The following is a 54732-nucleotide window of genomic DNA, read 5'->3' on the forward strand; positions in this document are numbered from 1 at the left end:
TCCTCCGCACCCCGTTTGGCCTGGACACCTCCCCCGGGGGTATAGTCAGGGCGCCCTGAGCCTTTGACTGCCCCCACCTGGACCAAGACGGAGGTGTCAGATGAGCAGCAAGAAGGCCAAGAGCAACCAGAACAACGGCAAGCGGGATAAGGGCCGGTTCTCCTCCAAGCGCAAGACGGAGGTGGTCCTGCGCCTGCTGCGCGGGGAGGACCTCGAGGCCCTGAGCCGGGAGTACGGGGTCACGGCGGCTCGGATCAGCCAGTGGCGGGAGGACTTCCTCGCCGCCGGCGAGGCCGGGCTCAAGGGCGGCAGCACGCACGATCCGCGCGATGAGCAGATCCGGGAGCTCCAGGCCAAGGTCGGGGAGCTGACCATGGACCTGGAGGCCTCCCGCGAGGCGGTCAGTCGCCTCAAGGAGGGGCGCCCTTTGGCCCCGGGGAGATCGAGCTCATGAGCCGGGCGTGCTCGGTCTCTCAGCGCCGGCCCTTCGGTGTCGCCCGGCTCTGTCAGGAATGGGGCATCCCCCGCTCGACGTTCTATGCCCGCCGTCACAGCGGCGCACAGCGCGCTGCACCGGCTCATCGCAAGCGGAGGCCGGGTCCCCGGCCGAGGCTGAGCGACGAGCAGCTGCACCAGGAGATCCGGGCGGTCATCGAGGGCAGCGAGTTCACCGGCGAGGGCCACCGCAAGGTCTGGGCCAGGCTGCGCCAGCTGCAAGGGATCTACACCTCCCGCAAGCGGGTTCTGCGGGTGATGCGCGAGCACGGGCTGCTCGCCCCGTACCGGGCCCGGCGCAACCTCGGCCCCGATGTGCACGACGGCACCATCATCACGGAGGCGCCGAACCGGATGTGGGCGACCGATGCCACCGCGACGTTCCTGCCGGAGTGCGGGCAGGTGACGGTCTTCGCCGTCGTGGACCACTACAACGCCGAGTGCCTGGGGATCCACGCGGCCCGCCCTGGGACCCGCTTCGAGGCGCTGGAGCCGCTGCGCCAGGCAGTGCGAAGGATCTTCGGGGGATTTCACCAGGGTATCGCTGCCGGCTTGGCCCTGCGCCACGACCATGGCAGCCAATACCTGAGCGATGTCTTCCAGCAGGAGTTGCGCTTCCTCGGCCTCGAGTCCTCGCCGGCGTTCGTCTACGCCCCGGAGGGCAACGGCGTCATCGAGAGGTTCTTCCGCACCCTCAAGGAGCAGCTGCTCTGGTGCCATGGGGCCCGCAACGTGGCGGAGCTCAACGAGGCCCTGCAGCGCTGGAAAGAGCAATATAACCAAGGTTGGCTGCTGGAGCGCCATGGGTTCCGGTCGCCGGCGCAGGTCCGTGCCGACTACCTTGAAACTATGCCGGTGGCGGCATGATCATGCTTACGGAGTGTCCAGGCATCCGGGTGCGGTACAAGCCGGAATATTCTGATTGTCGTGACGGATTTAATGTCCCGGAAAAATGAAACTTAAATCACAAGAGGGCCCCGCGTCTTCAAAGACCCGGCGCCACGCTGCGACATCAGGGGGCAACACCCCGCGCCCTGAACCATTGCGGTGCAGGGTTTCGGGGTGCTTGGGGAACGGGGGAAGGAAAAACGGGCGTCAGGCGGAGCGAGGTCCCGTGCCCTGCAGTGCCGGTTGCAGATGCGCAAGCACGCGGTCGATCAGCTCCATGTCGGCGAGCATCGCGCGCACGCCCGAGTCCAGCCGCGACTGCCCGCTCATCACATGGCCCACGTCCAGGAACCGCGCACCCTGCATGACCCGCAACGGGCCCAGCACGCGGCGTTCCTCGCTCAGCCAGAGGGCCAGATAAAGCGCGTCGTACTTGAGCCCGACGCTGACTGCGATCACCTTGTCATCCACTTCGCGCAGGGTCAGCAGGGCCTCGCGCAGCTCCCGGGGCAGGGTCGCGCGCACGTGTCCGGCATCGACACTGGCCCCCTCCTCCGGCCCCACCAGGAAGGCCTCATCAAAGCGTTCGTCCCCGGTGGGGACCGTCTGCCCGCTCAGCGCACGCGCCAGCACGGAGGAGTTGGGGTTTACCGCCACCCCCGGGTTGACGTCGCCATCGGTGCGCACGCGGAACAGCAACCCGCTGAAGACCTGTTCCGTACTGCTGTTCTTCCCGCCACTGCGGTACTTGAGATCGGCGTGAACCGCCTCGAACTGCAGACCCTGGCGACCCCCCGAGAACCGATGCTGCGCCCCGCCCGAATTCCAGTGCCGGATCAGACCCAGGGTCACCCACGGTTGCACCCATTCCCGAGCGTTGACGTCGATGCGGTAATCCAGCCCCCGGCCGGTCGCCTCGGCAACCCGGGGGACCAGTACCGTACAGGCCTCGCTTTCCCATTTCTGCTGCGCCCGGCGAAACAGGGCAAAGCTCAGGACGAACAGCACCATCACCGCGGCGGTGCTGGCGAAAGCCAGAAACGGCTGCACGGCCTCCAGTCCTTCATCGAGGCCCCCACCCAGCAGATAGATCGCGCCGTTCACGCCCACCAGCAGCACCAGAACGATCGCGATCAGGCGCAGGATGGCGCCCCGTCGCAGTGAGCGGCGGGTCTGTTCCAGCTCCTGCAGCTGGGGGCGCAGCTCCGCGACCAGATCATCGGGATCGGCGGTGGCCGGGCGCGCGGCGGTTTCCGTCGCCGCGGCCGGGCTCTCCCACAGGCGGAACACGTGGCTGTCGGCGCGGCCGGTCTCGCGCTCGCGGCGTTCGGCGGCACGCTTTCTGCGGTGCTCGCGCACATGCGTGAACACGTCGATCGCGGTCTTGAGCACCACCAGCAGGGCCAGCGCCGCCATGGGCGACCCCAGATACGTAACCAGTCCGCCGCCGGCGAGGATGGTGACATGCAGGACGACGATCCGCTTGTACGGCGCGACCATCACCTCGTTGGCGGTCACGCTCTCGTACTCGCGCCGGCCGATGAAGTTCAGCACATAGGACGTGCCGTGGCTCAGCAGCAGCGCCAGAAACGGGATCATCAGGCCGAAGTCGGACGCAGCATGGTCATCGGGCCGGAACATCGTCACCACGAAAATGCCGTGGACCATGGTGAACATGCCGTAATGGAACAGGAAGAACGGCGCCATGAACCATGCGCGGTTCTCGCCCTTGCGGCGTGCGAGGGTCACGAACCGGGTCACGGTGAACAGGCCGATCACCAGGTTCTCTGCCCAGAACAGCAGCAGGACCTCGTAGACCGTCCAGTCAAAGAACACCACGCCGGCCAGTGGAAGGCCGTTCACGGCGACCAGCAGAAGGGAAGTCACCAGTACCCGATCACGCATGCAAGCACTCCGGCAGGAAGTTCGCGGGCCGTCATGGCCCGTCGCCCGGGAGCTTAAACGGTCCCCCGCCCCGGCAACCCCTCCATATGCAGGGGGCCGCGCCGCCACGACCGATCCGGTATCCTGCCCGCATGTTCCGCAGCCTGGTCTACGACAGCCTGATCCTGCGCATGACCGCGCGCTGGTACGCCGCGGTCCTCGAGCGTCTGCCGCCGGGCGCGTACCTGCTGGACGTCGGCATCGGCACCGCCGGCGCGCTGCTGGCCAATACGGACACCGTCAGGCAGAAGGACCTCACCGTGACCGGCATCGACATCGACGCCGACTACATCGACCGTGCCCGCCGGCAGGTCGCGGCAGCGGCGCTGTCCGACCGGGTCACGGTGCATTGGCGGTCGGTGTACGACCACAACGGCGAGCCCTGCGACGCGGTGTATTTCTCCGGGAGTTTCATGCTACTGCCCGACCCGGTCGGGGCCCTGCGCCACTGCATCGGCCTGCTGCGCCCGGGCGGGCGGATCTACTTCACCCAGACCATCCAGCAGCGCCGATCGCCGGTGCTGGAGCGGCTCAAGCCCGCCCTGCGCAGGCTTACCAGCATCGACTTCGGCCGCGTCACCTACGAGGAAGACTTCCGCGCCCAGCTGGATGCCGCCGGTCTGTACATCGAGGAATGGACCGTGATCCAACGCCACGGGGCACGCGCCGCCTGCCTGGCCGTCGCATCGCCGAAGTAGTGTTAGCCTGTGTCCATGCTGAACGCACGACTTTTCCGGATCCCGCTTCTGGTGTGCGGGCTGCTGCCCGGTCTGGCCTTCGCCGGAACCCTGCGGTTTGCCCCGCTGCCGATGCAGGATCCGGAAACGGTGATGCGCGAGACGCAGCCGATGCTCGAGTACCTGAGCCAGGAACTGGAGGTCGATTTCGAGATCCGCTACGCCACGGACTACGACGAGATCCTCGAACGTTTCCACAACGGCACGGTGGACCTGGCCTATCTGGGTCCCCTGCCCTATGTCTCGCTGCGCGCCCGCTACCCCGAGGCCACACCGGTGGTGGCCTTCCGCGAACCCGGAGGTGAGGCGCAGTACACCTGCTCGGTGGTGATGTTCGCCGACGAGCGCCGCCCGCTCGACGATCTGACCGACCAGCCGGTGGCACTGACCCAGCCCCTGTCCACCTGCGGCTATCTGGCCACCGCGCACCTGCTGCGCGACGGCGGCACCCGGCTCGCGGCCACCGACTACCGCTACCTCGGCCACCACGACGACGTGGCCCTCGCCGTGGTGCGCGGCGAGGCCCTGGCCGGCGGGCTGAAGACCCACATCGCGCGCAATTATGCGCACCTGGGCCTGGTGACGGTGGCCGAGAGCGAACCGCTGCCCGGCTTCGCTCTGGTCGCCAATCGCGATACCGTCAGCGACGCACGGCTGCAGGAACTGCGCGAGGCGCTGGTTCGTCTGCGGCCCGCAGAATCGGACGAGGACGCCGAACGCATGGCCGAATGGGGCGAAAGCCTGCGCTACGGCGCGCAGGCGGTCGACGATGAGGATTACGCGGCGGTACGGCGGCTGCACGGCGAGGTCGCGATTCCCGAGCTCGGGCTCCCCGACCTGACGGCCCCCGCACCATGACCCTGGACCGTCGTATCATCTGGCTGCTGGCCGCGGCGGCCTGGGTGCTCGTCCTGCTGTTTTTGTATCTGAACTGGCAGGACAAGGCCGGCATGCACGAACAGCGCCAGACCGCGACGCTCGACACCGCCTACCAGGCCGCGGTCAACAGTTTTGACCTCGCCGCGCAGGCGTACTTCCGCGAGGCAGTCAATCGCACCGAGGTCGTGGAACTGCTGCGCGCGGGCCAGCAGGCCGAGGACGAGGCGGAGCGCGCCCGCCTGCGCGGGCGGCTGTATCGCACCCTGTGGCCAACCTATGACCGCCTGCGCGAAGGCGAACTGCGGCAACTGCATTTCCACACCGCCGAGGGAATCAGCTTTCTGCGCTTTTTCTCGCCGGAATACCTCGGTGATGATCTGTACGCGACGCGACCACTGATCCGCGAAGTTCACCGCACCCGCGAACCGGCGGCCGGGTTCGAGACCGGGCGCTCGCTGTCCGGTTTTCGCTATGTCTATCCGCTGCACGACGGGGACGAATTCGTCGGCAGCGTGGAGTTCAGCATCCCGTTTCGCTACGTCCGCGAGATGATGAACGAGCTGGACGAAACCCGGGAGTTCCAGCTGATCCTGCGGCGCGACGCAGTGGAGGACAAGGTGCCGCCGGGTTTCCTCTCGCTGTACGAGACCTCCTGCCTGCACCCGGATTACGTCATCGAGGACACCAGTCTGGTGTTTCCCGACTCGCCCCGGCCGCCGTCGGAAGAGATCCGTGCGATCAGCCAGCAGCTGGCCGATGACCCGCGCACCGCCGAGGCGATCGATGCGGGGGCGCGAGGGGTGCTCTCCGTCGGGCTGGAGGGCGCGACCTGGGCGGCCAATCTGCTGCCGATCACCGATCCGGCCGGGGACCGCGTGGCCTATGTGGTCGCCTACACCCCGGACCCGCTGACTGGCGTGTTCCGGCGCGAATTCGCCGCCGCCGCGCTGGGCGCCACGCTGCTGATCGGCCTGGCCCTGCTCCTGCTGCTGCGGCTGGTGACTTCCCGTGAACGTCTGCGCAACCAGCGCGCCTACCAGCAGGCCATCACCAACACCATGGCCGAGGGCCTGTACGCCCAGGATGAGGCGGGCCGCATCACCTTCATCAACCCCGCGGCCAGCGAGATCCTGGGCTATCGGCCGGAGGACCTGCTGGGCAAGGACGCCCACACCCAGTTCCATCGTCACGCGGGCAACCTGTACCCCGATGAGCGCGACTGCCCCATCCGCCAGCGCGTGACCACGGGGCAGGTTTTCGAGGGCGAGGAAACCTTCCGCCATCAGGATGGCCGCCTGATCCCGGTGGAGGTCTCCAGCCGGCCGCTGTACCAGGAAGGGGTCCGGACCGGCGCGGTCACCCGGTTCCGCGACATCAGCGAACACAAGCGGGCGCGGGAACGCCAGAAACTCGCCGCCAGCGTGTTCACCAGCGCCAACGAGGCGATCATCATCACCGACCCGCAGTCCCGGATCCTGATGGTCAACGAGGCCTTCACCCGGCTGACCGGGTACACACCGGAAGAGGTCGAGGGTCACAACCCGTCGATCCTCGGTTCCGGACGCCAGGACGCAGCGTTCTATCGCCGGATGTGGCAGGACCTGCGGGAAAACGACTACTGGCACGGCGAACTGTGGAACCGGCGCAAGAACGGCGAGCTCTACCTGCAGCTGGGCACCATCAGCGCGGTACGCGACGAACACGGAGAGCTGCTGCACTACGTGGGCCTGTTCTCCGACATCACCGAACGCCGGGAATACCAGGAGAGGCTCGAATTCCTCGCGCATTACGACCCGCTGACCGAACTCCCGAACCGCGTCCTGCTGCTCGACCGTGTGCGCCAGGCCATGCAGCTCGCCACGCGCGAAAGCCGCCGGGTGTGCGTGGCGTACCTGGACCTGGACGACTTCAAGGACATCAACGAGCAGTGGGGACACGCGGCCGGTGACCGGATGCTGCTGGAACTCGCCCGGCGGCTGGAGGCCGGTCGCCGCGAGGGCGACACCGTGGCCCGGCTGGCCGGCGACGAATTCGTCCTGGTCCTGGTCAATCTGGACAGCGACGAGCAGTGCCGCGCCCTGATCGACGAGCTGCTGCGCACGCTGCAGCGGCCGATCCCGATCGACGGGCAGAACCTGAGCTGCAATTCCAGCATCGGCGTGACCACCTATCCGCAGGCCGACGAGGACGTGGACGGCGAACAGTTGCTGCGTCAGGCCGACCAGGCCCTTTACCAGGCCAAGCTGCAGGGCAAGAACCGGCCGTACTTCTTCGACGCCGCCGGGGATCGTCGCCTGCGCGATCGCCACGAGACCCTCGAACGGCTGAAGCTCGCGCTGGAACGCGAGGAGTTCGTGCTGTTCTACCAGCCCAAGGTGAACCTGCGTACCCGCGAGGTCATCGGCGCGGAGGCCCTGATCCGCTGGCAACATCCCGAACGCGGACTGCTGCCCCCGGGCGCCTTCCTCGACGACCTGCTGGAACAGCCGCTGGAAGTGGATGTCAGCCGCTGGGTGATGGAACAGGCCCTCGCGCAGGTCAGTGCCTGGCAGGCAGGCGGCATCCACCTGCCGGTCAGCGTGAACGTCCCCGCGCTGCACCTGCAGGAGCCGGACTTCGCCGAGCAGATCGCCGGGCTGCTCGGACATTTCCCCGATCTGCCCGCCAACAGCCTGGAACTGGAAATCCTCGAATCCAGCGCCCTCGCCAGCCTCGCCCACGTCTCGCGCGTGATCGAACGCTGCGCCAAGCTGGGCGTGCAGTTCTCGCTGGACGACTTCGGCACCGGCTACTCGTCGCTTTCCTACCTCAAGCGCATCCCGGTACAGGTGGTCAAGATCGACCGCAGCTTTGTCGGCGACATGCTCGAGGACCCCGACGACCTCGCCCTGCTGGAAGGCATCATACAGCTCGCCCAGGTGTTCCAGCGCCAGATCATCGCCGAAGGCATGGAAACCCCCGAGCAGGGCGAGCGCCTGCGGGAACTCGGCTGCGAGGTCGTCCAGGGCTACGGCATCGCACGCCCGATGCCCGCCGCAGAGATTCCCCGATGGCTGGCCCAGTGGCAGGCGGGATGAACGCCCTGTTCGCGTTCCTCGCGCCGTTTCGCGGGCTGGCGCGCGTGTTCGACCCGGGCCTGCGCGGCCTCGTCATCGGTCCGCTGCTGATCAACATCGGGGTCATCATCGGGGTCGGTGTCGCCGCCGGATTCGGCTTCGAGATCCTGCTGGACACCTGGCTGCCGGCCGGCTGGGACTGGCTCGCCTGGCTGCTCTGGCCACTGTTCGTGCTGACCCTGCTGGTAGGCTTCGGGGTCTCCGCGGTGGCCCTGGCCGCGATCATCGCCAGTCCGTTCTCGGGACCGCTGGCCTACCGCGCCGCCCGGGGCCTCGGCCACGAACCACGCCAGCCCGCGCGCTCGCTGGCGGGGGAGATGGGCCACGCCACGGCCACCGCCCTGCGCAAGTTCGGCTACTACGCGCTGCTGTTCATCCCGGTGCTGCTGATTACCGTGATACCCGGCCTCAACCTGCTGGCCTCGCTCGCCTGGTTCGTGTTCGGCAGCTGGGTCCTCGCGGTGGAGTTCCAGGAGCCGGCGCAGGCCAACGACGGGTTCACCTTTGCCGAGATCCGCAAGGGCCTGGGCCGGCGCCGTCCAGAGACCCTCGCGTTCGGCGCCGGCACGACGGTCCTGGCGATGGTGCCGGTGGTCAACCTGCTGCTGGTCCCGGCGGCGGTGATCGGCGCCACCCACCTGTGGGTACACCATCAGCCGCGAGGCTGAGAGGACGGGACAGGGTCAGGACGCGTTGCGCGTCGGGGAGGTCTTCCTGCCATTCATCGTTCCAGCCGGTCGGTCAGACGGCGGAATTCCTCGCGGATCTTGTCGTTGCGGAATTCCGCGGTCTCCGGGACCTGCAGCTCGGACAGGGTCTCGAAGGTGTCCAGGCCATCACGGATCAGATCCGCCACGTTGGCACTGAGCTGCACGGTGCGGTAGGTGTTGACCGCCACCTGCTTCTCGTAGCGGCTGATCTCCAGTGCCTCGGCCACCTGGTCGCGCTGGCCGGTCACCACCTCCAGGTACAGGTCGATCGCCTGGCGGGTCAGCTCGTTGGCCGCGATATTGGACTCCAGGCTGTCGCGGTGCCCGCCCTCGCGGATCAGTTCCCGCGACTCGGCGATGATCTCGTCGGCCTCTTCGCGGTAGGCCTCCAGGCGCGGGACGATCTCCTCGTCCACCCGTTCGACAAAACGCCCCTGCATGGTCACCACCAGCCGATGCAGGATCACCACCATGCCGTAGTAACGACCGGCCACGTTGAGATTTTCCCCGCTCTCGCGGGTGAGCTCCTCGAGACGCTGCGTCAGCGTGCGGATGCTGCGGAACACCACCGCCATGGACACCACGTCGTCGCCGATCGCCGAGCTCATCCACAGTTCCAGCTGGTCCGGCGGCATGGACAGCCCCACGCCTTCCAGCGCCGTGGCCATCTCGCCCTTGAGCGCCTCCAGTTCCTCCTCGTAGGCGGCGATGTTGCGCTCGCGTGCCTCGATCAGGCGGTCGAAGTCACCCCGGGTGCGGGCGGTCATCTCGCGCAGGGTCTCGGTGGGCGTGAACCGAGCGAGCGTGCTGGCATCCGTATCCGGCGCGAACATCCGCTCCTCGCGCAGATCGGCCCGACGTTCCTGTTCGGTCATGATCCGGTCTTCCAGCTCCCGGTACTGGCGACGCATGGACACGATCTCGGGCACGTCCATGACCTCCAGCGCGTCATCGATCAGGTCGTCGATGTCCTCCCGGGCGCTCTGCTGATCGCGCCGCAGCCAGCGGCTTTCCGGCAGCTCGGTCAGCTCGTCGAAGTGCCGGCTCGCTTCGCCCAGCAATTCCACCGCCCGACGCTGGTCGAACGACAGCGCGTCCTCCTCGCCGTCATCCTCCTCCACCACCTCCTCGACAGCGACCCCGTCGAGCTCCGCCGGACCCTCGCGGTCCGAGGCCGCCACCGGGGCGCAGACCAGCGCCAGGCCCGCGAACACCGCCAGTACTTGCCACTTCATCGCATGCCCTCCAATACTCGGCTGGTTCTGCACTGGAACGAATACGCCCGGACCGCCCTTCGAGTTCGACGACGACAGGATCGACGAACACGGACCATACACCCAGCTGGCACTGCCCTAGGAGTTACGCGCCAGCCAGCGGTCCAGGGCATTGCCGAAGGCCTGACGGTCGCGCGGGCCCAGTGCCGCCGGCCCGCCGGTGTCGACCCCGCTGGAGCGCAGGGTGTCCATGAAGTCGCGCATGCTCAGGCGCTCGCGGATATTGTCGCGGGTATAGAGCTCGCCCCGCGGGTTGAGCGCCTCGCCGCCCTTTTCGATCACCTCGGCCGCCAGCGGGATATCCGCGGTGATCACCAGATCACCCGCCTCGAGCCGCCGCACGATCTCGTTATCCGCCACGTCGAAGCCACTGCTCACCCGGATCGAGTCGATCAGTTTCGACGGCGGCGTGCGCACCGGCTGATTGGCCACCAGGGTCATCGCCACCCCGGTGCGCTTCGCGGCCCGGAACAGGATCTCTTTGATGACCGCCGGACAGGCGTCCGCGTCCACCCAGATCTTCATGCCGATGCCCCCGCCTGCCCCGACATCCGACGGACGGGCACGCGGGACCCTCGGTCGGTCACTGACCCCTTTATCATGGTTCCCTCTCGGCAGTTCGGACGGCTCAGTCCGGATCGATTCCCAGGTCCGCGGCCACCGCAAGCCAGTAGGGTTCGGCCTCGCAGGAGCAGCAGTCGCACCAGAACTCCACGCCTTCGTGCATGCTCGGACTCCGGGCGGCGGCCGTCGGCGTGCCCTCGTCGCCGGTCTCGCTGTCGCACTCTTCCGCTCGCCCCGTCGGAGTGCCCGGATCCGGGGGAGCACCCGAACCCGACGTTGCCGGAATCTTCTGCATCACCATATCTCCCGTGCCGCCAGCGCCCTTCAGTACCTTTGATGTATAGACCATCGCCCCGGCGGGCTGGTGTTCCGGCCCTGCACGTGATATCCGTGCGTTCGACGCGATTCACGCCGCTACCGGAGCACCGCATGGGCATTGAAATCACCGGCATTCTGGGCCTTGTCTGGCTGCTGATCATCATCTGGGCGATTGTCCGGACCGCACAGAGTCCCGCCGGCCCGGTGGTGAAGGTCCTGTGGATCCTGATCCTGCTGTTCCTGCCCCTGCTGGGGCTGATCGCCTGGCTGCTGCTCGGACCGAAGTAGGCCTCCGCGCACCGCGGTCCGCTCGCCGGGCGCGTGCTTCAGCCCAGTTCGTGCTCCAGCAGCGAGGCCAGGGCGTGCAACATGGCCTGGCGACGCACCTCGTGGCGCTCGCCGGCGAAGTGCCGCGTCTCGGTGCGCACGGCTCCGTCGCGCGCCTGCCACCCGAAGCACACCATGCCCACCGGCTTGTCCGGCGAACCGCCGCCCGGCCCGGCGACGCCGGTGACCGACAGGGACAGGTCGGCGCCGCTGTGCGTCAGGCCGCCCGTGGCCATCGCGGCCGCCACCTCTTCGCTCACGGCGCCATGGGCCTCCAGCAACGCCGGGTCCACGCCCACCAGGCGGGTCTTGGCTGCGTTGCTGTAGGTCACCCAGCCACACTCGAACCAGGCCGAACTGCCGGGCACATCGGTCAGTGCCTGGGCAATCCCGCCCCCGGTGCAGGATTCCACCGTGGCCATGATCAGCCCGCGCGCGGTCATCCGCTCCCCCAGGTCATAGACCAGGGCCGACAGCCCGGTGACATCCGCCTTGCGCAATTCGGTCATGGTGTCGCGTCTCTCGTGGGTTCTTCTTCAAAGGCCACCGCGAGGCGCCATCGGCGCCGGCCCTCGCGGTCGGGATCCGCGCTGTCACAGCGCAGCACCCGACCCCGCCGCTGCAGGTTCTCGATGCGCGGATCGGGGCTCGGCACCGTCACCATCACCCCCACCCCGGCATCCACCTCGAAGCCGGTCATCAGCGCACAGCCGCCGGCGGCCAGGTCATGGATTTCCACCCGCGTGGTCTGCCCCGAACCGGTCCAGTACACCTCCCCGGTCACGCCCACGGGGATGCGACGATCCCGTCGCCGGTCCTCCTCGCCAAACATGTCTCCATCCTTGCCCCTGGGGATTCGGACTCCGAGTCTGACACATTCCGGTGCGCTTGCAGCAGGGGCTGCCGCGACGGGACGGAATGGCATACCATGGATCAACCACCTCCAGAAACGCGCCCGCCATGCTTGCACGCCTGTTCCAGCCCGATCCGGTCCTTGATGTCGACACCCGCGAGTGGATCCGCGCGGTGTTTGCGTGGGTGGACCGTCAGCCCGCCGCCGACCGGCCCTTCGACCCGCCGACCCTGGTGCAGCCCATCCGTGAACACTTCCCGGGCGAGGCGGACAGCCCGCACGGCATGGCCGAGCAGGTGTTCGCCAGCGTCCGCCGGCATGCGGGCCTGGAGCAGCGCGCGGCCCGCCTGGCCGAACCCGGAGGACTGGCACCGCAGCCGGTCACCGCGCTGGGCGCGGCCAGCGCCGGTGGCGAGCGGATCTTCCATTACGACCCGCAGCTGATCGGGAATCGTCAGGCCCTGGTCGGCACCTTCGCGCAGGAACTGGCGGCCTGGTGGGTGGAGGGCATCCGCGAACCCGCCCCGGCCGCCGAGCGCAATGCCGACGCCATTGCCGAGCTGGTGGCCACGCGCATGGGCTTCGGCATCTTTCTGGCCAACACCGCGTTCCGCGTGCGGGTCAACGGCTGCGGGGCGTGCAAGGGCCCGTCGGCCGATCGCGACGCCGACCTCGGCCGCGACGAACTCGCCTGGGCCCTGGCCCTGTTCTGCCGCGACCACGGCATCGCGCCGGCACGCGCCCGCGCGCATCTCGAATCGCCCCTGCGCACCACCTTCCGCAAGGCCTGGCGCTACACCGGGTCGCGCGAGGGCCGCGAAGAACGCCCCGCCGCCACCGCCTGACCGGACAAAAAAAGGCGGTGTCCGGGAACCCCCGGACACCGCCCGTCTGGCACCGAACCAGTGGCGCGATCACGACTGCTGGGAGGCGCCCTCGGTCGCCGGTTCCGCCCGCAGCAGCTTGCGGTTCAGCCGGAACAGCGTGGCGATCGTCACCACCTGCAGGTAGACCACCGGGGCCAGCAGGGCGAAATACGCCACGCTGAACGGCTCGACGACCCCGTTGGACACAAGTCCCAGATTGATGAAGAACCAGGAGAAGACCACCAGGGCCACCCCCGGGCAGATCAGCGCGTAGCTGACCGGGCTCTTCTTCTCGCCGTGGATGTAGTCACGGAAGTAGCCCAGCTTCTTCATCACCACGTAGCCGATCAGGCCGAACACCAGCTGAGCGCCCAGCACCAGCGAGGTGAACACGAACAGCATCGCCTCGTTCAGCGGAGCGCCAAACCCGTGGTGCAGCCCCATCTGATGACGGATGAAGGCAATGCCCAGCAGGGTCAGGATCGGGATCGCAATCCACAGGCTCGGGCTGGCCGCCTCCGCGATGCCGTAGCGCAGCGTCGACTTGAAGCCCAGCACGAACATCACCAGCCCCAGCACCAGCGCCAGCGCGGCAAACGTCAGCGAGAAGAAGATCCCCGCGGCGTTGATTGCCAGATTCTCGCTCATCGCCCCCGGCGCCGCGAGACCCACGGCGATCATCGCGAACGCGAACACCGCCAGCAGCTGGCTCAGGTTGTTGTTGCCGGTGAAATCGAAATCCCCCTCGGTGAACAGCCGTGCCAGGAAGCGCGAATAGATCACCAGCGCGAAGGCGCCAACCGCCAGGAAGGCCAGCATGGCCAGCGGGAACAGGTACTCGACCACGTTCCACAGCCCCGGCACGAACACCGCGCCGACGATGAAGCCGGCGTTGATGGTCATGGCCAGGGTCAGCGGGATCGCCATCAGGGCCACTTCCTGGTTGGAACGGCGCAGCCGGGTGAAGGCCTCGGTCCGGCGAAACTGCCGGTATTCGCGGATATTCCACACCAGCAGGCGCAGATGCAGCGCCACGAAGAACAGGATGCCGGCCATGGCCGCACCCACCAGCACGGCGATCAGCGGGCCCTCGCCCGCCATCAGCGCCATCATGGCCTCGTATGTGGGGATCGGGGTGTCATAGGGCGTCATGAACATCAGGAACATGAAAAACGTAACGGCCGTGCCACCGGCCCCCAGTGCGCCCAGGAAATACATCGGGCTGTATTCTTCCCCGAGGTTCTTCCGAATCATGCGGGCTCTCCTTTCCTGTTATTTAGTGTTTCCTAATATAAGAACTCTCTAATTCTTGAGCAAGGGAAGTCCCGCGGCCCCCGGACATTCCGGCGATTGCGTCACATAACCCCCCGCACCCCCCACCGGACCCGTTACAATCCGGCCACCGACGCCCCCGAACAGCAGGAACGGCCAGTGAGCGACGCGGACGCCCTGTCAAAACATACCCCCATGATGCAGCAATACCTGCGGATCAAGGCGGAGTACCCGCAGACCCTGCTGCTCTACCGCATGGGGGATTTCTACGAGCTGTTCTACGACGACGCCGAGCGCGCCGCCGGGCTGCTGGACATCACCCTCACCCGCCGCGGCGAGTCGGCCGGCGAGCCGATCCCGATGGCCGGGATCCCGGTGCACACCCTGGAGAGCTACCTCGCGCGGCTGCTGAAGCTGGGCGAGAGTGCGGCGATCTGCGAGCAGACCGGACAGGTGGGCGAGAACAAGGGCCCGGTACAGCGCGAGGTCGTGCGCATCGTGACCCCGGGCACGGTCACCGAGGACGCCCTGCTGGAGGCCCGCCAGGTCAATCGCATGGTCGCCGTGTGTCCGGCCGCCAGCGCCGCCGTGCGCGGCCGCAACGAAGGCTACGGCATCGCCAGCCTGGAATTCGCCAGCGGCCGTTTCCGGGTGCTGGAGGTCGCCGACGCGACCGAACTGGAGGCCGAACTGGCGCGTCTCGACCCGGTGGAATGCCTGGTCCCCGACCCGGCCCCGGCGATCCCCGGGATCGAGGCCTGGGCCCCGCGGCATCATGCCGACTGGCATTTCGACGCGATCTCCGCGCAGCGCACCCTGACCCGGCATTTCGGCACCACCGACCTGGCCGGCTTCGGCTGCGACGACCTGGTGCTGGGCCTGGCCGCCGCGGGCGCGCTGCTGGCCTACGTGCAGGCGCAGCATCGCGGCAACCTTGCCCATATCACCGGGCTCGGGCGCGAACACCGCGGCCAGATGCTGATGCTGGACCCGGCGACCCGGCGCAACCTGGAGCTGACCCGCACCCTGAGCGGGGAGCGCCGCGGCTCGCTGTTCGACCTGCTGGACACCAGCCGCACCCCCATGGGCGCCCGGCTGCTGTCGCAGTGGCTGCACCAGCCACTGGCCGACCGCGCCCTGCTGCGGGAACGCCAGCAGGGCATCGCCACGCTGCTGGACCACGCAGCCGAACAAGGCCTGCGCGAGGCCCTGACCGGCATGGCCGACGTCGAACGCATCGTCTCGCGCATCAGCCTGGGCTCCGCACGGCCACGCGATCTGGTCGCGCTGCAGGCGGCGCTGGAACGCCTGCCCGGCCTGCACGCGGCACTGCAGCCCGCCGCAGACGAGGCCGACACCCTCGCCGCCTTGCGCGACGAACTCGCGCCGGAGACGGAACTGAGCGAAACCCTGGTCCGCGCGCTGGTCGACGAACCGCCGATCCGGGTCACCGACGGCGGCCTGATCCGCCCCGGCTTCGATCCCGAACTCGACCGCCTGCGCGACCTGGAGCATAACGCCGACGGCTTCCTGCGCGATCTGGAGACACGCGAACGCGAGGCCACCGGCATCGCCACGCTCAAGGTCGCCTACAACCGGGTGCACGGCTACTACATCGAGGTGGGCCGCTCGCGCTCGGAGGAGCTGCCCGGGCGCTTCATGCGCCGCCAGACCCTGAAGAACGCCGAGCGCTACACCACCGAGGAACTCAAGCGCTTCGAGGACGAGATCCTGTCCGCACGGGAACAGGCCCTGGCGCGCGAACGCCAGCTGTTCGACGACCTGCTCGCCGGCCTGCAGGGGCGCGCCGACCGCCTGCGGGCGATCGCCGACGCGGTGGCCCGGCTGGACGTGCTGGCCACCCTCGCCGAACGCGCCCGACGGCTCGACTGGAGCCGCCCCGAACTGGTGCCCGAGACCGGCGTCCACATCGAGCAGGGTCGCCACCCGGTGGTGGAGGCCACCCTGGACACCCCGTTCGTGGCCAACGACACCCGACTGGATCCCGAGAGCCGCCGGCTGCTGGTCATCACCGGGCCCAACATGGGGGGCAAGTCCACCTACATGCGCCAGACCGCGCTGATCGTGCTGCTGGCCTGCATGGGCAGTTTCGTGCCCGCGGACGTGGCCCGCATCGGGCCGGTGGACCGCATCTTCACCCGCATCGGCGCCTCCGACGACCTGACCTCCGGGCGCTCGACCTTCATGGTGGAGATGACCGAGGCCGCCAGCATCCTGCACAACGCCGGCGAACGCAGCCTGGTGCTGATGGACGAGATCGGGCGCGGCACCTCCACCTTCGACGGCCTGGCGCTGGCGCTGGCCTGTGCCGAACGCCTGGCGCGGGAGAACCGCGCGCTGACCCTGTTCGCCACGCACTACTTCGAGCTGACCGCGCTGGCCGAACGCGAACCGGCGGTGGCCAACATCCACACCGACGCGGTGGAACACGGCCACGACATCGTGTTCCTGCATCAGGTCCGCGAGGGGCCGGCCAACCAGAGCTACGGGCTGCAGGTGGCCTCGCTGGCGGGGGTGCCAGCCGACGTGCTGCAGCGCGCCCGCACCCATCTGGCCGATCTGGAAAGCCGTGCCCGGGACAGCGACTCGCCCCAGCTGGGGCTGTTCCCGCCGGAGCCGCCCGCACCCGCGGCGCCGGAAGAACCCGCCCCGCCGGCACCCGAAGTACCCGAGCCGGCGCGGGACGTCGCGCGGGCCCTGGCGGAACTCGATCCGGACGGCCTGACCCCGCGCGAGGCGCTGGACGCGCTCTACCGGCTCAAGGACACGCTGGAACGGGGAGTCGCGGAATAACAGCCGCGGCAGCCGGGATTCCCGGCCGCTCGGGAGGAGCGGTTACAATACGCCGAACGGACCGAGCGACGGCACACAGGAGCCGTGGCGTCGCAACACGACCAATGGAGAAGCGCAATGGCTTTCATCGTTCTGGAGAACTGCATCCGGTGCAAGTACACCGATTGCGTCGAAGTCTGCCCGGTGGACTGCTTCCACGAGGGGCCCAACTTCCTCACCATCGACCCCGACGAATGCATCGACTGCACCCTGTGCGAGCCGGAGTGCCCGGCCGAGGCGATCGTCCCCGAGGATGACGTGCCCGAGGATCAGGTGCACATGATCGAGCTCAATGCCGAACTGGCGCGCACCTGGCCGGTGATCACCGCGCGCAAGGACCCGCCGGAAGACGCGGAAGAATGGGACGGCGTCGAGGGCAAGCTGCAGTACCTGGAGCGCTGAGACCCCGCCCGGGCCCCGCACTGCGGGGCTTACCAGAGCCAGGTGGCCGGGTCCTCGATGGCCCGGTCATCGCTGTTGCGGATCACGCCCTTGATGCACCGCACCAGCACCCACACCAGGAACAGCAGCCCGATGATCAGCCCGATCCCGATCGCCGCGGTCAGGGTCGCCAGCACGGCCATCAGCAGACCGATCCAGAAAGTCCGGATCTGATACTGCAGGTGGGTCTCGCTGATCGCATCCGCATCGCTGCGCTTCACGTGCGCCATGATCACCCCGACCAGGGCCGTGATGGCGATGAAGAAGCCGACGAAATACAGCACGTAGATGATCGTCACGAACGTGCGGTCGGTGCGGGGTTCATTCGCCAGTTCCGTTTCCATGCCTCTCTCCTTCTACGATTGCTGCATTCTCGCGCGAGCGCGCTCCTGCGGGTCATCCCGGTGCCTGATTGTGGGAGCGCGCTTGGTGGGAGCGTGCTTGCACGCGAATACGGCGCTTGCCGAAGCCCCCATGCCTTCCCGGCTCACCCCGCCCCGCCCAGCACGATCAGCACGATGCCGGCCAGCGCGAAGCCGAACCCGGCCAGCTGCAGGCGGCTCATGCGCTCGGCCTGAAAGAACCGCGCCAGAAGTGCGGTGGGTGCCGGCGACAGGGCCCCGGCCACCGCGATCACCGACAACAGTCCGATGCGCACGGCCACCACGAAGGCCAGGGTGGCGAGCCCCTGCAGCAGGCCCGCCAGCGCGACCAGCACCAGCGTGCTGCGGGCCATGTGTCGCTCGGGGCGATGCAGCAGCATCACGCCCAGCAGCACCAGCCCGCCCACGCCGCCGGCCATGACCACCGGCCACAGGGCCGACCCTTCGCTGGCCTGGTCAAGGAACACGAACACCAGGCCGAAGGCGACCCCGGCAAGCACGCCGTCGAACACCCCCAGCAGCGGATGCGGCCCGCAGTGACCGAGGCCATCCGCCCCCCGCACCGGCGCGTCCGGGTCACGCGGACTGGCCTCCCGGGCCCCGCCCGACACCAGCGCGATCGCCACCACGATGGCCACGATCCCGGCCAGCGACAACCATCCCGGGCGTTCGCCAAGGGCCAGCCCCGCCGCCAGCGGCACCAGCGCCGAGAGCACCCCGGTCACCGCCGCGACCAGCCCCATGTAGCCTTCGGCCAGTCCGCGGTAGTAGGCCAGCAGGCCCAGCGCCATCGCCACGCCGGAGCCGCCGCCCCACAACAGGGCCGCTTCCCCGGGCAACCCCGCCACCAGCAATGCCAGCACCAGCAACGGCGCGGTGACCAGCAACTGCGAGTAGCAGGCCACCACCAGCGCCGAAACCCGCCGCGAGGCCAGGCCGCCGAGAAAATCCCCCGCGCCGTAGCCCAGCGCGGTCAGCAGGCCCAGCAGGAAGGCCATTTCAGTCGCCGGCGCCCTCCAGCATCTGCCGCAGGGCGGCCTCGCTGGCGGCCGCGCCGGTGCCGGTCACCGTTCCCTCGCCATCCAGGAACACCACGCTCACGTGATCGCGCTGATGCGGCATGAAGCCCATGTCATCGGGTCCCTCGGTCACACCGGTGCGATAGGGACGCTCCTGCATGCGCGGCATGACCACGTTCTCCAGCACGAACGGCGGCATGCCGTGGGTATCGGCTACGTAGCGGATGCCGGCCTCCTCGATCGCCTCGGGCCCCATGTCCCCGAGGACATCATTGGTGATGTCGGCCGGGGCCATCTCCACGGTCATCAGCACCACGCGCGCATCGCCGGGCAGCTCCAGCGGCTCCCCGTGCTGGTCGTTGAGGGTGACGTCGGGGAAGGCGTCGCCCTCGGACAGATCGGCGGCCGCCGGCGCGGCGGCCAGCAGCAGACCCAGGCCGGCGGACAGGACGACGGTTTTCTTCAGGACGGACAGTGCTTGCATGACAGACTCCCGGTGACAGCGGATTGATCGGAGAAACGTCCCGGATGGTAACCGATCGCACCCGCGCACACTGCGAAACCGGGCACGTGCCCATCTTCGCGGGTGCACCGGACGGCGCATTTGCCTACACTGCCAGCCCGTTCCGCCGGCCTTTCCGCACGCACCGATGCTCCAGCCGATTTTCAAACTGCTGCGTCCGCACCAGTACATCAAGAACGGGTTCGTGTTCCTCGGACCGGTGTTCGCGCATGCCTGGGAGGGCGAGACCCTGCTGGCGGCCACGCTCGCGTTCCTCGCCTTCTGCGCGATGGCAAGCGCGGTGTACGTGCTCAACGACATCCTCGACGTCGAAGCCGACCGCCGGCACCCGACCAAGTGTCGGCGCCCGCTGGCCAGCGGGGCCATCGGCATCCCGGCCGCGCGGATCATCCTGGGCGTGCTGGTGGTGCTCGCGCTGGCCCTGGGCCTGCTGGTCAGCGCCTGGGTCACCGGGCTGCTGGCGGGCTATCTGGTGCTGAACATCGCCTATTCGCTGGCGCTCAAGCATGTCGTCATCCTGGATGTGTTCAGCATCGCCGGCGGTTTCATGCTGCGCATCCTGGCCGGAACCCTGGGGCTGGGCATCGAACCCTCGCAGTGGCTGCTGCTGTGCGGCCTGATGCTGACCCTGTTCCTGGGCTTCGCCAAGCGCCGCTCGGAGCTGGCGGAAACCGCCGTGACCGCCGGCCCGGCTCCCGCGGACCCCGCCCCCGAATCCCGGGACGACAGCCGGGGCGACACGCGGGGCGACACGCGGGGCGACACCCGGCGCGTGCTCGACGACTATTCCACCGCGCTGCTGGACCAGTTCATCGCCATCAGCGCGGCCTGCACGGTGATCGCCTATGGGCTGTACACCGTCAGCCCGGAGGTCATCGCCCTGCACGGCACCGATGAGCTGATCTATACCCTGCCGTTCGTGATCTACGGGATCTTCCGCTACCTGTACCTGCTGCATTTCCGCGGGCGCGGCGGCGACACCTCGCGCGACCTGTTCACCGATGCCCATCTGCTGGTGACGGTGGTGGCCTGGCTGGGCGTGACCCTCGCGGTGCTGTCGTGAGCGGGAAGCCGGTCCTGACCGGCTGGCGCCTGCGCGGGCTGATCCTGTCGGTGATCGTGGCCGCCGCGGCGTATCTGGGCATCGCCATCTGGGCCGGTGCGGAAGAGGTCTGGCACGCACTGGTGCAGGTCGGCCCGTTCGGCCTGCTGCTGGCCCTGTCGCTGTCGCTGGTCAACTACAGCCTGCGGTTCGCCCGCTGGCAGCTGTACCTGCGGGCGCTGGCGCATCGCATCGCCGCGCCCGCCAGCCTGCACATCTACCTCGCCGGCTTTGCCCTGACCACCACCCCGGGCAAGGCCGGCGAGGCCCTGCGCGGGGTGCTGCTCAAGCGCCGGGGTGTCCCCTATCCGGACAGCTTCGCGGCGTTCGTCAGCGAACGGCTGTCGGATCTGGTGGCGGTGGTACTGCTGTCGCTGCTGGGGCTCACGCTGGTGGCTCAGGGGACCTCGCTGATCCTGGCCGGCGTGGCAGCCGTCGCCGCCGGCCTGCTGGTGCTGTCGCAACGCCGACCGCTGGAGGCCCTGCAACGCCACGCGGACCGCCCCGGCCGGCGGCTGTGGCGCGGCCTGCATCACGCCGCCACCATCCTGCTGCAGGCGCGGCGCTGCCACGCACCGGGCCTGCTCGCCGGCGCCACCGTCCTGAGTGTGGTGGCCTGGAGCGCCGAGGCGCTGGCCTTCTGGTGGATCCTCAACGCGATGGGCTTCGAGGCCGGATTCGCGTTCGCCGCCTTCGTGTTCGCCCTCGCCATGCTGGCCGGGGCGCTGAGCTTCCTGCCCGGCGGGCTGGGCGGCACCGAGGCGGTGATGATCGGCCTGCTCCTGCTGCACGACATGCCGGCGGCGGACGCGGTGGCGGCCACCACGCTGATCCGCCTGACCACCCTGTGGTTCGCGGTGCTGCTGGGCCTGATCGCGCTGAGCACCAACCCCGAAGCCCGTGGCCGCGAACTCCCGGACGAGCACCATGCGTAGGCGTTCCATGCCCGACCCGCACAACACCACGTCACCCATCACCCCGTCATTGCGAGCGCAGCGAAGCAATCTCGCGACCCAGCGGCACGATCCGAATCCCGGGCGGCCCTCGGCGATTGCCACGGCCCCTGCGGGGCCTCGCAATGACGAGGACGGAAAGGGCACCGGGAGACCGGCATGACGACCAGCGGCTGGAACCGGATTCCCCGGGTGGAACACGCCGCGCACAGCGCGCCGGCGTTCCGCCCGGACCGGCTGCCGGACGGGCCGCTGCTGGCCCACGGCATGGGGCGTTCCTACGGCGACTGCTGCCTCAACGCCGGCGGCCACCTGCTGCATACCCGCGGGCTGGACCGCTTCGTCGAGTTCGACCCCGCGACCGGCATCCTCACCGCCGAGGCCGGGGTCACGCTGGACGAACTGCTGGAACTGAGCGTGCCGCGCGGCTGGTTCCCGCCGGTGGTCCCCGGGACCCGCTTCGTGACCCTGGGCGGCGCGGTGGCCAACGACGTACACGGCAAGAACCATCACGTCGCCGGCAGCTTCGGTGCGCACGTAAAGCGCCTGACCCTGCACCGCAGCGATGCCGGCCGCGTCGAGGTCAGCCCCGACCACAATCCGCGCTGGTTCGCCGCCACCATCGGCGGGCTGGGTCTGACCGGGTTGATCGAGACCGTGACCCTGCAGCTCGTGCCGGTGTCCTCGGCCTGGATGTCGGTATGGTCGGAACGCTTTCACAGCCTGGACGATTTCTGGGCCCTGGATGCCCGCGCGCGCCGCGAATGGCCCTACACCGTGGCCTGGATCGACTGCCTGGCCGACGGGCACCGCCAGCCCGCCGGACGCGGGATCTATTCCGCCGGGCGCCACGCGGTCACCCCTCCCCCGCGCGCCCGCTTCCGCGAATCCCGGCGGCGGGTGCCGGTGGACCCGCCGTTCTCGCTGATCAACGGCCCCGGCCTGCGCGCGTTCAACGAGCTGTATTTCCGCCAGCCGCTGCGCCGCAGTCCGCATCCGGCGCATCATCGCGGCTGGCTGTTCCCGCTGGACGGGATCCGCGACTGGAACCGCATCTACGGCCGCCGGGGCTTCTACCAGTACCAGTGCGTGCTCCCCGAACGCACCGCGCGCGACGCCGTCGCCGAGCTGCTGCGCCAGATCGCGCGCAGCGGCCAGGGCTCGTTCCTCGCGGTGCTCAAGACCTTCGGCCGCCAGTCGCCGGCCGGGATGCTGTCGTTCCCGCGCCCGGGCACCACCCTGGCGCTGGATTTCCCCGATCGCGGGGCGGCGACCCATGCGCTGTTCGAGCGACTGGATCGTGTGGTGCGCGAGGCGCACGGGGCGCTGTACCCGGCCAAGGACGCGCGCATGTCCGGCGCGATGTTCCGTGCCGGGTTTCCTGAATGGATCGAGTTCGCTAAGTTGACCGACCCTCAATTCTCCTCCAGCTTCTGGCGCCGGGTGACCGCATGAATCCGCTCAACCACGTCGTGATCTTCGGAGCGACCTCCGCCATCGCCACCGCCGTCGCCCGCCGCCTGGCCGCCGATGGCGCGCACCTGTTCTGCGTGGCGCGCAATGCCGAACGGCTGGAAAGCCTGCTGGCCGACCTGCGGGTGCGCGGCGACGACCCGGCGGGCGAGCGCATCCGCGGCCTGGCCGCCGATCCCGCCGACCCGGCCACCCACGAGAACGCCTGGACCGCCGCCCGCGAACACCTGGGCGAGGTGGATGCCGCGCTGCTGGCCTGGGGCAGCCTGCCCGATCCCGCCACCTGCCACGACTCGGTGGAGGCCACCCAGGAGGCGCTGCGCATCAACGGCACCAGCGCCGTCGCCCTGCTCACCCGCATCGCCCCCGACTTCGAGGCGCAGGGCCATGGCGTGATCGGCGCCATCGGCTCGGTCGCCGGCGACCGCGGCCGCCAGAGCAACTACGTCTACGGCACCGCCAAGGGCATGCTGGCCACCTATCTTCAGGGCCTGCGCCACCGCCTGGCGCCGGCCGGCGTCGACGTGGTCACCCTCAAGCCGGGCTTCGTAAGCACCCCGATGACCGAGGGCTTCGACCGCTCGGGACCGCTCTGGGCCTCGCCCGACACCGTGGCCCGCGGCATCCTGCGCGCGCTGCGCCGGGGCCGCGCGGTGGCCTATCTGCCGTGGTTCTGGCGGGTGATCATGACGATCATCCGCGCCATCCCCGACCCGCTGTTCCGGCATCTGCGGCTGTGAGCCTGCCCGCCGACGCACCCTGGCCCGCCCGCCACTACCCGGCGGTACTGCTCGCGGTGATCGCGCTGAAGGCGCTGATCGCCGCGCTGCTGCCGATCACCGGCGACGAGGCCTATTTCCTGATCTGGGCCGCCCACCCGGATCTCGGCTACTACGACCACCCGCCGATGATCGGCTGGTGGCTGAGCGCGGTCACCGCAGTGTCCGAACACCCGCTGGTGATCCGCATCCCCGGCATCCTGGTGTCCGTGGCCCCGGCGCTGCTGATCCTCGCCCTGTGGCACCGGCACGACCCGGTGCGGGCGCGCCTGGTCTCGCTGCTGGCACTGTTCATGCCGCTGCTGTTCATCGCCGTGCTGGTGGCCACCGACACCCCGCTGATCCTGTTCGGCCTGCTGGCCACCGGCCTGGTGTGGTACGCGCTGCGGGAACCGCGCCCGGGCGTGGCGGCGCTGGCCTTCTTCCTCGGCGGGGTCGCGCTGGGGCTGGCGTTCCTGTCGAAATACTTCGCCGTGCTGCTGGGCGTGGCCATCGGCCTGCACATCGTGCTGTTCGCCCGCGGGCACTGGCGCGGCCTGCTGCTGATCATCCTCGGCGTGCTGCCGGCGGTGGCCCTCAACCTGTACTGGAACTGGGACAACTGCTGGTACAACGTGATGTTCAACGTGGTGAACCGCCACGGCGGGGACGGCTTCGACTTCGGCGGCGCCCTGACCTATGCCGCCCTGCTGGTGTACCTGTTCACGCCCTGGCTGCTGTGGTTCCTCGCACGCCAGCGCCGGGCCGTGGTGCAGGGCGTGCGCGAACACCGCCTCGGGGTGTTCGTCTCCGCCGGGCTCATCCCGCTGGGCCTGTTCGCCTTGCTGTCGCCGTTCGCCGGCATCGGGCTGCACTGGCTGGCGGTGTTCGCCCCGCTGCTGCTGGTGCCCGCGCTGTTCCTCACCACCCGCGCCCTGCGGATCTCGGTCTGGCTGTCCGGCCTGCTGGCCCTGCTGCACGCGCTGTTGCTGCTGGCCATCGCCACCCTGCCGGTGGACTGGCTGCGCGGCCACGGCGACCACGCAAGCGCCGTGTTCTACCTCGCGCCCGAGGAGGTCGCCGCGCTGACCGAGCCCCACGCCGACGCGGACCGGTCCGACGCAGACTGGCATTTCTTCACCCGCAGCTACTCGCGCTCGGCCTTGCTGAGCCATTACTCCAGGCACTACTTCGGGGTCTTCGGCGAAAGCTCGCACTACGGCCGCCAGGACGACCTGATCACCGATTTCCGTGCCCTCGACGGCGAGAACTTCGTGTTCATCCCCCGCCGTGGCGAGGTCGACCGCGAAGAACTGGCACCGTTCTTCGACCGCGTCGAGATCCGCACCGGCGAGGCCGGCGGCATCCCCTGGCAGGTCGCCGAAGGCCACGGCTTCGACTACGCCGCCTACCACGAGGACGTCCTGCGCCCGGTCCGCGAACGCTACTACGACATCCCCGCCTGGCTCCCCGAAGGCCGCTGCGCCTTCCGCGAGCGCTACGCAACTTCCGCGAACCACTAGCTCCCCACCCGGCCATCCTTTTTTGGCTTCCCCGTCTATTTGGAGGGGGCATCCTGCGATTGCCAATGGCATCTTCAAGCCCGGCATCCCCTCCAGGGGGTCACTGGAACCATTACCCAAGCCCTGGCTTTCGCGAGGAGTAACCGTATGACCGCCTTTCGCCGTAACCCCATTTACCTGGCTCTTCGCCCCATTCGACGCAATGCCGGCCCATTCTCGCGACAGTGGCTGGTTGCCGGCATGCTCGCACCAGCCATCCTGCTGGTCGGCGCACATGGTGTTAGTGCCAATGACCTGACTACCTGGACGGGTGATGAGAACAGTGACTGGTTTACGGCAGACAACTGGGACGAGGGCGTTCCGGATAACGATACCCGGGCCAACATCCTGTTGTCCTCGGCGGAAGTTGAAATCGACAACGCGTCCGACACCGCCGAAACCAGTCGACTGATTTTTTTCGGGGAGCAGCTGGAAATCACGGCTGACAGCCAGCTGGAGGTGGGCGGCGACCTCACAGTGGCTTCTCTAGACACGGCGCAAATGAGTGTTGCCGGCCGCCTTATCACGAGTGGTGACAGCGGGCCAAGCATTGGCCGATTCGCGCGGTCGGCTGACATGTCCCTAATCGGAACCGACGCAGAATGGTCTCATGACGGTTCTTCACAGATATCTGTGGGTTCGAGGGAGACTGCCAGCACCCTGGAGGTCCTGGACGGAGCCCGCTTAGAACACGATGATACTCAGCTTTCCGTTGGTGGCAGGATTCAGGTAGACACCGACCAGTTCGAGGGATCCGTGCAGGTTTCTGAAAACGGTTCCAGTCTATCGGGTGATCGAGTCCGCGTGGGCGGGTTCGGAATCGGCTCTCTCGAGATTTCAGCAGGCGCGACGGCGTCTCATGACCAGGCGGTGATCGCCGACTCCGCGCATTCTGAGGACGCCCCAGTGTCTCAAGGCTCTGTAGTCGTTGAAGACGGTGAATGGGCAATCACCGATCGGCTTGAAATGGGACGTGAGCGCGCGGTCGGAGAATTGACCATTCGAGAGGGCGGGCTGGTGACCAGCGGTGACGCATCTATCGCCGAAGAGCAGTCCGGCACCGGGATCGTCACGGTCACCGGAGACGAGTCCTCCTGGGAGCCCGAGACCTTGCGCCTTGGCAACCGCGGGGCCGCGGAACTCAACATTTTGGACGGCGCCCGGGTAGAGAGTGACGGACTTGCATTCGCCGCCGTGCAAGAGGGCTCCGAAGCCTCGATCACCGTTGACGGCAATGACTCCCGCCTGATCAGCGGCAGCCTGCGTATCGGCAACTCCGGGGAGGCCGACCTGGAGATCACGGACGGCGGCTCGGTCAGCAGTACCGATGGCTGGATCGGTTTCAATGACGGTGGAGATGGCACCGTGAGCGTGTCGGGCCCAGAGAGTCGCTGGGACTCGTCGAACAACCTTATGGTGGGCTGGAATGGGTCTGGTGAACTCGCAGTGGAGTCCGGCAGCGAGGTAGCTGTGGATAATAATCTGGACATCGGGTCGAATTCAGAATCCGACGGCCTTGTTGTTATTGAAGGCACCGATTCGAGAATCGATGTGGGCAACGATCTCACAGTTGGGGGTGCCGGCGAAGCCGGCATCGCCGTGGGCGAAGGCGGGCGCCTGCAGGTTCAGGGAAGCAGCAGGATCGGGGTCGAGGACGAGGAAGGGTCTGAGGGCGGAATCTTCGTTACCGGCAATGACTCCGCGTTCGATGGTGAGGGTGACCTGCGTGTCGGTCAATCCGCACTGGGCCGCCTGAGCATCCAGGACGGCGGACGCGTGGATGTCGGCGATACGATCTTCGGGGCGGAAAGCACCTCCACTTTTGAAGTGGAGCTGGATGACGACGGCTCTCATCTTTCCACCGACAATCTGCGCATCGGCTTCCGGGGTGACGGAACCCTCGAAGTTTCAGGCGGCGCGTCTATTGATACCGCAGACGCAGCCACCATCAGCAGCGAAGAGAGCTCCGCAATTGTACTAGTAGAGGGGAATGGCAGCCGCTGGGATATTCAGGAGCAACTGACGGTAGGCGGCGACTCAACCACGCTAAGCTCTGCGGAGGGCGCGCTGTTCATCGCAGAAGAAGGCGAGGTGACGGCTGGAAGTCTGGACATCGGCCTGGGGGCATCTTCCCTGGGTACAGTGGTTGTCGACGAGGGGGATCTGGAAAGCGACGGTTCCATCAGACTGGGATTGCAAACAACGACTCAATTTCCTGGTGAAGGGGTGATGGTTGTTGAAGGCGGCGGGAACGTCACCAGCACGGCCGGAAGAATTGTGGTGGGCTTTCAGGGACACGGTGAACTGTACGTGGGCGACGGCGCTGAAGTGGAGGCGGGACAGGAAATTGTTGTCGCCGATCTCGGAGGATCTTCCGGGCGATTGACCGTCAACGGACAGATCACCACCGGTGAAGGCCTGGTGGTCGGCTCAGAAGGCGAACTTCGTGGTGACGGTGTGGTGAGCGGTGACGCGTCTGTCCAGGGGATTCTCGCGCCGGGGAACTCGATTGGCGGGCTCGCGGTGGGTGACGGCGATCTCACTCTGGAAGATGGCTCTATCTACCGCGTCGAGGTTAATGACGGTGGCGACGAGGCCGGTGTAAACAACGACTTCGTCACGGTCGAGGGGAACATTGTCATTTCCGAGGAGGCTTCCCTCCACGTGACATCGGAAAGCGGCACTGATGACGGATCGACCTATGCACCGGAGACCACCTATAACATCCTGAGCGCGGAACAGGAGGTGCAGGGCGAATTCTCCGAAGTGACCGACGATTTCGCCTTCCTGTCCACCTCCCTGGATTACGGCGAGGACGCTGTATTCCTGACCCTCACACAGGTCGCCGACCTTGCCAATGTCGCCCAAACCTCCAACCAGCGGGCGGTGGCCAGCACGCTGGACGAGCAGGTGGACGGTGAGACCCTGAGCGATATCACCGGCGCGGTCGTGATGATGGACGAGGATAACGCCCGGGCATCGCTGGACGATCTTTCGGGTGTGGACCATACCCATACCCAGCAGATCGGGCTGCGCGGCGCCCAGCGTTTCCGTGCCGGCCTCACCGGCCGGATGCCCGGGCCCGGGGGCGCACAAGCGCCGCGCGAAACCGCCAGCCTGGAACAGCTCGCCGGTCTCCAGCTCGCCTCCGCCGGACAGCCCCGGGGGCTGCTGGATGATTCCCCGGAAACCTCGCGGGGCTGGTGGGTCAATGCCGAAGGTGGCCGCGGTGACATCGACGACACCACCAACGCCAGCGGCGCCGACTACCGCTTCAGCGGGCTTACGATCGGCTTTGATGCCCCGGTTTCCGAAGAACTCCATCTCGGCGCGGCCATGGGGTACACCCGCAACCGCGGCGATACCGCCGGGGGCGACATCGACGTCGACTCCATCCACCTCGCCGCCTACGGCGGCTGGCAGCGCGATGCCCTGTATGCCCGCGGCAGCGTCGGCATGGCCTATCACAGCACCGACACCGAGCGCTTCGTCGACACCGTCGGGCGGACGGCCGAAGCGGATTACTCCGCGCGTGGCGTGGGCATGCGGGCCGAGGGTGGCTATACCTTCGAGATCGGCGACACAGCCCGGCTGACCCCGTTTGGCGGACTGGACTATGAGTATCTGCGCCGCAGCGGGTTCTCGGAATCCGGCGCCGGGGCCGCCAACCTGGATGTGAACCGCGAAAGCGAGTACTCGCTGCGAAGCCAGGCCGGCGTGCGCTTCGATCAGGCGTTCGAGACCACCGGCGGCTGGGTCGCCCCCTATGCCGAAGCCGCATGGGTGCACGAGCACGGTGACCGCTCCAGCCGCATGGACACCGCCTTCGCGGCCGACACCGCCACGCGCTTCACCATCGAGGGCCCGCGCCTCAGCCGGGATCGCGTGCGCGTCGCCGCCGGGCTGGATGCCCGCCTCAACGCGGATTCCTTCCTCAACGTCGGCTACCAGGGCGAAATCGCCTCGTCCGACGACCTCCACGCCATCGGCCTGACCTTCCGACGCAACTGGTAAGGTCCCCGCAGGCCGCACCCCCTCCATCCGGAGGGGGTGTCCCGGGTCACGTTCCGGCACACTGTTTTCAGCGCGCGATTTCCCCCTTCTTCCATGGGGCAGGATTTCGCGCGACACTGCCTTCGAACTGGTGGTTACCATCCGTCCGGAGGTTTGTCATGTCCGTCGTCCGAATTCATCCGCCCGGCGCGCATGCGCCCGGCCTTCTCGCAGCCCTGGTGGCCATGCTTCTGTTCCTGCCCTTCAGTGCGACTGCTGCGGATCCCGGGGACTCCGCTCCGGGGTTCGATCCGGGAGCCGAACCCGAGGGCGAGGTCATCCTGCGGGTCGAGGGGGCCATCGAACATGCGAACGACGGAGACCGGGCCCTGCTGGACCGGGCGATGCTGGACCGCCTCCCGGAGCGTGAACTGGAGACCTCCACGGTGGTCACCGACGGGGTCAACCACTTCGAGGGCTTTTTGATGCGCGACCTGCTGGAGGCTCTCGGTGCGGAGGGTGACGAGGTGGTGGCCACGGCCCTGAACGACTACATCGTCGACATCCCGATGGAGGACTTCCACGACTATGACGTGGTCGTCGCGCATACCCGGGATGGCGAGGCCCTGACCCCGCGCGACAAGGGTCCGCTGTGGATCGTCTACCCGCGGGACGATCACGCGGAGCTGGACGACATCCGCTACGACTACCGCTGGGTCTGGCAGCTGGAGCACCTGGAGGTGCGATGATCGCGCGCCCGACCCGCGAGTCCGCACCCGAGCGTGGCCATGCCCCGGATCCCTCGGCCGTCCCCAGCCTGCGCCGTGTCTCGACGTATGTGCTGCCGGTGCTCGCGGTCCTTACCTTCGCGATCTTCCTGACGGTGTCGCTGATGCGCCTGCACGACGTGGAGCAGGACATGCGCAGCAATGTGGACGAGAACATGCTGTGGGTCACCGCCCAGGCGCAGGTCGCCAGTCACCGTCTGGACGAGGAAGTCCACCGACGGACCCTGGGGGACGCGGATGCCCGACCCGGCCTGCGTTACGACGTCCTAACCAGCCGCCTGGTCCTGCTGGATGCCGGGCCACAGCGGCGCTACGTCAAAGGCATCGGGCTGGAAGAAACACTGGACGGTACCTTCGAGCGGCTGGAGCGCATCGAGCCGATGATCGACGACGTCGCCCCCGACAACGTCGAGGCGGCCCACGCGATCCATGCCGAACTCAAGCCCCTGATGTCGGCACTCAACCGCATCGCCAACGCGGTGATGATCGAGGAATGGGAGAGCACGGGGGAACGCCTGGATCAACACCGCGCCAGCCTGATCCAGGCCATCGTGATGATGATCGGCATCCTGGTCACCGGGATCCTGCTGACCGCCCTCCTGATGCATGCCCTGCGGCAGCGGCGCCATGCACAGGAGGCACTGGCCGCACACCGTGACCGGCTGGAGATCGAGGTCCGCAACCGCACCCGCGACCTGGAGGCCGAACGCCGGCGCGTGGTGGACGCCATCGACACCGCACCCGACGGCTTTGCCGCGTTCGATTCCGATGACCGCCTGATCCTGGTCAACCCGCAGTTCGCCGGCCTGCTGCCGCTGCCGGACGGGGCCCTGGACGAGGGGCAGACGCTGGACACCCTGCTCGACCGTATCCGCGCCGTCACCCGGCCGGACACCGAACACGGCGACCCGGCCGACATCACCGCGGACGACGGTGCGCAGTACGACCTGGAAGTCCCCGGTCGCGGCTGGGTCCAGATGACCCTGCGCCGCACCGATGACGGTGGCCAGGTGCTGCGTCTGGCCGACATCACCAGCTACAAGGACGCCGCGCGCAGTCTCGAGCATTCGCTGGAGCGCGAACGCGGCGTCAGCGAGTTCTACCGCAGCTTTGCGGCGATGGCCTCGCACCAGTTCCGCACCCCGCTGGCGATCATCGACTCGGGCCTGCAGCGCCTGCTGCGGCGCGGGGAGTCCATGGACCGCGAAACCCGCGAGGGGCGCTACGGTCAGCTGCGCGACACCGTCGCCCACATGACCCGGCTGATCGAGAACGCGCTGACCTCGGCCCGCCTGGAGGGCGGCCACGTATCGGCATCCACCCGCCCCTGCGACCTGCGCCCGCTGGTGGAACAGGCGATCGAAACCCAGCGTCAGATCACCCCGGACAATCCGGTACATCTGAGCGTTACCCCGGATGGACCGGTCATGGCGCGCTGCGACCGCGCGCTGGTCGAGCAGATCCTCGCCAACCTGCTGTCGAATGCGGGAAAATACTCGCCCGAGACCGCGTCCATCGAGGTTGAGCTGCGCGCCGAACCGGAGAAGATCACCTGCCACGTCACGGACCACGGGATCGGCATCCCCGAGGAAGACCAGGCGCGCCTGTTCGACCGCTTCTTCCGTGCCCGCAATGCCGCCCGCCATACCGGCATCGGTCTGGGCCTGGGCATCGCCCGCCAGCTCGCGCGCACCCAGGGCGGCGACCTGACCGTCCGTTCCCGCGAAGGGGAAGGGTCTACATTCACGCTGGAACTCCCGCGAGGACAGGATCCGGATGAACCACAGCACACCGAATGATGCCGCCGTCCCGGCCGCACGCATCCTCTGCGCCGAGGATGAAGCCCTGCTGCGCCGGGACATCTGCGAAGAACTGAGCGAGGCGGGTCATGTCGCCATCGAGGCGGCCCATGGCGACGAAGCCCTGGAGCAGATCGACGCCGTCCACCCCGACCTGATCCTGTGCGACATCAACATGCCGGGCATGAACGGCTACGAACTGCTGGCCGCGGTGCGCGAACGCGGCCCGGAACTGGCGGACACCCCGTTCGTGTTCCTCACCGCGCTGTCCGACCCGCGCGAGGTGGTCGATGGCAAGCGCGCGGGCGCCGACGACTATCTGGTCAAGCCGGTGGACTTCGACCTGCTGCTGGCGACCGTGGAGGCCCGCCTGCGCCAGGTGCGGCGCATGCGCCAGAAGAAAGAGGACGAGTTCGCCGAACTGCGCCGTACCCTCGGTGGACTCGGCCAGAGCCGGGAACAGGGACGCCGCAGCCTGGAGTTCGCGGCGCGCGCCCTGGATCCGGTCGCTCCCGGGGTCGTCCTGCTCGACCACGGCAACCGCGTGCTGCTGGCCAACCGCGCGGCGCGGCGCATGGCCGGCGACGCACTGACCTTGCAGGAAGGACGCCCGCCGGAGCCGGTACACTCCGAGGACGACCGACGCCTGCGCGAGGCCCTGCGCCGGGTCCTTGCCGAGGAACCGGCCGCCGATGACGCCATTGAGTGCATGCGCCTGCCGCGCGACGGCCACCGGCGCGAACTCCTGGCCATGATCTATCCCCTGCCCGGGAGCGGTGATCAGGCCGGGCGGGAGGCCGGGGAGGAGGAACCCGCGGCCGTGATCCTCCTGTCCGACCCCGAACGGCGCGCCCGCCTGCCGGAAGACGTCCTGGCCCGCCTGTTCGAGCTGACCCCCACCGAGGCCCGTATCGCCCTGGCCCTGGCGGACGGCTGGCGCACCGCCGACATCGCCCGGCGCATGGACGTGTCGAATACCACCGTCACCTTCCACCTGCGCAACCTGTTCCAGAAGACCGACACCCACCGCCAGGCGGAACTGGTCGCCCTGGTGCTGGCCGGCTCCATGACCCTCGCCGTGGAATGAGCCCGGGCCGCCCCTTACTGGATGACGTAAAATCCTCTTAATCAATCAGGAGCCGTTGCATGTTATCGACCTCGCATCCTTCGTTGTTCTTTTCCTTTGTTCGCCCCGCGGTGCTGCTGTGCGCCCTTGCGCTGGCGCCGGCGATGGCCACGGGGCAGCAGGCCCAGCAGCCGGCCCCGGCGCAGGGCCAGGCGCCGCAGCCGGTACAGCAGGAACCGGAGGTGACCACCCACCAGGATTGGGAAAGCCTTTGCTGGGAACTGGATGACGGCGGCGAGTTCTGCCAGATGCAGCAGACCCTGCAGGTGGAGGACCAGGGCCAGCAGGGGCCGTATCTGCAGACCACGGTGCGGCGCGAGGGCGACCGACACGTGATGGAACTGCTGCTGCCGCTGGGCGTGGATCTGCGTCCGGGCATCGTCATGCAGGTCGACGAGGGCGAAGAACGCAATGCCGGCTTCGTGACCTGCATCCAGCAGGGCTGCGTGGCGGCCACCGAGCTGACCGACGAGATGCTGGCCGAACTGCGCGGGGGCCGCGAGCTCAACGTGGGCTTCCGTCCGCTGCAGTCGGAACAGGTGCTGGTCTTTGACGTCTCCCTGATGGGCTTCACCGCGGCCAGTAACCGGCTCTGAGAGGCTCTTCTGGCGGTGCCGCCCTGCGCCGTTACAATGACGGCGTGAACGACACGCGCCAGTCCAGTTCGAACCCGCCCGTACGGCGCGCCCGCCGCCCCGGGTGGCTGCGTGCGCTGCTGGCGATGCTTGCCGCGGCCGCACTGTGGGCGGTGCTGGCCGGGGGCGCGGCGCTGGCGCACCCGTTCGCCTGGCTCGCCATCGCGCTGACCGGGGGTGCCGTGCTCGCGCTGCCCGCGGGGCGCGCGTTGCGCCTGACACCGGCCGCCCTGCCCGGCCTGCTCGGTTTCTTCCTGCGCACTTCGGTGCAGGGCGGGGTCGATGTCGCCTGGCGGGCGGTACACCCGCGCCTGCCGCTGCAACCGGGCTTCGAGGCGTATTTCGTGCAACTGCCGCACGGACCGCCGCTGACCCTGTTCATGGCCATGCTCAGTCTGCTGCCGGGCACCCTGGCGGTCCGCCTGGAGGGCCGCCGCATGACCCTCCACGTGCTGGACGGCCGCAGCGACAATGCGGCCACGCTGATGGAGCTCGAGCGGCGCATCGCACGGCTCTACGGGCTCGACCCTGACGCCCCGGGGGACGTCCGATGAACCTGCTGCTGGTCGCCGCCGCCGGATTCCTGCTGCTGACCATCCTGTTCGGGCTGATCCGCGTGCTGCGTGGCCCGGGCTCCGGCGACCGCATGCTGACGGCCCAGCTGTTCGGCACCTCGGGGGTCGGCATCCTGCTGCTGCTCGGCTTCGCCCTGGACCAGCCGGCGCTGGTGGACGTGGCGCTGGTGTTCGCCCTGCTGGCGGTGGTGGCGGCCGTCGCGTTCGTGCGCCAGCACGGGCTGCCGGAGCCGGCGGGCACGCCGATGCACGAAACCCCGGTAGAAGAAGAGCCGCCGCACGACCCGGGGCATCACCCGGGGCATAACCCGACGGAGAAGACGCATGATCGCTGATCTGCTGACCGCCGTGCTGGTGCTCGCGGGGCTCGCGTTCTTCGCCGCCGGCACCCTGGGGCTGCTGCGTTTTCCCGATGTCTATACCCGTCTGCACGCACTCACCAAGGCCGACAACCTCGGCCTGGGTCTGGTGGTGCTGGGGCTGATGCTGCAGGCCGACGGCCCGGCGATGATCCTCAAACTGGCGCTGATCTGGGTGCTGGTGCTGGCCGCCGGGGCCACCGCAGCGCACATGGTCGCCCAGCGCACCTGGACCCACGGCGAGTTCGAGCGGCGCGAATGAACGCGGCACTGCTGGCCTTCGACGTCGTCCTGCTGGCCGGGCTGCTGGGCGTGGCCTGGCGCTGCCTGGCGAGCACCGACCTGTTCCGCGCGGTGGTGCTGTTCATCACCTTCGGCCTGCTGCTGGCGATCGCCTGGGTCCGGCTTGAGGCCCCGGACATCGCGCTGGCGGAGGCCGCCATCGGGGCCGGCATCACCGGGGCGCTGCTGCTGGTCACGCTGGAACGGCTGAAGCACATCATGAACCCGCACCGCGGGGACGCGGGCCCGAGCCCGCCCCCGGATCCGGTGGCGCCCGACACGGACAACGCGGATGCGGAGGCCCGCGACGCCCGCGACCCGGGTGCCGGCAGTGTGGCGCTGAGCTGTGCCCCGACCCCGGCACGCGGACGCTGGAGCGCGGTCGCGGTGAGTGGCGGACTAGCCCTGCTGCTGATGGCAACGCTGGCCACGCAGGAACACGGCTCCGGCCTGCAGCCCGCGGTGGCCGCACACATGGACGTCTCCGGGGTGGACCACGGCATCACTGCGGTGCTGCTGAATTTCCGCGCCTGGGACACCCTGCTGGAACTGGCCATGGTCCTGCTGGCCGGGCTGGGGGCCTGGTCGCTGGGGCGCCATGACGCGCTGCCCGCCCGCCCGGCACCGGGGCCGGTCCTGCCGGGGGCGGTGCGGCTGCTGCTGCCGGTGGCCATCGTTACCGGGGTGTATCTCCTGTGGGCCGGGAGCCATGCCCCGGGCGGCGCCTTCCAGGCCGGCGCGGTGCTGGGCGCGGCGGGGATACTGATGAGCCTTGCGCGTCCGCACTCGCTGCCCGACCCGGACCCACGGCTGCTGCGTATCGGCGTGACGGCCGGGGCGCTGCTGTTCCTCGCCATCGGGCTTTGGGGGCTGTTCGCGGGCCCTGCGCTGCTGAGCTGGCCGCGCGAACTGGCCTATCCCCTGATCCTGATCATCGAGACCGGCGCGACCCTGTCCATCGCGCTGACCCTGGTCGCCCTGTTCATCGGCGGACGCTCCCCGCGGGAGGATACATGATCGAATCCCTGGACCCCGGCACCCTGTATCCCCTCGGCGGCGCCGCGCTGTTCGCGCTGGGCCTGCACGGGCTGATCCGTCGCCGCCACCTGATCCTGCGCATCCTCGCGATCAATATCATGGGTTCCGGGGTGTTCATGGTGTTTCTCGGCATCGCCGCGCGCGGCGATGCCCCGCCCGACCCGGTGGCTCAGGCGCTGACGCTCACCGGGATCGTGGTCGCGGTGAGCGCGACCGCGTTCGCCCTCGCGCTGACGGTGCATCTGGCGCGCCTGACCGGCCATGCGGTACTGCTGCCCGGCCCGCTGAGAACCCACCGCGGCGATCACCCCGAAGACCCGTGAGCGCCGCCATGCCCGAGTCCCTGGTGTTCGCGACCGGGGCCCTGGCGGCGGTCTCGCTGGGGCTGCCGCTGATCGCCTCCGCCTGGCCGTGGCAGGCCCGGCGCATCGGGCTGCTGGGTCTGCCGCTGGCGATCCTCGGCCTGCTGGCGACCATCGGGCTGTTCCTCGATGCCGCGCCGGGGATGAACACCCCCGCGGTGCGGGTCGGTCTGGGCGGCTGGGAGGCCCCGCTGGGCGTCACCCTGCACCTCGACGGGCTGGCGCTGGCGATGCTGCTGCTGAACGCGCTGGTGGCCCTCGCCGGCAGCCTGTATGCCCGCGGCTACATCCACTCGGCCGCGGGAGAGCGCCAGTTCTGGCCGCTGTGGCTGTGGCTGTGGGGCGGGCTCAACCTGCTGGTGCTGTCGGGTGATGCCTTCAACCTGTACATCACCCTGGAGATCGCCAGCCTGTCCGCGGTGGCGCTGGTGGCCCTCACCGGCGATACCGACGCGGTCACCGGCGCGATGCGCTACCTGCTGATCAACCTGCTCGGCTCGCTGTCGTTCCTGCTGGGGGCCGCGCTGCTGTACGGCGAGTTCGGCGTGCTGGACCTGACGCTGCTGGGCGAGCTCGCCGGGGACGGCCCCACCGAGCGCATGGCCGCCGCGCTGATGCTGGGCGGGCTGCTGATGAAGGCCGCGGTTTTCCCGCTGCACGTGTGGCTGGCCACCGCGCATGCCAGCGCGCCGGCGCCGGTCAGCGGCATGCTCTCGGGCATGGTGGTGGCCGCGATGTTCTACCTGATCCTGCGCCTGTGGCTGCTGATCTTCGCGCCGCTGGGCACCCCGGCGCTGGCCGTGCTGCTGGGACTGCTGGGCAGCGCGGCCCTCCTCTGGGGCTCGCTGCAGGCACTGCGCGCGCCCCGACTCAAGATCGTGGCGGCCTACTCCACGGTGGCGCAGATGGGCTACATCGCGCTGGCCTTCCCCATCCTGATCCTGCAGCCCGCGGCGTGGCCCGTGGTGGTGTTCTTCGCCTTCGCCCACGGTGTGGCCAAGGCCGCGGTGCTGATGGGCGCCGGAACGCTCCAGAAGGCTGCGGGACACGACCGCATGAATGCCCTGGGACCGGTGCTGCGGGCGCGCGGACGCACGGTGTTCGCCCTGGGCCTGGGCGGCATCTCGCTGATGGGGCTGCCGCTGACCGGCGGCTTTCTGGCCAAGTATCTGCTGCTGGAAGCGGGGCTGCACGGCGCGGCGGAGACCACCGCGATCATGCAGATCTGGACCGCGCTGTGGGTGGTGATGGTCGCGCTGGGTTCCCTGCTGGCCACTGCGTACATCCTGCGCATGGTGGCACCGGCTTTCGCCCGCGGTGAGCGTGATCCGGGCGTCCCGGTCTCCGCCGGCATGGAATGGATGCCGCTGGCACTGGCCGTGGGCGCGGCGGCCATGGGCCTGGCCGGGGCACCGCTATTGCATCTGCTCGGCCACACGGCGGGGGTGTCATGAACGCCGACGGCGGCCTGCTCCTGCTCGCGATCCTGGCCAGCTCGCTGGTACCGGGACTGGTGATCTTCTTCCTGCCGGAAGAGCGCCACGGGCTGCGCACCCTGCTGAATCTGAGCGCGGCGGGGATCAAGCTCGTACTGGTCGGGGTGCTGCTCCTCGGGGTGCAGCAGGGCGAGACCTTCGAGTTCGGGCTGACATTGCTGCCGGGCGTGGATTTCGTGCTCGCGGCCGACGCCCTGTCACTGCTGTTCGCGACCCTGTCCTCGATCCTGTGGTTCGTGACCACCCTGTATGCGATCGGCTATCTGGAGGGATCGCCGCGGCGCAGCCGCTTCTTCGGCTTCTTCTCGCTGTGCGTGAGCGCGACGGTCGGCATCGCTCTGTCGGGCAACCTGATCACCTTCGTGATCTTCTACGAGATCCTGACCCTGGCCACCTGGCCGCTGGTGGTCCACCGCGGAACCCCGGAGGCGCTGCGCGCGGGACGGCTGTATCTCGCCTACACCGTGACCAGCGGGCTGGTGCTGCTGGTCGCGGTGATCGCGCTGGGGCTGCTGGCCGGTTCACAGCCGTTCGCGGCCGGGGGCTACCTCCGGCATCTGTCGCCGGACACGCATGGCCTCCTGCAGATCATCGGACTGGCGCTGATCGCCGGCTTCGCGGTGAAGGCGGCGCTGATCCCGCTGCATTCCTGGCTGCCGCGGGCGATGGTGGCGCCGGCCCCGGTCAGCGCGCTGCTGCACGCGGTGGCGGTGGTCAAGGCGGGGGCGTTCGGCATCGTGCGCACCCTGAACGACGTGTTCGGCCTGGAACTGGCCGCAACCCTGCACCTGACCGACGTGCTGCTGGTGCTGGCCGCGCTGACCATCCTCTACGGTTCCATCCAGGCCCTGCGCGCCCACGACATCAAGCAGCGCCTGGCGTTCTCCACCGTCAGCCAGGTTTCCTACATCGCGCTGGGCGTGGCGCTCGCCGGGCCGCTGGGCGTGATCGGCGGGCTGGTGCATCTGGTGCACCAGGGCCTGACCAAGATCACGCTGTTCTTCTGTGCCGGCAACTTCGCCGAGACCCTGGGCATCCACGAGATCCGCGAGATGCGCGGGGTCGGGCGCCGCATGCCGCTGACCATGGCGGCGTTCACGGTCGGCGGGCTGGGCATGATCGGGCTGCCGCCGCTGGCCGGGTTCATCTCCAAGTGGTATCTGGGGCTGGGCGCGCTGGAGGGCGATGCGGCGTGGATCCTGGGCGTGCTGGCGCTGAGCAGCCTGCTCAACGCGGCCTACTTCCTGCCGCCCATCATCGCCGGCTGGATGGCCGAGCCGGAGGTGACCCGACCGCCGGCGCACAAGACCCGCTTCGAGGCCCACTGGATGCTGCTGTTCCCGACCCTGTTCGTGGCGGTGCTGGCGCTGCTGCCGGGGCTGCTGGCCGGGCTGGAACTGAGCCCGCTGGGCTGGGTGGAGCTGATCGTGGAACGCGGCTACGTGCTGGTGCCAGCCGGTGACATGGACAACGGCACGGGGGTGACGCCATGAACGCGTTCATCCTGCTCGGGGTGCCGCTGCTTCCGCTGCTGCTGGCCGCGGCGCTGTCGCTGCGGCCGGGCCGCGCGCCACTGCGTCTGGTGCCCTGGGCCGCGCTGCCCGCCCTGCTGCTGGCCGCGCTGGGCCCGGAGGGCAAGCAGGCCTCGCTACCGTGGCTGCTGACCGGGGTGGAGCTCGGGCTGGACCCGATCGGCCGGGTTTTCCTCGCGCTGACTGCCGGGCTGTGGCTGGCGGCCGGACTGCACGCGCTGCACGAACGCGGCGAGGATCCCGCGCGGCGGCGCTTCTTCGTGTTCTTCCTGCTGTCGATGGCGGGCAACCTGGGCCTGATCCTCGCGCAGGACGCCGCGTCGTTCTACCTGTTCTTCTCGCTGATGAGCCTGTCGGCCTGGGGTCTGGTGGTGCACAAGCGCAGCACCGAGGCGTGGATGGCCGCACGGCTGTATCTGGTCCTGTCGGTGCTGGGCGAGATCGCGCTGTTCGCCGGTCTGATGCTGGCCATCCATCAGGCGGATGGCGAGACCGCACTGGCGGCCATCGCCGCGGCACGACCCGAGGGCGCGGCGATGGTGCTGCTGGTGCTGGGCCTGGGCATCAAGGCCGGCATGCTCGGGGTCCACTTCTGGCTGCCACTGGCCCATCCGGCCGCACCGATCCCCGCCAGCGCGGTGCTTTCAGGAGCCATGATCAAGGCCGGGCTGCTGGGCTGGCTGCGCCTGCTGCCGCTGGACGCCGCCGGCCACGCGGTGCTCGGCGAGGTGCTGATCGGGCTGGGGCTGGCGGCGGCCTTTCTGGGGGCACTGGCAGGGGTCTTCCAGGCGCGCCCCAAGACCATCCTGGCCTACTCCTCCATCAGCCAGATGGGCCTGATGACCACCGGGGTCGGCCTCGCGCTGCTACTTCCGGCGATGCGCGAACCGCTGCTGTTCGCGGTGGCGATGTACGCCCTGCACCACGGCCTAGCCAAGGGTTCGCTGTTCCTCGCGGTGGATGTCGCCGGACAGCTCCCCCGCTCGAGGCGGTACCGCTACGCGGTGCTCGGCCTGATCGCCCTGCCGGGCTTCTCCCTGGCCGGGCTGCCGTTCACCAGCGGGGCACTGGCCAAGGACCTGCTGAAAGCGCCGCTGGCCGCAAACGGCACGGGGCTGGTCTACACCCTGCTGACCCTGGCGGCCATCGGGACTACCCTGCTGGTGCTGCGTTTCCTGTGGCGCCTGCGCCAGGATCTGGCGCTGACGACACGCCCGCTGCCAACGGGGCGCTGGCTGCCCTGGGCGCTGCTTGCGGCAATGTCCCTGATCCTGCCCGCAGTGGCCGCATTGACGGCCCTGGCCTCGCCCGAGGTACCGCTCCCCGAGCTCGCGACTGTTTCCCTGCTCTGGCCCGTCCTGGCCGGGCTGGCCCTGGGCGCACTGGGGGGCATGGTTCTGCGCGAATGGATGGCCCGTCACGTCCCGGAAGGGGACGTGGCGATCCTGGCGAATGTGCTGATCCATGCAGCGCAGGGCCTGCATGCCCGGGTCAGTCCGCTGCGCGAGATTCGCCTGCACCCGCGCCTGCGGGCCCGGTTGCGCCGGGCACAACGGATCGCCCGGCACGAGCTGGAATGGGCCGAACGACGCATGACCCGCTGGGGACGTCTGGCGTTTCTGTTCGCTCTGTCGTTACTCGGGCTGTACACGGCCATGGCGTTCCCGCCCTGACCGGTGCCGCACGGGGCTGCGCCCCGGTCAGCGGCGCACGAATTCGGCGATCAGGTCGGCGGCATCGTCGGCGAAGAAGTCGCGGAAGAAATGGCCGGCACCGGGCACCGTATCCACGCGGATTTGACCGTCATCCTCCAGCGCCGCCATGCGTTCGGGCAGATCCGGCACCACGTCGTCTTCCTCGCCGATGATCACCTGGGTCTCGGTCGCGATGCCGTCGATCACGCTCGGCGTGTCGTGCTGCGGGCCGGGCTCGTAGTAGCCGATGAATGCCCGCGGCGCGACCTCCAGCGCCTCGCACTGCAGGAAGCGGTGATCCTCCAGCATGCCCCCGTTCGCTCCGGCCTTTTCGCGCGCGGCTTCCAGGGCCTCGTCCAGCTTGGTGCCGGTCTGCTCGAGGAACTGCTCCGCGGTTTCATCGGCGTCGAAAGTGGCCGGCGCCAGCAGGGTCAGCCCGGCGATGTTGTCCGGTTCCCGCTCGGTTAGATAACGCGCGATCTGATTGCCGCCGCGGGAGTGCCCCATCAGGGTGACCGGTCCGTAACCCTGGCCGGCCAGCCAGTCCTGCCACGCCCCCAGTTCGTCCATGTGTTCCTCGGGACCATGGGTCACCGGGGCGTCACATTCGAACATCCCCTCGCGCTCGTCGATGCCGAAGCTGAGATTGATCGACAGGGTGTTGAGTCCGTGCTGTTCGGCCAGCAGGTCCTGCACCGCGGTCATCACCTCCATGCGCCCGTGGGCCAGGGTGCCGTGCAGCATCAGCACCACGCCGTCCTCCGGCGCGGCGCCGCTGCCCTCGGCGAGATGCCCCACCAGGTTCAGGCCGTCGTGTTCCAGGGTCACGCGTTCGGCGGCGGCAGCCGGGAGGGAAAGACCGATGGCAACGGCCAGTGCGGTCAGGGTCGAAGGTACATTCTTGCGCATGCGTACGGCCTCCATGGGTCGAACGGGATGGTCGGGAAACCCGGGGCGCAGGGCCTTTGCAGGAAGACCGCGTGAACCATGCAAATATTCCGTGCAATGTTGGCCACGAAGTATTGACCCCGGGGGTAAAGCGCGGATACTGGAATCCAGGGTTCCCTGCGGGGAATTGCAGTAACCTCGGCGGGCGGATGCAGGGCTGTTGGACATCCACCGCGGTTGGGCGGACGACCAGGGTGGCCGTTCGCGGGCAACAATCGCGCACTTCCGACAGCATTGAGGCACGTCATGCCGCGTTCCCGCGAATTCGAACCGCTGACTTTCCCGCAGCGGGGTCTGATTCTTTTCTACCTGGCGGTTGCCGCCTTCTACCTGATCTGGCGTTTCACCACGCTCAACCCCGAAGCCCTGACCTTCTCCTGGCTGGTCTACGGCGCCGAGATCTACGGTGTGCTGACCATGGTCATGCACGTGATCATGAACTGGCGTCTGACCGTGCGAACGCCACCCCCCGCGCCGGAAGGGCTCAAGGTGGACGTGTTCGTCCCGACCTACAACGAGCCCGAGGCCGTTGTCCGGCGCACCCTGCTGGCCTGCGTGCGCATGGATTACCCGCACGAGACCTGGTTGCTGGACGACGGCAACCGACCGGAGATGAAGACCCTGGCGGAGCGCCTGGGCTGTCGCTATCTCGCGCGCGAAAGCCGCGAAGATGCCAAGGCCGGCAACCTGAACAATGCCCTGGCCCACGCGCAGGGCGACTTCGTCGCGATCTTCGACGCCGACCATGCACCGCACCGTCACTTCCTCACCAACACCCTGGGGTACTTCACCGACGAGGACGTGGCCTTCGTCCAGACCCCGCAGGACTTCTACAATCTGGATTCGTACCAGCACCGCCTGGACCCCGACCGCAAGCAGCTGTGGACCGAACAGTCCCTGTTCTTCCGCGTCATCCTGCGCGGGAAGGACTACTGGAATGCAGCGTTTTTCTGTGGCAGCTGCGCCATCGCCCGCCGTCACTGCCTGGACGAGATCGGCGGCTTTGCCACCGGCACGGTCACCGAGGACCTGCACACCTCGATCCGGCTGCACGAACGGGGCTACCGCTCGATCTATCACGCGGAGCCGCTGGCCTTCGGCATCGCGGCCATCGACCCGGAAGGCTTCCTCAAACAGCGCCTGCGCTGGGGCCAGGGCGCCATGCGGGTGTGGCGTCAGGAGCGGGTGCTGACCAACCCGGGCCTGACCTGGCCGCAGCGCATGAACTACTTCGCCAGCATGCTCACCTATTTTGACGGCTGGCAGCGCCTGATCTTCTACACCATCCCGGCGATCGTTCTGGTCACCGGCGTGCTGCCCATCAGCGTGACCGTGACGCAGTTCCTGATGGTGTTCATCCCGTACATGCTGCTGAGTTTCTGGGCCTTCGAGGAACTGACCCGCGGGTACGGTCGCACGACCATCATCGAGCAGTACAACTTCGCCCGCTTCGCGATCTTCGCCCGCGCGACACTCGGGCTGTTCCGCCGGCACCTTGCCTTCCGCGTGACGCCCAAGAGCCGGCATACGGGGAACGATCGCCCGCAGCCGCTGCGGGCACAATGGTTCATCCTGGCCTTCAACGCGCTCGCGATCCCGACCGGCATCGCGCTGTACCTGGCGTACGGGCACCTGCCGGGTGACGCCCTGATCGCCAACGTGCTGTGGGCCGGCGTGCTGATCCTGATCGCCGTGGCATTGTTCCGCTACACCGCGCGCAACGAGCGTTTCCGTCGCGCCGACTACCGCTTTCCGATCCCGGTGGCGATGTCGGTCGCTACCCCGGACCGGGCCCCGCGTCTGTTGACCGTGGACGACCTGTCACCCGGCGGCTGCCGTGCCTACGGGGCGCTGCCCCCGGGCACCGACGAGGACACCCCGCTCGAGGTCAACCTGCATCTGCCGGGCGGCCCGCTGGCGCTGACCGCACGGGTACGGTTCTCTCGCACCGAGACCGCCCCCGACGGCGAACACTACAGCCGGGTCCACGGCCTGCATTTCGAGGCACCGGACGAGACGGCACACCAGCGCCTGGAAGCCTTCCTGCATGGCAACGACCTGCAGTGGCACGTACAGGGCTACAGCGAGCAGGCCCGCACCCCGCTGATGCGCTTGGCCGAGCGCCGCGACGCAACACGAACGCCGGTGGCCGAGTTCGCCCGCCACCTGGCCGCGGTGCATTACTGGACGGCCTGTACCTGTCGGTTCCCGGTGCAGTACGACACGGAGGCCTTCTACGGCGTGGTCACCGTGAACCCCTCGCCGGGGGCCGACCCGTACCTGCTGGTCAACCGCCCCCTGATCGCGGGCGGTGCCATCGAGATCCATACGCGTCCGTACCAGACCGGAGCCGGCATACTGCGGGCCACCATCGGACCTTCGCGCCTGCTGGCCACCGCCGACGGCCCGGTTCACCTCTATCAGCTCCAGACCGAAAAGGAAGACACTCCATGCCCGCAACCCGCCGAAACCAGTGCCGTCTCGGCCTGACCGGGGCCGCTGCCGTGGTCCTCCCGCTGGCCATGCTCGCCCTGCCCGTACGTGCCGACTGGCTGGGTCTGGCCGGCGTGGAGGGCCTGTTTGACGGCGGCTATGCGTATACCGCGGCGATCATCCCCAACGACGGCGAGCTCGGCAACGGCTGGGCGCAGCGCTATCGCGTGGACTATTCGCAGTACGAATACCCCGACAACGACACCACCGTGAAAGGCCGGGCCACCGGGGCCTCGGCCGCGCTGGGCTACCAGTTCCCGGTACAGGATGGCTGGCTCAGTACCTATGTCGGGGCGGCCTGGTACCACACCCGACTGGACCCCGAGCCCGATGACAGCGACGTGGTCGGCGGACGGCTGCGCGCGGTCCTGGACATGGATGCCGGGCGCATCATCGACGAGCGCTGGATCGTCACCGGCGGGGTCAGCATCACCCCGGCCGACCGTGCCTACTGGACCCGCGGCCGGGCGATGCGACGGCTGGGCGACAGCCGCTACTACCTCGGGCCGGAGGTGCTGTTCCACGGGGACCGCGACTACGACGCCGTCCATCGCGGACTGGCCCTGCAGATGCGCGAGGTCCGCCCCGGCCTCGACATGGTCGTGAAGACCGGACACAAGCAGATCCGCGACGGTGGCGATTCCGGGGGTTACCTCGGGCTTGAACTGGTGCGTCACTTCCGCTGACGCGGCCGGCCCGGCACGGGTGACATCCCGCCCGCGTCGCGGCAGGATGAGAGCCGGGTCAGATACGGGCCATACAGGGGAAGTGCATTGGAAGACCAGCCGGAGCAGTCGCCCTCGAACTGGCATGCCCGCGAAGCGCGGGACGTCGCGGATGAGCTGAAGAGCCACACGGACCACGGGCTGTCGCAGGATCAGGCCGGCGAGCGGCTGCAGAAACACGGCCCCAATCGTCTGCCCGAAGCGGAGCAGGCCGGACCGCTCAAGCGCTTCCTGCTCCAGTTCCACAATGTCCTGATCTATATCCTGATCGCGGCGGCCGTGGGCACTGCGCTGCTGGATCACTGGCTGGACACCTGGGTGATCCTCGGGGTGGTCCTGATCAACGCCATCATCGGCTTCGTGCAGGAGGGCAAGGCGGAAAAGGCGCTGGATGCCATCCGCGACATGCTCTCGCCTCAGGCGGTGGTGCTGCGCGACGGCCAGCGGCGCACCATCCCCGCCGAGGAGCTGGTCCCGGGCGATATCGTACTGCTGAACGCGGGTGACCGCGTGCCGGCGGACCTCCGCCTGTTCTCCGTGCACAACCTGCGCGTGGACGAGGCCGTGCTGACCGGCGAGTCCCTGCCGGTGGACAAGGAGACCGAGCCCGGCCCGGAAAAGTCGGACCTCGGCGATCGCCGCAACATGGCCTTCTCCGGGACCATGGTCGCCTACGGGCAGGGCCGCGGCGTGGTGGTGGCCACCGCCGAACGCACCGAGATCGGGCATATCACCACCATGCTGGGCGAGGTCGAGAAGCTGACCACGCCGCTGCTGGCCCAGATCGCCCAGTTCGGCCGCTGGCTGTCGGTCGGCATCGTGGGCCTGGCGGCACTGACCTTCGCCTTCGGCTACTGGGTGCGGGACTACGCCCTGGTGGAGACCTTCCTGGCGGCGGTCAGCCTGGCGGTGGCCGCGATCCCCGAGGGCCTGCCGGCGATCATGACCATCACCCTGGCGATCGGCGTGCAGCGCATGGCCATGCGCAACGCCATCATCCGCCGCCTGCCCGCGGTGGAGACCCTGGGATCGGTCACCACCATCTGCTCGGACAAGACCGGGACCCTCACGCGCAACGAGATGACGGTGCGCACCATCGTGACCACCACCAGCGTGACCTCGGTCTCCGGCACCGGCTACGCCCCGGACGGCGGCTTCTCGCGCGACGAAGCCGAGATCGACCCGCAGGAGGATGCGGTGCTGTCGCGGGCGATCCATGCGGGGCTTTTGTGTAACGACGCCGAACTCCATCATCGCGACGGCCAGTGGTTCATGGAGGGGGCGCCCACCGAGGGCGCGCTGGTGACCCTGGCGGCCAAGGCCGGACTGGATCCGGCGTCGCATCGCGCCGAACACCCGCGGGCCGACGTCATCCCCTTCGACTCCGCCTACAAGTACATGGCCAGCCTGCACCATGACCATCACGGCAACGGCTGCATCTTCGTCAAGGGGGCCCCGGAAAAGCTGTTGACCATGTGCGGCAAGGAGCTGGGGCCGGAGGGTGAACGCCCGCTGGACGAACGTGCCTGGCGCGAACGGATCGACGCCATCGCGCGCGGCGGGCAGCGCCTGCTGGCGGTGGCGATCCGTTCCACCGACGCCAGCCAGACCGCACTGCAGGACTCGGATCTGGAAGACCAGCGACTGATCCTGGTGGGGATCTTCGGCATCATCGACCCGCCCCGCGACGAGGCGATCGAGGCAGTGCGCAAGTGCCGTGAAGCCGGCATCCGGGTCAAGATGATCACCGGCGACCACGCGGTAACGGCGAAGGCCATCGCCGCCGAGCTGGGCATCCGCGCCCGTGGCGGCGCGATGGACGGGCAACAGATCGAGGCCGCCTCCGACGAGGAACTGCGCCGGCAGGTGCGCGACGTGGACGTGTTCTCGCGCGCCACGCCCGAACACAAGCTGCGTCTGGTCACCGCCATCCAGGCCAACGGTCAGGTGGTCGCGATGACCGGCGACGGCGTGAACGACGCCCCGGCGCTCAAGCGCGCCGATGTCGGCGTGGCCATGGGGATCAAGGGCACCGAGGCCTCGCGCGAGGCCTCCGAGATGGTGCTGGCGGACGACAACTTCGCCTCCATCGCCAACGCGGTGGAGGAAGGCCGCACGGTCTACGACAACCTGAAGAAGGCCATCCTGTTCCTGCTGCCCACCAACGGCGGCCAGGCCTTCACCATCGTCGCCGCCATCCTGCTCGGACTGACCCTGCCCCTGACCCCGGTGCAGGTGCTCTGGGTCAACATGGTCACCGCGGTGACCCTCGCCCTCGCGCTGGCCTTCGAGCCCACCGAGCCGGGGGTCATGCAGCGCCGGCCTCGACCGCCGGGTACGCCTCTGCTGTCCGGATTCCTGCTGTGGCGGGTGGCCTTCGTCTCCGTGCTGCTGGTCGCCGGCACCTTCGGCCACTTCCTTTGGCTGGAGCATCAGGGTGTCCCCGACGACTTCGCCCGCACGGTGGCGATCAACACCCTGGTCATGGGGCAGCTGTTCTTCCTGTTCAACAGCCGCTACATCCTGGAACCGGTATTCAACCGCGCCGGGCTGCTGGGCAGCCGCGCAGTGCTGATCGCGGTGGCCGTGCTGATCCTGCTGCAGGGCCTGTTCACCTATGCCCCGCCGCTGCAGTTCCTGTTCGGCACCGCCGCCATCGGCCTCGAGGAATGGCTGCGCATCCTCGCTTTCGGCGTGATCCTGTTCGTGCTGGTCGAGATCGAGAAAACCATCCTGCGCCGCCGCGGGTTCGACCCGCACGGTCAGGGCAAGGCCGGCACGCGGTCGAACCAGGGAGACGCGGTCTCGAGCTGACCGGCAAGGCTGAACAGCCTCGCCTCGCCGGTCACCGGGGCGACGAACTGCACACCCACGGGCAGATTGTGCGGGGTCCAGTGCAGGGGCACCGACATCGCCGGGGCGCCGGTCAGATTGGCCAGCTGGGTGAACGGGACCCGTCCCAGCTCGTCACGAACCAGGCGCTCGACCAGCCCGGAGGCCCGCAGCAGCGGGAGCGTCCTCGACCGCAGCACGACCTCCAGGACCGTGCGCGGCCGCACCTCCGCTGGAACCGCCCGGCGAAAGTGCCGGATCCCACGGGTTGCGGGCCGGGCCGTGGCTCACGGGCTCGGTCACCGACCGGGCACCGAACTCCGGGGTGTTCGTCCGGCCGAACACCACCAGCCCCGCCGCCCGCCAGGCGCGGCGACGGTAGTCTGGGAGGAATCGGTCGAAGTTGCGCGTGGCGAGGCCTGGCGCGGCCCCTGGCGCATGAACGATTCGGATTTCCGCTATGTCGATGACGCCTCGGTGGCCATCAACGACCACGGCGAGGTAGTGCTCTAACCACCTTGCCAGGTCTCGCCTGATTGCATACCGCGAGAGAAGGCACCCCTGTTTGAAGACGATGCACACGACGCTCACGGCGGAACAGGAAGCGATCGTGGTCCAGGTCCGGGAAATCGCGCTGCAGTGCCGGGATCACGCTTTGCCATTGCTGCTCGCGATCTGTCCAGAGGATGCAATGCGGCGCGCTCTCCACATCCGGGTTATAACGTGCGCTGCGCCGCACGGCAGCCACCAGCGCTTCCGCCACCGTCTGCGACTGTTGACCGGCCTGCTGCTCACTCATACCTGCACTCCGAACATCTGCCCCAGTCGATCGAGGATCTCGTCACCGCTCTCATCGGTGATATCAAGGGTTTTCAGGTAACCCGCATCCAGTTGCCCTCGCTGCGCATCCAGAAACTCGTGCAGATCACGCCGCGCGGTCTCGGGCAGTTCAACCGTCTGGCCTGGCACGAGCATGCGGTACAGCCGGAGGATATCGCTACGGTGCTTCTTCACGTCCCTGGAATCGATGGGCTCACCCTCGGCCCTGCGCTTGCTCAAGTCCAGCCAGGCGCGCGCCTTCAGCGGGATCAGCGCGTACTCGGTGATCACCGGCACCCCCAGAAGCTCGCGCTTTTGGGCGTGGATGAGCGTGTAATAGTCAGAGTCCAGCAGGATAGCCGACAGGCTGACTACCGCCTCGTCAATCGGCACCGGCGTCAGGTGGCTGTCCTCGACGAGCGGAAGATGCCCCGGCTCGCGGGCGAAAAATTCGAGCATCGTCGGGAAATGCGGATCGCTCGGCTTGCTGAAGCGATAGAACGTGCGCGGCGCCTCTCCCGCCTGGCGCACCTCGTAGCCCCCCTCTTCGATGAAATCCCACATGCGCTGTCCGAACTCGGCAGTCAACGACTCCACGCACAGCACGATGTCGAGATCCCGCGTAGCGCGGGGCTCCAGGCCAGCTTCCTCCTGCACCAGATAAGCCGCTGCCCCGCCGATCAGCACGTAGCAATCTTCGAAGCCGGCAAAGCGCTTGGCGAACCATTCCAGCCCTCTCACCATGGCAAGGCTTCCAGCATTTCCGCCACCGCCTGCTCCACACGCTCGTCGGTACGGTCACGCAGGCTCAGATCCAGCGAGAGCGGGTCCACACAGCCCTCGCGCGCACTCGCTTCCGGCGGATAGCGCCATAGCTCCACCAGGCAAGTGCCGTCGTCCTGCACGGGAATCAGCTCCAGGCCCTGACCAAGCCGCCGCCAGGCGCGGCTGGCCAGGGCATAGACCGGCTCCGCGGGCGGTCCGAGCAGGGAATACTCAGCCAACGCCGACTCGCCCGCACGCGGCAGCGACCATTCCGCAATATCCGCCGCCATCACCCGCACCGTCTCGCGTACCGGGCTGCGCAACCAGGGCTGCGCCTTCTGCCATAGATCCTTCGGCGGCTCGGCGAGCTCAACAACGCGCTCCCGCCCATGGAGCTCGGTGCGCACCAGCCCATTGCCTTCCAGCTCCTTGATTGCACGGCTCATACTCATGGCGGTATAGCCCAGTGGCTCAGCCATCGCGGTCGCGCTGGCAGGCATGGCGATCTGGCCGAGCAACATGGCCACGAAGACCGCCTGCGTAGCCGGGCTCAGCCGCTCCGTGGGTGCCGCGCCCCGCCGCTGAGAGCGCTGGTTGGTCATCAGATGGCCCAGGCGCGGCCAGTAGATCTGCTCGCCGACCACCACGAAGGGCACCCGCACACCCACCAGCCGCCGTCGCAGATAGCTGGGCAATGCATCGGCCACCAGGCAGTACGCCGAGTCTGCCTCGCCCGCCAATTCCATGGCCTTCTCAATCTGCGCGACAAAGGCGCGGGTGCCTCGAATTCGGCCCTCGTCGCGCAGCAGCAACGCCACCACGCGCTCGCCGTCAATCGTGCATTCGTGCAGCTCGAACAGTTGGCGCAGGTACGTGGGCAGATTGGCAGGCAAAGCTCGCCCCCAGGTCACGGGCAGCCCCGTCTCCTGCTCGAAGTAGCGCGCAAATGCCTTTCCAAGCGTCATCGTCGGGCAACGCTAACATAATTCTCTATCGCTAACATTTTTTTTGTTAGCGTCCGGACATCCTGTTAGCTTCGCTCCCGGTCACCGAGGCAGGAACGGGCCCCCCCGCGACAGCCTCCATCCTCGCGCATTACACACCACGCGCCGCCCGCTTCTCGGCCAGGGTCAGGTGGTGATCGAGGTGAGGTTTTGCCATCACATGGATCGGGGCCGTGCGGACGGGCCGGCTCCTTAAGGAAGCACTGATCACATCACGGCAGGTGCAGCCGAACCCTCACTGGCCTTCTTCGCTGTCGTCATCATCGAACAACTCCACCGGGCCGGAAAGGTCGCGCTCATCCACCAGGATCTCGCTCTGCATGAGCGCGGTCAGCGTAGCGCTTCCACTGATGGGGCCCACCGCCATGTCCGGCGCAACCGCGTCCGTGCGTCCTTCGTTCTCCAGAGCCGTATCACCATCGGCAGAATCATTCGCACGCCGCAGCACAAACCCCGTATCTCCGCCTGACACATCCCCTTGCTCGGGCTCGGGCTCGGGCTCGGGTTCGGGCTCGACGGACGCATGGGTCACTGGCCAGTCGTCAGGGGAGAGAGCGTAGTTACTGGCCTCGCCGTTCTGCCCATCCTCCAGTTCCGCATTGGTCAGCGACACCTCGATGTCCTCGCCAGGCCCAGCTTCGGCGAACGCCGCCGCCAAATCCGTCAGCTCCAGGTCCTCCCCGTCTACCAGGTTCTCGAGGCTCAGGCCGTCCGTCTCCTCAAAGGTCGCTTCGGTCGTACCGTCGTACTCCCTGTCCTCGGCGCTGAACTCGCCACCCAGCGTCAGCTCACGCGGGTCAATGGTCGCCGTGGTGGTCGGCGCACCGTCCAGACTCAGGCGGTAGTTTGCGGCGTCACCGTTGGCGCCGTCAGTCAGGGACCCGTCGGTCAGGCTCACCTCGATGTCGTCTCCGGCATCCGCACCGGCAAACGCCGCCGCCAGATCCGCCAGCCCGAGGTCTTCCCCGTCCACCAGGTTCTCGAGGGTCAGGCCACCCGTCCCGGTCAGTGTCGCTTCCGCGCGGCCGTCGTAGAGCTTGTCCTCGGCGCCGAAGTCACCACCCAGCGCCACGGCACGCGGATCAATGGTCGCCGTGGTCGTCGGCGCGCCATCCAGACTCAGGATGTAGTTGTCAGCACTGCCGCCCTCTCCGTCCGCGAGCCCCTCGCCGCTGAGACTGACGGCCAGATTCTCACCCACATCCGATTGCTCGAAAGACGCCGTCAAGCTCTCCAGATTCAGCGCTTCGCCGTCAACTAGGTTGTTGAGGCTGAGGTCGGTGGTGTCGATGGTGGCAACGTCCGTGCCATCGTAGGCCTTATCCTCGGCGCTGAATTCACCACCCAGCGTCAGCTCACGCGGGTCAATGGTCGCCGTGGTCACGGGTGCATCCTCCAGACTCAGGCGGTAGTTTCCGGCGTCACCGCTGGCGCCGTCAGCCAGAGACCCGTCGACAAGATTCACCGTGATGCCTTCGCCGACACCGGCGTCCGCGAAGGCCGCCGCCAGATCCGTCAACTCGAGATCTTCCCCGTCCACCAACCTCTCGAGGGTCAGCCCACCCGCCCCGGTCAGCGTCGCTTCCGCACGGCCGTCATAGACCTTGTCCTCGGCGCCGAAGTCGCCACCCAGTGTCACGGTACGCGGATCAATACTCGCCGTGGTGGTCGGCCAGTCGGTGGTCAACAGGGTGTAGTTGCTGGCCAGGCCTTCGTCTCCGTCGGCCAGCGCGGCCTCGGTGAGGTTCACTGTGATGGCCTCGCCGGCATTGGCGTCAGCAAACGCCGCCGCCAGGTCCGTCAGCGCGAGATCCTCCCCATTCACCAGATGCTCGAGGGTCAGACCTGCGGTGCCGGACAGCGTCGCTTCCACACTGCCGTCATACTCCCGATCCTCGACGCTGAACTCACCGCCAAGTGTCAGCTCACGCGGGTCGATGGTCGCCGTAGTGGTCGGGGCGCCATCCAGGGTCAGGCGGTAATTGGCGGCGGCACCATTGTCACCGTCCGCCAGCGTTCCGTCGGTCAGGCTCACCTCGATATCGTCTCCGACATCGGCGTTCGCGAAGGCCGCCGCCAGCTCCGTCAACTCGAGATCTTCCCCAGCTACCAGGTTCTCCAGTGTCAGCCCATCGGGCCCGGCCACGGGGGCGTCAGCAGCGCCATCGTAGATCTTGTCCTCAACGGCGAAATCACCCGCCAGGGTCACGCTGCGAGGGTCAACCCGATACTGTTCCAGCCCCTGGATATCCAGGTCGTAGCCCTGCTGCGGGGAGGCAACGCCCAGAATGCGCTGCACATCCCGCTCACCCGCGTCGGCACCCGCGAGGATCAACTCCAGCGCCTCGACCGAGATCAGGCCTTCGTCCACGCCCTCGGCCACGCTCCACGGGGTCTCTTCCCCCAGTTCCACCACGGCACTGCCGTCGTACTCCCGGCCTTCCTCGGGGGCGAATTCGATGACCGCCTCGTCCTTGAAGAAGGCCCGCAGCAGCGGTCGGGCCGCGCCGTCGTACAGCCGCCAGGCGGTGTCGTCGCCGGCCTCGGAGCTGAGCGACCACTCGGTAAAGGTATCCCGGTCCTGCAACGCTTCGGTGCTGCGGCCGGTGGCGATGCCACTGCCGTCCTCGTCCTCGGTCACCCCGGAGGCGTCGGTGTCCCAGTAGCTGTGCTCGACATCATTGCCGTCGCCGGCCTCATCGCCGGCGAAACCGCCGATACCGGCCTCCTCGCCAGCCTCCACACGCCCGGCGGAGTAGGCTTCACTCACAGCGGCACCCCCGGCGAGACGACCCACGAAACCTCCGGCATGCGCGTCCGTGCCATCACCCACCGTCACGGCACCGGTGGCGTAGGCCCGATCGATGCCGGAATCTTCCATGACACCCAGCAGACCGCCGGCAATGGCGTCGTCCCCCGCTTCCACCGAGCCGGTGGCGTAGACTTCCGTGAGGTTGGTGTCCGTGGCCGTTCCGATCAGCCCGCCGGCGATGGCCGAGGCCCCCGCCGTAACCGGGCCGTTCGCATAGGAATGTTTGACGACCGTATTGTTTGCCTGGCCCACCAGGCCACCAATCTTGCTACGTCCCGCGACCTGTCCCGAGGCCTGTGCTTTCTCGATGGCGATCATGTTGCCGGCGTCGTTCGCATGAATGCCGCCGATGAGGCCCCCGATATTCGAGAATACCCCCTCGACGTCCCCGTTGACAGTGGCATCCGTAACCGTAATGGACTGTTCACCCTCACCGTCACCAATCACGATGCCCAGCAAACCGCCGACGTGGCCACTACTACCGGTGACGTTCACGTCCGATTCCACGTTCACGAACTCAACGCTGGCGCCTTCTTCATTGCCCTTGCCCGCAGCGGTCTCACCAACGAGCCCGCCGATCATCTCCTCGCCTGCCACCTCTCCGGATACGACCACATCGGAGATCGTCATCGTGCCTCCGTCCCTGGCGCGAGCACGTCCCACCAGCGCGCCCACGCGCCAGTCTCCAACGACATCAACGCCTTCCAGCACGAGATCTCGCAGGATGGCGTTGAGGGCCACCCCGAACAGGCCACCGGCCTTCAGGTCATACGGGTCGGGCCGGTCAATGGTCAGGTTCCGGATCGCATACCCCTGGCCATCAAACCGGCCCACAAACGGCGCGTCGGAGTCACCGATCGGATCCCAGTTGGCCTCATCGGCGAGATCCAGGTCATTCGCCAATTCGAACGCATACCCGTCACCGACTACTTCGTGGATGTTGCGCAGATGATCCGTACGGGCGATCTCGTACGCCGTCTCGTCGCCATGTTCGGTGCCGCCAAAGCCTCCGCCAAACAGTGTGGCCATCGGCAGTGACATGGCATAGTCATCATCATCGACAGCACTCAACGATGGTAGCGAGCCCGCACGATACCCCTCCCATTCGGCGCCATCGCCGTCGTAGTCCTGACCGTCCCAGCCACCCACGTCTTCCAGGGCCCGGCGGATAGCCTGCCGGCTGACACCCCGATGGTCGTCATCCATTTCACCGACATTGGTTTCGGCGTCATAGAACACGTTATCCACGACAACGTCTCCGCCAGTGGCACCCGCCACACCGCCGGTATGCGTGCCACCGTTCACGGTGTTCGAGGCATAGGCATCCCGGATCGAGACCTCATCG

General features: G+C 68.2%; 48 protein-coding genes. 31 read left to right on the top strand and 17 right to left on the bottom strand.

Translation table 11 applies throughout. The annotated features are described in order from the left end of the window. Nucleotides 1-100: 100 nt before the first annotated feature. A protein-coding gene (locus F790_RS0112420) for an IS3 family transposase (protein ID WP_369773037.1) occupies nucleotides 101-1362 on the top strand; the annotation gives its coding sequence in 2 pieces (ribosomal slippage) (nucleotides 101-403 and nucleotides 406-1362; 1260 coding nt in all). Nucleotides 1363-1590: 228 nt separating this feature from the next. On the opposite strand, the gene F790_RS0112425 is transcribed toward F790_RS0112420, so the two are convergent. Next, nucleotides 1591-3288 carry a DUF6498-containing protein gene (locus tag F790_RS0112425; protein WP_019591862.1) on the bottom strand — a complete coding sequence of 566 codons (1698 nt, stop codon included), beginning with the start codon at nucleotides 3286-3288 and terminating at the stop codon, nucleotides 1591-1593. A 131-nt stretch (nucleotides 3289-3419) separates the two neighbouring features. Between F790_RS0112425 and F790_RS0112430 the strand changes: the two genes are divergently transcribed. The 4 genes from F790_RS0112430 to cysZ are packed head-to-tail and all read left to right on the top strand — an operon-like array spanning nucleotide 3420 to nucleotide 8727. Beyond that, a complete protein-coding gene (locus F790_RS0112430; RefSeq protein ID WP_019591863.1) occupies nucleotides 3420-4025 on the top strand; it encodes a bifunctional 2-polyprenyl-6-hydroxyphenol methylase/3-demethylubiquinol 3-O-methyltransferase UbiG in 606 nt (201 codons plus the stop codon). 15 nt (nucleotides 4026-4040) lie between these two features. Then, complete coding sequence (locus F790_RS0112435) at nucleotides 4041-4922, top strand: PhnD/SsuA/transferrin family substrate-binding protein (protein WP_019591864.1); 882 nt, start codon at nucleotides 4041-4043, stop codon at nucleotides 4920-4922. After that, a complete protein-coding gene (locus F790_RS0112440; protein ID WP_019591865.1) occupies nucleotides 4919-8020 on the top strand; it encodes an EAL domain-containing protein in 3102 nt (1033 codons plus the stop codon). Before F790_RS0112435 ends, F790_RS0112440 begins: the two co-directional genes overlap by 4 nt. Beyond that, nucleotides 8017-8727 carry a sulfate transporter CysZ gene (gene cysZ, locus F790_RS0112445; RefSeq protein ID WP_019591866.1) on the top strand — a complete coding sequence of 237 codons (711 nt, stop codon included), beginning with the start codon at nucleotides 8017-8019 and terminating at the stop codon, nucleotides 8725-8727. Before F790_RS0112440 ends, cysZ begins: the two co-directional genes overlap by 4 nt. 53 nt (nucleotides 8728-8780) lie before the next feature. On the opposite strand, the gene F790_RS0112450 is transcribed toward cysZ, so the two are convergent. From F790_RS0112450 to F790_RS14560, 3 genes are all read right to left on the bottom strand, one after another. Beyond that, nucleotides 8781-10004 carry a hypothetical protein gene (locus tag F790_RS0112450; protein WP_019591867.1) on the bottom strand — a complete coding sequence of 408 codons (1224 nt, stop codon included), beginning with the start codon at nucleotides 10002-10004 and terminating at the stop codon, nucleotides 8781-8783. 117 nt (nucleotides 10005-10121) lie between these two features. After that, a complete protein-coding gene (locus F790_RS0112455; protein ID WP_019591868.1) occupies nucleotides 10122-10568 on the bottom strand; it encodes a YaiI/YqxD family protein in 447 nt (148 codons plus the stop codon). A 103-nt stretch (nucleotides 10569-10671) separates the two neighbouring features. After that, nucleotides 10672-10902, bottom strand: a complete 231-nt coding sequence (locus tag F790_RS14560; protein ID WP_156002720.1) for a hypothetical protein — start codon at nucleotides 10900-10902, stop codon at nucleotides 10672-10674. Nucleotides 10903-11036: 134 nt separating this feature from the next. Between F790_RS14560 and F790_RS14345 the strand changes: the two genes are divergently transcribed. Continuing rightward, nucleotides 11037-11213: a PLDc N-terminal domain-containing protein gene (locus F790_RS14345; protein WP_018870463.1), complete on the top strand. Its 177-nt coding sequence runs from the start codon at nucleotides 11037-11039 to the stop codon at nucleotides 11211-11213. A 38-nt stretch (nucleotides 11214-11251) separates the two neighbouring features. On the opposite strand, the gene F790_RS0112470 is transcribed toward F790_RS14345, so the two are convergent. Together F790_RS0112470 and F790_RS0112475 are read right to left on the bottom strand one after the other, a co-directional pair. Beyond that, nucleotides 11252-11761 carry a CinA family protein gene (locus F790_RS0112470; RefSeq protein WP_019591870.1) on the bottom strand — a complete coding sequence of 170 codons (510 nt, stop codon included), beginning with the start codon at nucleotides 11759-11761 and terminating at the stop codon, nucleotides 11252-11254. Continuing rightward, nucleotides 11758-12084: a PilZ domain-containing protein gene (locus tag F790_RS0112475; protein ID WP_019591871.1), complete on the bottom strand. Its 327-nt coding sequence runs from the start codon at nucleotides 12082-12084 to the stop codon at nucleotides 11758-11760. Before F790_RS0112475 ends, F790_RS0112470 begins: the two co-directional genes overlap by 4 nt. A gap of 128 nt (nucleotides 12085-12212) precedes the next feature. Between F790_RS0112475 and F790_RS0112480 the strand changes: the two genes are divergently transcribed. Beyond that, nucleotides 12213-12950 (top strand): hypothetical protein, encoded by a 738-nt coding sequence (locus F790_RS0112480; protein ID WP_019591872.1) that lies wholly within the window; start codon nucleotides 12213-12215, stop codon nucleotides 12948-12950. Nucleotides 12951-13019: 69 nt separating this feature from the next. Here the strand turns inward: F790_RS0112480 and F790_RS0112485 are convergent, their stop codons facing one another. Continuing rightward, nucleotides 13020-14225: a hypothetical protein gene (locus F790_RS0112485; RefSeq protein WP_019591873.1), complete on the bottom strand. Its 1206-nt coding sequence runs from the start codon at nucleotides 14223-14225 to the stop codon at nucleotides 13020-13022. A 177-nt stretch (nucleotides 14226-14402) separates the two neighbouring features. On the opposite strand from F790_RS0112485, the gene mutS reads away from it, so the two are divergent. Beyond that, nucleotides 14403-17057, top strand: a complete 2655-nt coding sequence (gene mutS, locus F790_RS0112490) for a DNA mismatch repair protein MutS (protein ID WP_019591874.1) — start codon at nucleotides 14403-14405, stop codon at nucleotides 17055-17057. Nucleotides 17058-17174: 117 nt separating this feature from the next. Further along, nucleotides 17175-17498: a ferredoxin FdxA gene (gene fdxA, locus F790_RS0112495; protein WP_018870469.1), complete on the top strand. Its 324-nt coding sequence runs from the start codon at nucleotides 17175-17177 to the stop codon at nucleotides 17496-17498. A gap of 29 nt (nucleotides 17499-17527) precedes the next feature. Here fdxA and F790_RS0112500 read toward each other — a convergent pair whose 3' ends face one another. The 3 genes from F790_RS0112500 to F790_RS0112510 form a co-directional block, all read right to left on the bottom strand. After that, nucleotides 17528-17881, bottom strand: coding sequence for a DUF4870 domain-containing protein (locus tag F790_RS0112500; RefSeq protein WP_019569908.1), 354 nt, complete (start codon nucleotides 17879-17881; stop codon nucleotides 17528-17530). A 143-nt stretch (nucleotides 17882-18024) separates the two neighbouring features. Next, a complete protein-coding gene (locus tag F790_RS0112505; RefSeq protein ID WP_019591875.1) occupies nucleotides 18025-18918 on the bottom strand; it encodes a DMT family transporter in 894 nt (297 codons plus the stop codon). A gap of 1 nt (nucleotide 18919) precedes the next feature. Next, a complete protein-coding gene (locus F790_RS0112510; protein WP_018870472.1) occupies nucleotides 18920-19423 on the bottom strand; it encodes a hypothetical protein in 504 nt (167 codons plus the stop codon). A gap of 166 nt (nucleotides 19424-19589) precedes the next feature. Here F790_RS0112510 and F790_RS0112515 point away from each other — a divergent pair, with 166 nt between their 5' ends. From F790_RS0112515 to F790_RS0112605, 18 genes are all read left to right on the top strand, one after another. Then, nucleotides 19590-20525 (top strand): UbiA prenyltransferase family protein, encoded by a 936-nt coding sequence (locus F790_RS0112515; RefSeq protein WP_019591876.1) that lies wholly within the window; start codon nucleotides 19590-19592, stop codon nucleotides 20523-20525. Beyond that, complete coding sequence (locus tag F790_RS0112520) at nucleotides 20522-21499, top strand: lysylphosphatidylglycerol synthase transmembrane domain-containing protein (RefSeq protein WP_019591877.1); 978 nt, start codon at nucleotides 20522-20524, stop codon at nucleotides 21497-21499. Before F790_RS0112515 ends, F790_RS0112520 begins: the two co-directional genes overlap by 4 nt. Before the next feature lie 177 nt (nucleotides 21500-21676). Next, nucleotides 21677-22972, top strand: coding sequence for an FAD-binding oxidoreductase (locus F790_RS0112525; protein ID WP_019591878.1), 1296 nt, complete (start codon nucleotides 21677-21679; stop codon nucleotides 22970-22972). Then, nucleotides 22969-23730 carry an SDR family oxidoreductase gene (locus tag F790_RS0112530; RefSeq protein WP_019569903.1) on the top strand — a complete coding sequence of 254 codons (762 nt, stop codon included), beginning with the start codon at nucleotides 22969-22971 and terminating at the stop codon, nucleotides 23728-23730. The genes F790_RS0112525 and F790_RS0112530 overlap by 4 nt, the downstream gene beginning before the upstream one ends. Continuing rightward, the gene (locus F790_RS0112535; RefSeq protein WP_019591879.1) at nucleotides 23727-25271 is read left to right on the top strand and encodes a glycosyltransferase family 39 protein; all 1545 of its coding nucleotides are present in this window, start codon (nucleotides 23727-23729) and stop codon (nucleotides 25269-25271) included. Before F790_RS0112530 ends, F790_RS0112535 begins: the two co-directional genes overlap by 4 nt. 147 nt (nucleotides 25272-25418) lie before the next feature. After that, the gene (locus tag F790_RS14350; protein WP_083938883.1) at nucleotides 25419-29324 is read left to right on the top strand and encodes an autotransporter domain-containing protein; all 3906 of its coding nucleotides are present in this window, start codon (nucleotides 25419-25421) and stop codon (nucleotides 29322-29324) included. A gap of 158 nt (nucleotides 29325-29482) precedes the next feature. Then, the gene (locus tag F790_RS0112550; protein WP_019591882.1) at nucleotides 29483-30052 is read left to right on the top strand and encodes a molybdopterin-dependent oxidoreductase; all 570 of its coding nucleotides are present in this window, start codon (nucleotides 29483-29485) and stop codon (nucleotides 30050-30052) included. Next, a complete protein-coding gene (locus F790_RS0112555; RefSeq protein ID WP_019591883.1) occupies nucleotides 30049-31890 on the top strand; it encodes a PAS domain-containing sensor histidine kinase in 1842 nt (613 codons plus the stop codon). The genes F790_RS0112550 and F790_RS0112555 overlap by 4 nt, the downstream gene beginning before the upstream one ends. Next, entirely contained in the window at nucleotides 31868-32977 is a 1110-nt protein-coding gene (locus F790_RS0112560; protein WP_019591884.1) for a response regulator, read from the top strand. The genes F790_RS0112555 and F790_RS0112560 overlap by 23 nt, the downstream gene beginning before the upstream one ends. A gap of 59 nt (nucleotides 32978-33036) precedes the next feature. Next, entirely contained in the window at nucleotides 33037-33612 is a 576-nt protein-coding gene (locus F790_RS0112565) for an invasion associated locus B family protein (RefSeq protein WP_231364971.1), read from the top strand. 44 nt (nucleotides 33613-33656) lie between these two features. Further along, the gene (locus F790_RS0112570) at nucleotides 33657-34205 is read left to right on the top strand and encodes a Na+/H+ antiporter subunit E (RefSeq protein WP_019569898.1); all 549 of its coding nucleotides are present in this window, start codon (nucleotides 33657-33659) and stop codon (nucleotides 34203-34205) included. Beyond that, nucleotides 34202-34561 (top strand): monovalent cation/H+ antiporter complex subunit F, encoded by a 360-nt coding sequence (locus F790_RS0112575; RefSeq protein WP_019591885.1) that lies wholly within the window; start codon nucleotides 34202-34204, stop codon nucleotides 34559-34561. Before F790_RS0112570 ends, F790_RS0112575 begins: the two co-directional genes overlap by 4 nt. Beyond that, nucleotides 34551-34847 carry a monovalent cation/H(+) antiporter subunit G gene (locus F790_RS0112580; RefSeq protein ID WP_019022410.1) on the top strand — a complete coding sequence of 99 codons (297 nt, stop codon included), beginning with the start codon at nucleotides 34551-34553 and terminating at the stop codon, nucleotides 34845-34847. Before F790_RS0112575 ends, F790_RS0112580 begins: the two co-directional genes overlap by 11 nt. Next, entirely contained in the window at nucleotides 34844-35884 is a 1041-nt protein-coding gene (locus tag F790_RS0112585) for a hydrogenase subunit MbhD domain-containing protein (protein ID WP_019591886.1), read from the top strand. Before F790_RS0112580 ends, F790_RS0112585 begins: the two co-directional genes overlap by 4 nt. Then, a complete protein-coding gene (locus F790_RS0112590) occupies nucleotides 35881-36228 on the top strand; it encodes an NADH-quinone oxidoreductase subunit K (RefSeq protein WP_019591887.1) in 348 nt (115 codons plus the stop codon). Before F790_RS0112585 ends, F790_RS0112590 begins: the two co-directional genes overlap by 4 nt. Beyond that, entirely contained in the window at nucleotides 36225-37721 is a 1497-nt protein-coding gene (locus F790_RS0112595; protein ID WP_026332960.1) for a proton-conducting transporter membrane subunit, read from the top strand. The genes F790_RS0112590 and F790_RS0112595 overlap by 4 nt, the downstream gene beginning before the upstream one ends. Next, on the top strand, nucleotides 37718-39256 hold the full coding sequence (locus F790_RS0112600; protein WP_019591889.1) for a complex I subunit 5 family protein: 1539 nt from the start codon (nucleotides 37718-37720) through the stop codon (nucleotides 39254-39256). Before F790_RS0112595 ends, F790_RS0112600 begins: the two co-directional genes overlap by 4 nt. Further along, nucleotides 39253-40968, top strand: a complete 1716-nt coding sequence (locus F790_RS0112605) for a complex I subunit 5 family protein (protein ID WP_019591890.1) — start codon at nucleotides 39253-39255, stop codon at nucleotides 40966-40968. Before F790_RS0112600 ends, F790_RS0112605 begins: the two co-directional genes overlap by 4 nt. A 27-nt stretch (nucleotides 40969-40995) precedes the next feature. Here F790_RS0112605 and F790_RS0112610 read toward each other — a convergent pair whose 3' ends face one another. Further along, nucleotides 40996-41898, bottom strand: coding sequence for an alpha/beta hydrolase (locus F790_RS0112610; protein WP_019591891.1), 903 nt, complete (start codon nucleotides 41896-41898; stop codon nucleotides 40996-40998). A 285-nt stretch (nucleotides 41899-42183) separates the two neighbouring features. On the opposite strand from F790_RS0112610, the gene F790_RS0112615 reads away from it, so the two are divergent. From F790_RS0112615 to F790_RS0112625, 3 genes are all read left to right on the top strand, one after another. Continuing rightward, complete coding sequence (locus F790_RS0112615) at nucleotides 42184-44427, top strand: glycosyltransferase (RefSeq protein ID WP_019591892.1); 2244 nt, start codon at nucleotides 42184-42186, stop codon at nucleotides 44425-44427. Continuing rightward, on the top strand, nucleotides 44388-45116 hold the full coding sequence (bcsS, locus tag F790_RS0112620) for a cellulose biosynthesis protein BcsS (RefSeq protein ID WP_019591893.1): 729 nt from the start codon (nucleotides 44388-44390) through the stop codon (nucleotides 45114-45116). Before F790_RS0112615 ends, bcsS begins: the two co-directional genes overlap by 40 nt. A gap of 87 nt (nucleotides 45117-45203) precedes the next feature. After that, entirely contained in the window at nucleotides 45204-47969 is a 2766-nt protein-coding gene (locus F790_RS0112625; RefSeq protein WP_019591894.1) for a cation-transporting P-type ATPase, read from the top strand. On the opposite strand, the gene F790_RS14860 is transcribed toward F790_RS0112625, so the two are convergent. Together F790_RS14860 and F790_RS14865 are read right to left on the bottom strand one after the other, a co-directional pair. Continuing rightward, nucleotides 47918-48214, bottom strand: coding sequence for an amidase family protein (locus F790_RS14860; RefSeq protein ID WP_019591895.1), 297 nt, complete (start codon nucleotides 48212-48214; stop codon nucleotides 47918-47920). The genes F790_RS0112625 and F790_RS14860 overlap by 52 nt on opposite strands. Beyond that, nucleotides 48123-48335, bottom strand: a complete 213-nt coding sequence (locus F790_RS14865; RefSeq protein ID WP_369773039.1) for an amidase family protein — start codon at nucleotides 48333-48335, stop codon at nucleotides 48123-48125. Before F790_RS14865 ends, F790_RS14860 begins: the two co-directional genes overlap by 92 nt. Here F790_RS14865 and F790_RS15015 point away from each other — a divergent pair. After that, nucleotides 48270-48500 carry a hypothetical protein gene (locus F790_RS15015; protein WP_019591896.1) on the top strand — a complete coding sequence of 77 codons (231 nt, stop codon included), beginning with the start codon at nucleotides 48270-48272 and terminating at the stop codon, nucleotides 48498-48500. The two genes, F790_RS14865 and F790_RS15015, sit on opposite strands and share 66 nt — an antisense overlap. On the opposite strand, the gene F790_RS14870 is transcribed toward F790_RS15015, so the two are convergent. The 4 genes from F790_RS14870 to F790_RS0112650 all read right to left on the bottom strand — a co-directional run bounded on the left by F790_RS14870 (nucleotide 48472) and on the right by F790_RS0112650 (nucleotide 54635). Next, nucleotides 48472-48786: a hypothetical protein gene (locus tag F790_RS14870; protein WP_232199275.1), complete on the bottom strand. Its 315-nt coding sequence runs from the start codon at nucleotides 48784-48786 to the stop codon at nucleotides 48472-48474. The two genes, F790_RS15015 and F790_RS14870, sit on opposite strands and share 29 nt — an antisense overlap. Then, a complete protein-coding gene (locus tag F790_RS0112640) occupies nucleotides 48783-49550 on the bottom strand; it encodes a hypothetical protein (RefSeq protein WP_019022399.1) in 768 nt (255 codons plus the stop codon). The genes F790_RS14870 and F790_RS0112640 overlap by 4 nt, the downstream gene beginning before the upstream one ends. Next, on the bottom strand, nucleotides 49544-50536 hold the full coding sequence (locus tag F790_RS0112645) for a hypothetical protein (protein WP_231384408.1): 993 nt from the start codon (nucleotides 50534-50536) through the stop codon (nucleotides 49544-49546). The genes F790_RS0112640 and F790_RS0112645 overlap by 7 nt, the downstream gene beginning before the upstream one ends. A gap of 274 nt (nucleotides 50537-50810) precedes the next feature. Next, nucleotides 50811-54635, bottom strand: coding sequence for a YDG domain-containing protein (locus F790_RS0112650; RefSeq protein ID WP_156824337.1), 3825 nt, complete (start codon nucleotides 54633-54635; stop codon nucleotides 50811-50813). Between the last annotated feature and the right edge of the window lie 97 nt (nucleotides 54636-54732).

Source organism: Thioalkalivibrio sp. ALE20 (assembly GCF_000381405.1).
Taxonomy (GTDB): domain Bacteria; phylum Pseudomonadota; class Gammaproteobacteria; order Ectothiorhodospirales; family Ectothiorhodospiraceae; genus Thioalkalivibrio.

Excerpts from the sequence above, each read along its gene's own strand:
- F790_RS14345 (WP_018870463.1), top strand. The coding sequence starts at position 11,037 with ATGGGCATTGAAATCACCGGCATTCTGGGCCTTGTCTGGCTGCTGATC.
- F790_RS0112585 (WP_019591886.1), top strand. The coding sequence starts at position 34,844 with ATGAACGCGGCACTGCTGGCCTTCGACGTCGTCCTGCTGGCCGGGCTG.
- F790_RS14560 (WP_156002720.1), bottom strand. The coding sequence starts at position 10,902 with ATGCAGAAGATTCCGGCAACGTCGGGTTCGGGTGCTCCCCCGGATCCG.
- F790_RS0112610 (WP_019591891.1), bottom strand. The coding sequence starts at position 41,898 with ATGCGCAAGAATGTACCTTCGACCCTGACCGCACTGGCCGTTGCCATC.
- F790_RS0112430 (WP_019591863.1), top strand. The coding sequence starts at position 3,420 with ATGTTCCGCAGCCTGGTCTACGACAGCCTGATCCTGCGCATGACCGCG.
- F790_RS0112525 (WP_019591878.1), top strand. The coding sequence starts at position 21,677 with ATGACGACCAGCGGCTGGAACCGGATTCCCCGGGTGGAACACGCCGCG.
- F790_RS0112475 (WP_019591871.1), bottom strand. The coding sequence starts at position 12,084 with ATGTTTGGCGAGGAGGACCGGCGACGGGATCGTCGCATCCCCGTGGGC.
- F790_RS0112555 (WP_019591883.1), top strand. The coding sequence starts at position 30,049 with ATGATCGCGCGCCCGACCCGCGAGTCCGCACCCGAGCGTGGCCATGCC.
- F790_RS0112480 (WP_019591872.1), top strand. The coding sequence starts at position 12,213 with ATGCTTGCACGCCTGTTCCAGCCCGATCCGGTCCTTGATGTCGACACC.
- F790_RS0112590 (WP_019591887.1), top strand. The coding sequence starts at position 35,881 with ATGATCGAATCCCTGGACCCCGGCACCCTGTATCCCCTCGGCGGCGCC.
- F790_RS0112500 (WP_019569908.1), bottom strand. The coding sequence starts at position 17,881 with ATGGAAACGGAACTGGCGAATGAACCCCGCACCGACCGCACGTTCGTG.
- F790_RS0112485 (WP_019591873.1), bottom strand. The coding sequence starts at position 14,225 with ATGATTCGGAAGAACCTCGGGGAAGAATACAGCCCGATGTATTTCCTG.
- F790_RS0112510 (WP_018870472.1), bottom strand. The coding sequence starts at position 19,423 with ATGCAAGCACTGTCCGTCCTGAAGAAAACCGTCGTCCTGTCCGCCGGC.
- F790_RS0112615 (WP_019591892.1), top strand. The coding sequence starts at position 42,184 with ATGCCGCGTTCCCGCGAATTCGAACCGCTGACTTTCCCGCAGCGGGGT.
- F790_RS0112640 (WP_019022399.1), bottom strand. The coding sequence starts at position 49,550 with ATGGTGAGAGGGCTGGAATGGTTCGCCAAGCGCTTTGCCGGCTTCGAA.
- F790_RS0112470 (WP_019591870.1), bottom strand. The coding sequence starts at position 11,761 with ATGACCGAATTGCGCAAGGCGGATGTCACCGGGCTGTCGGCCCTGGTC.
- F790_RS0112600 (WP_019591889.1), top strand. The coding sequence starts at position 37,718 with ATGAACGCCGACGGCGGCCTGCTCCTGCTCGCGATCCTGGCCAGCTCG.
- F790_RS0112565 (WP_231364971.1), top strand. The coding sequence starts at position 33,037 with ATGTTATCGACCTCGCATCCTTCGTTGTTCTTTTCCTTTGTTCGCCCC.
- F790_RS0112505 (WP_019591875.1), bottom strand. The coding sequence starts at position 18,918 with ATGGCCTTCCTGCTGGGCCTGCTGACCGCGCTGGGCTACGGCGCGGGG.
- F790_RS0112515 (WP_019591876.1), top strand. The coding sequence starts at position 19,590 with ATGCTCCAGCCGATTTTCAAACTGCTGCGTCCGCACCAGTACATCAAG.
- cysZ (WP_019591866.1), top strand. The coding sequence starts at position 8,017 with ATGAACGCCCTGTTCGCGTTCCTCGCGCCGTTTCGCGGGCTGGCGCGC.
- F790_RS0112560 (WP_019591884.1), top strand. The coding sequence starts at position 31,868 with ATGAACCACAGCACACCGAATGATGCCGCCGTCCCGGCCGCACGCATC.
- F790_RS0112450 (WP_019591867.1), bottom strand. The coding sequence starts at position 10,004 with ATGAAGTGGCAAGTACTGGCGGTGTTCGCGGGCCTGGCGCTGGTCTGC.
- F790_RS0112435 (WP_019591864.1), top strand. The coding sequence starts at position 4,041 with ATGCTGAACGCACGACTTTTCCGGATCCCGCTTCTGGTGTGCGGGCTG.
- F790_RS0112580 (WP_019022410.1), top strand. The coding sequence starts at position 34,551 with ATGATCGCTGATCTGCTGACCGCCGTGCTGGTGCTCGCGGGGCTCGCG.
- fdxA (WP_018870469.1), top strand. The coding sequence starts at position 17,175 with ATGGCTTTCATCGTTCTGGAGAACTGCATCCGGTGCAAGTACACCGAT.
- F790_RS14870 (WP_232199275.1), bottom strand. The coding sequence starts at position 48,786 with ATGAGTGAGCAGCAGGCCGGTCAACAGTCGCAGACGGTGGCGGAAGCG.
- F790_RS0112425 (WP_019591862.1), bottom strand. The coding sequence starts at position 3,288 with ATGCGTGATCGGGTACTGGTGACTTCCCTTCTGCTGGTCGCCGTGAAC.
- F790_RS0112605 (WP_019591890.1), top strand. The coding sequence starts at position 39,253 with ATGAACGCGTTCATCCTGCTCGGGGTGCCGCTGCTTCCGCTGCTGCTG.
- F790_RS14350 (WP_083938883.1), top strand. The coding sequence starts at position 25,419 with ATGACCGCCTTTCGCCGTAACCCCATTTACCTGGCTCTTCGCCCCATT.
- F790_RS0112645 (WP_231384408.1), bottom strand. The coding sequence starts at position 50,536 with ATGACGCTTGGAAAGGCATTTGCGCGCTACTTCGAGCAGGAGACGGGG.
- F790_RS0112440 (WP_019591865.1), top strand. The coding sequence starts at position 4,919 with ATGACCCTGGACCGTCGTATCATCTGGCTGCTGGCCGCGGCGGCCTGG.
- F790_RS0112550 (WP_019591882.1), top strand. The coding sequence starts at position 29,483 with ATGTCCGTCGTCCGAATTCATCCGCCCGGCGCGCATGCGCCCGGCCTT.
- F790_RS0112530 (WP_019569903.1), top strand. The coding sequence starts at position 22,969 with ATGAATCCGCTCAACCACGTCGTGATCTTCGGAGCGACCTCCGCCATC.
- F790_RS0112575 (WP_019591885.1), top strand. The coding sequence starts at position 34,202 with ATGAACCTGCTGCTGGTCGCCGCCGCCGGATTCCTGCTGCTGACCATC.
- bcsS (WP_019591893.1), top strand. The coding sequence starts at position 44,388 with ATGCCCGCAACCCGCCGAAACCAGTGCCGTCTCGGCCTGACCGGGGCC.
- F790_RS0112455 (WP_019591868.1), bottom strand. The coding sequence starts at position 10,568 with ATGAAGATCTGGGTGGACGCGGACGCCTGTCCGGCGGTCATCAAAGAG.